Below are 55,125 nucleotides of genomic sequence, written 5' to 3' on the forward strand. Positions count from 1 at the left end.
CTCGCGCCACCTGGAGCCGTCGTCCGACACCGACTGGGTCAAGGTCTACGGCCGCCACCACCACCGCTAGCCGATCACGCGGACGCCCGGCCCCTCACACGCGAGGGACCGGGCGTTCGCCGTCGTCACGGCATTCCCAGAGCGGAACTGTCAGGGGAGCGGCACCCGCAGCGGTCCGAAGCCGGCGATCTCCACGGTGAGCTCCCCGGTCGCCGCCGGCAGCTCGAACAGGCCCCAGAACTCCCGCTCCTGCCCCGGCCCGAACTTCTCGCTGGACAGGCGCACCCCGGACACGTCGGTGCACGCGCAGTAGGCGTCGACGCCGCCGTTCTCGGCCGGCACCTGGAGCCGCCCCGGCAGGTAGCGGCGCTTGCCCCGCTCGTCGGTGAGCGTGACGGCGGTGGCCGCCTGATACTTGAACGACATCCAGTCCTTGGCGCGGTGCAGCTCGTTGTACCAGGCTTCAGCGCCGCCCTCGTTCTTCACCCGGTAGGTGAGCAGGCCGAGCCCGTCCGGCAGCCGCCGCAGGCCGGTCACCTCCAGCTTGAACGGCTGTCCGTCGGCCGTGGTCGAGCCGGTCAGGCCCTCGGCGGGCCGGGCGCTCGGCTGCGCGCTCGGCCGGGTGGCGGCCGGGGCGGGCTCCGGCTTCGCGAACGTCACCGTGACCCGGCGGTTGCGCCGCCTGCCCTCGTCGGTGCCGTTGTCGTAGAGCGGCTGCCGCGACCCGAACCCCCGGGCCTGGTAGGTGACGCCGTCCCGGGTGACCAGCGCCGACAGCGCCTTGCGGACCGCCTGGGCGCGGCGCGCCGACAGCGGGTCGTTGATCGCGTCGGTGCCGGAGGAGTCGGCGTGCCCCTCGACCTTGACGGTGTCGCCGGGGGAGGCGTCGACGAGCTTCGCGGCGCGCGCGAGCACCGCCCTGGCCTTGGGCGTGAGCGTGGCCCGGTTGACCGCGAACAGCACGTCGGAGGAGAGGCTGATGCTCAGGTCCTTGCCGTCGTCGGCGGTCTCCTCCGACTGGTCGGTGGACTCCGACGGCGTCACGATCCGGCGGGCCAGCGTGGTGACCTGCTCGGCGCCCGGGTCGGGGAGGGTGACGCCGGGCGGGGTGACGGGCGGATCGTCGCTGATCGGCACGTCCGGCATCGGCGGGCCCACCGGGGTGACCACGGTGGCGGTGGAGGGGGAGCCCGCGGGCGCGGGCAGCATCGCGTACAGGTCGACCGACTGTCCGGGGTCGAGCGAGTACGGCAGCTTGTCGCGGTCCTGGTCGCTGCACAGGCACGGTGAGCCGGTCGGCTGGTAGGGCAGGATCCACGAGCGCGCGGCCGTGTCGAGCACGCCGATCCCGGAGGCCCAGCGGATCTGGCCCAGCGGTCTCGTCTGGTCGCCGAGCTGGCCGGTCCACGAGATGCTGTCGGACTCGCCGGTGTTGGTCAGCCGGACCTGGACGGCCAGGTGCGCGCCGCCGATCCGGTTCAGGCCGGTGACCTCCACCTTGAGGTCGGGCGTGAGCGTGCTGCGCGACTCCGCGAGCGCGGCCGTCGCGGGCGCGGTGGCGGATGCGGTGGCGGGCGCGGTGGCGGGCGCAGTGGTGGCGGGCGCCGAGGACGCCGGCGGCGGCGCGCTGGACCGGCTGGCAGATTGGGGTGCTTCTGCCCCGTTCGTCAGCCCGCAGGCCGAGGAGGCGAGCAGGAGGACGAGCGTGACAGGCTTTCTAAGCTTCACCGGACGCATGATGTCGTATTCGTCCGTTCCTGTCGTGTTGAAAGTTCAGTAGGCTCGGCTGAAGATTTCAACGCGGGGGAGTCGATGAGCCGGGTCACGCTCAAGGAGGTCGCCGAGCGGGCGGGAGTGGCCATCGGCACGGCCTCGGCGGTGTTCGCCGGCAAGTCCTGGGTGTCCCCGGCCACCGGCGCCGCCGTGCGGCAGGCGGCCGAGGAGCTCGGCTACCGGCCCCGCGCCCGCAAGGCCACCGCGGCGCCGGGCGGGATGATCGGGTTCGTCTCCTGGGTGAACGACCTGTTCGCCCCGGCGAACCCCTACTACGCCCCGGTCCTGTTCGGCGCCCAGCAGGCGTGCGCCGAGCTGGGCCTGTCGATGACGTACGAGGTGGTGCAGCGGCGCGGCGACCTGCTGCCGCTGTGCGTGGCCCGCGAGCAGGTCGGCGGCCTGCTCGTGCTGAGCTCGGCCCCCCGCGACCAGCTGCTCCGCATCCTCGACGCGGGCGTCACCTGCGTGCTGCTGGAGTCCGCCGCCGGCGACCTGCCCGACGGCCTGGCCGTCGACCAGGTCGGCCACGACGACGAGACCGGCGGCTACCTGGCCACCCGCCACCTGCTCGACCTCGGCCACACCGACCCGCCGCCCGCCGTCATCACCGCCGACGAGCGCGTGCTGCCCGCCGCCCGCAGGCTGTCCGGCTACCGGCGGGCCCTGGCCGAGCGCGGGCTGCGCCCGCCGCCCGGCTACGTCCGGCGCGGCGAGTTCACCTCCGAGACCGGCCACGAGCAGATGGCGGCGCTGCTCGCCCTGCCCGTGCCGCCGACCGCCGTCTTCTGCGCCAACGACGAGTCGGCCTTCGGCGCGCTCGCCGCGCTGCGCGAGCGCGGCCTGTGCGTGCCCGGCGACGTCAGCGTGATCGGCTACGACGACATCGCCATGGCCGCGCACGCCTCCCCGCCCCTCACCACGATCGCCAGCGACAAGGAGCTGCTGGGCGCGCAGGCCGTCTGGCACCTCGTGCAGCGCATCCGGCGTCCCGGGCTCACCGGCCGCGACACCCGGATCGCCGTGCGGCTGGTGGCCAGGGAGTCCACCGCCCCGCCCCGCTGAGCCGGCCCCCGCTGTCCGCCTGATAGGCACGCATCCGCCCTGCTCGACCGAGTAGCATGTCGATCAAGCTGCTTGAGGCTTGCTTGAGGTGAAGGAGACCCCTCCGTGACCGAGCTTGAGCGGGTTCCGCCCGGCGTCGACCCCGGCGTCCCGAGTTCCGCCCGGGTCTACGACTACCTGCTCGGCGGCAAGGACCACGTCGCGGTCGACCGCGCCGTCGCCGAACGGCTGCTCGCCGTCGCGCCCGACTCCCGCCTCGTCGCCCGGGCCAACCGGATCTTCCTCGTGCGCGCCGTACGGCATCTGGCCGAGCAGGGCGTGCGGCAGTTCATCGACGTCGGCGCCGGCATCCCCACCTCGCCCAGCGTGCACGAGGTCGCCCGCGAGGTGCACCCCGCCTGCCGGGTGATCTACGTCGACTACGACCCGGTGGTGCGGTTGCACGCCCAGGTGCTGCTGGCCGACTCGCCCGGCGTGGAGAGCATCCAGGCCGACCTGCGCCGGCCCGCCGACATCCTGACCGACCCGCACGTCACCGGCCTCATCGACTTCGACCAGCCCGTCGGGGTGCTGCTCGTCGGCATCTTCCACTTCGTCAAGCACGAGGAGGACCCCGCCGGGATCATCGCCGCCTTCCGCAAGCGGATGGCGCCCGGCAGCCACCTGGTCCTCTCCCACGCGATGCTGGAGAGCGACCCCGAGGCGCGCGGCGAGCTCTACCGGGCCACCGCCAACACCCCGGCCCACCCCACGTTCCGCTCCCGCGACGAGGTGCTGGCGCTGCTCGACGGCTTCGACCTGATCGGGCCCGGGCTCGTGCCCGTCCAGGACTGGCGGCTCGCCGGCGACGACGACATCCCGCTGATGGACGGCATGCCCAAGCTGCGCATCGACGGCGCCGTCGGGCGGGTCCCCGCCTAGGGAGGGCCGTCCCGGGAGCGCCTGCCTAGCCCCCGCGCCACGGCTCTGTTGCCGCCGCCCGATCCGGCCCCGGCGGCAGCGGATTCCGCCCCGTTTCTCGGCATGATGGAGAGAGGCTGAACCCTTCAGAAGGGCCTCCGGCATGCCATTGTTAGGCTTCGCCCTGTCCTGCTGCATCCTCCCCTTCGGCTTGGGGCTCTCCGCCCTGCTGGTGCTGGCGCTCGAATGGCTCGCACCCGACGTCATCCCGTTCGAACTCGACACGTTCTGGGCCCTGGACCGGCCGCTCTGGCCCGCGTTCACCGGCGCGGTCACGCTCGTCTGGCCGGTCCTGGCGGCCGGGCTGCTGATCACCGCCATCGCCGCGCCCCGCCAGCGTCACGCCCAGCGGCAGCTCGCCGCCTACGGCGTCGAGGACGCCCAGGTCATCCGGCTCGGGCCGGCCCGGATGCTGTTCCAGAGCGCGCTGGAGGAGATCGCGTTCCGGTGGGTGCTCTTCTACGCGGCCATCGCCGGCGCCACCTTCGCCGACTTCGTCCTGCTGGGCTTCGCCGACCTGCACCCGGTGCGGTGGCTGTTCACCGAGGTGCTCATCCCGCTCGCCGACCTCGCCACCTTCGGCATGCTGCACGAGCAGCTCACGCTCGGCGCCTGGGCCGTGGCCGCGGCGATCCTCGCCAGCAACGGCCGCTTCCGCAACGGCCACCTCTACCAGGGGCTGATCGGGTGGATCTGGTCCTGGTACATGGGCATGTTCCTGTTCCTGGTGATGTTCGAGTACGGGCTCCCCGCCGCCATCGCCGTGCACGTGGCCTACAACCTGGTCACGCTGGCCCTGCACGTGGCCATCACGGGAGTGGCGCCGCGCGTGGTGGTGCTGAACCTGGAGCCGCAGCCCCTTCAGGAGTGACGTACGGCCCCCGGGGCGCGCCGGGGGCCGTACGGATCAGCGGGCGGCGAAGTTCTGGGTCCAGTAGGTCTGGCCCTTGGCGTTCTTGGCCGCGCCCACGCCGATGAGCGTGTACTTGCAGTTCATGATGTTCGCCCGGTGGCCGGAGCTGTTCATCCAGCCGCTGACCACCGCGGCCGGGGTGCGCTGGCCCATGGCGATGTTCTCGGCCCAGCCGGTGCCGCCGGTGAACCCGGCCGCCCGGATGCGGTCCATGAACGAGCGGCCGTCCTGGGAGGTGTGGCTGAAGTAGCCGCGGGCGGCCATGTCGGAGGAGTGGCCGAAGGCGGCCTTGCGCAGCTGCGGGTCGTGCTTGAGCGGGGCGCAGCCGCCCTTGGCGCGTTCGGCGTTGGTCAGGCGGACGACCTCGTTCTCCTCGGCCGTGCCGACCGTGCCCGCCGGGGGAGCGGGCGAGGAGGTCGGGGCGGGGGCGGGCGTCGCGGTGGCGGACGAGGTCGGGGCCGGGGCGGGGGAGCAGGTGAGCCGGACCGGGCGGGACCTGGCCGTGTGGCCGCGGTAGTCGGTGGCGAGCGCGTAGTAGACGCCGGGGGCGCACGGGAGCGTGAGCGTGAGGCGGGCGCCTGCGGCCCGCCGGGCGCCGCTCTTGACCACCGGGTCCTTGCCGGGCTGGGCGCGCTTGACGCGCACGCGGATCAGCGCCGGGCGCTCGCAGCCGCTCCTGGTGGCGGACGCCCGGATCCTGCCGTCGTCGCCGACCTGCGGTCCCGTCACGGACAGCCGGCAGGCCGCCTGAGCGGTGGAGGCCGTGCTCGCCGCGTGGGCGGCGGGTGTCACGAGCGTGGCGGCGGTGGCGAGGCAGGCGATCATCCCAAGGGATCGGCGCATGCGGTGTTCCCTCCAGTTTCCGGTAGACGCTGGATGGAAATCGCATTCTGTCGGGGCCAGAACCAACTTGTCAGGAAAATTCGGATATCTGGGTAAACCAACGGGGCCCCTGGGACGTCCGCGCAGCGCACGAGGGGCGGCCACCCGGAGGCGGCCGCCCCTCAGGCCTCAGCGGGCGCCCAGCAGGTGCTCCATGGCGAGCTGGTCGAGCCGCTCGAACGCCATCCCGCGCGCCCCCGCCGCGTCCGCGTCGAACTCCTCGAACGCGCCGCGGTCCGCGAGCAGGTCCTGCAGCGTCTCCCCGTCCGCCAGCGTGGGCCTGGCCAGGTCGTCCAGCCGGGACGCGCGCAGCGCCTCCTGCACCTCCGGGTCGGCGCGGAAGGCCGCCGCGCGCTCCTTGAGCATGAGGTAGTTGCGCATGTTGCCGGCCGCCGACGCCCACACGCCGTCGACGTCCTCGGTCCGCGGCGGCTTGAAGTCGAAGTGCCGCGGCCCCTCGTACCCGCCGCTCTCCAGCAGGTCCACCAGCCAGAACGCGTCCCGCAGGTTGCCCGCGCCGAAGCGCAGGTCCTGGTCGTACTTGACGCCCGTCTGCCCGTTCAGGTCGATGTGGAACAGCTTGCCGTGCCACAGCGCCTGGGCGATGCCGTGGGTGAAGTTGAGCCCGGCCATCTGCTCGTGGCCGGTCTCCGGGTTGACCCCGACCAGCTCCGGATGGGCCAGCTCGCCGATGAACGCCAGCGCGTGCCCGACGGTCGGCAGCAGGATGTCGCCGCGCGGCTCGTTCGGCTTGGGCTCGACGGCGAAGCGCAGGTCGTAGCCCTGGCTCAGCACGTACTCGCCGAGCAGGTCGAAGGCCTCCTTCATGCGGTCGAGCGCCACCCGCACGTCCTTGGCGCCGCCCGACTCGGCGCCCTCCCGGCCGCCCCACGCCACGTAGACCTTGGCGCCCAGCTCGACGGCCAGGTCGATGTTGCGGATGGTCTTGCGCAGCGCGTAGCGGCGCACGTCACGGTCGTTGGCCGTGAACCCGCCGTCCTTGAACACCGGGTGCGTGAACAGGTTCGTCGTGGCCATCGGCACCACGAGGCCCGTCTCGTCCAGCGCCTGGCGGAACCGCTTGACGTGGCGGTCGCGCTCGGCGTCGCCGGAGCCGAACGGGATCAGGTCGTCGTCGTGGAACGTCACACCGTACGCGCCGAGCTCGGCGAGCCGGTTGACGGTCTCCACCGGGTCGAGCGCCGGGCGGGTCGCGTCGCCGAACGGGTCGCGGCCCGGCCAGCCGACGGTCCACAGACCGAAGGAGAACTTGTGCTCCGGGCGGGGCGTGAGGCTGTCAGTCACTGGGACTCCTATTCGTAAGGGCAGAAAACAAATTAATATGCCAAGGCGGCGGAGGGAAGACCGCCCCCGGAACGCAGGAGGCAGCATGTCGGCACAGCGCGTCGTCATCGGCATCGACAGCTCTACCCAGTCGGCCAAGGCCGTCGCCGTGGACGTGGACACCGGCGCCGTCGTCGGCGAGGGCCGCGCCCCCCACACCGTCACCTCCGGGGCCGGCCGCGAGAGCGACCCCCGGCAGTGGTGGCAGGCCCTCTGCGCCGCCGTCGAGGCCACCGGCCACGCCGCCCGCGCCGCCGCCGCCTCCGTCGGCGGCCAGCAGCACGGCCTCGTCACCCTGGACGACGCCGGCGAGCCCGTACGCCCCGCCCTGCTCTGGAACGACGTCCGCTCCGCCGGCCAGGCCGCCGCCCTGGTCGCCGAGCACGGCGCCGACCGGCTCGCCGAACGCGTCGGCAGCGTCCCCACCGCAGCCTTCACCCTGACCAAGTGGCTCTGGCTGACCGAGAACGAGCCCGCCCATGCCGCCCGCGCCGCCGCCGTCCGGCTGCCCCACGACTACCTCACCGAACGCCTCACCGGCCAGGCCGTCACCGACCGCGGCGACGCCTCCGGCACCGGCTGGTGGACCCCCACCGGCTACGACACCGGCCTGTTGGACGCCGCCGGCCTCGACCCCGCCAGACTGCCCCGCGTCACCACCGGCCTCGCCGGCACGGCGCTCCCCGGCGGACCGCTCGCCGAAGGCACCCCCGTCGCCGCCGGCACCGGCGACAACATGGCCGCCGCGCTCGGCCTCGGCCTGCTCCCCGGCACCCCCGTGCTCAGCCTCGGCACCTCCGGCACCGTCTACGCCGTCACCCGGCGCCGGCCCGCCGACCCCACCGGCGTCGTCGCCGGGTTCGCCGACGCCCTCGGCAACTGGCTGCCGCTCGCCTGCACGCTCAACTGCACCCAGGCCGTCGACAAGATCGCCTCCCTGCTCGGCCGCGACCGCGACGCCGTCGAGCCCGGCGGCACCGCCGTCGTCCTGCCCTACCTCGACGGCGAACGCACCCCGAACCTGCCGCACGCCGCCGGCCTTCTGTACGGGCTGCGCCACGACACCACCGCCGGCCAGGTGCTCCAGGCCGCCTACGACGGAGCCGCGCACTCGCTCCTGGCCGCCCTCGACGACGTCCTGCGCGCCGGCGGGGAACAGCCCGACCCGGACGTGCCGCTCGTCCTCATCGGCGGCGGCGCGCGCGGCGCCGCCTGGCGCGACACCATCCGCCGCCTCTCGGGCCGGCCCGTCCTCATCCCCGCCGCCGGCGAGCTCGTCGCCCTCGGCGCCGCCGCCCAGGCGGCCGCCCTCCTCACGGGCGAGGCCCCCGACGAGGTCGCCCGCCGCTGGGGGACCGCCCGCGGCACCCTCCTCGACCCGCTCCCCCGGGACGCCGAGGCGATGGACAGGATCGCCGGTACGCTGCCCCGTGCCGACCGTCTCCTGACCACCCCCTGACCCCCGGAAGATCCCCATGCCCCCACCCACCGGAAGCACCGCCCCTCCCCCGGCGACCTCCCTTGCAGCCGAGACCCCCCACCAAGGACCCGGCCCCGACTGCGCGCCCCTTGCGCGCGCCACCACCCCTCCGGAGAGCGGGCCCGCGTGCGTGGGGGGCAAGCCTGCGGACCGGGGGAGCGGGCACCGCGCTGCCACCGCCCCTGCGGAGGGCGGGCCCGCGTGTCTGGGGGGCAAGGCTGCCACCCAGGGGAGCGGGCGCGGCGCTGCCACCGCCGTATGGGCCGCCGCCCCTGCGGGGGGCGGGCCCGTCTGTGGGAGCGGCGGCGGTGCGCGTGCTGGGGCGCGGCCAGCGCAGGGGGCTTCCGGTTCCGAAGGCGTGGCCCCGCGTGCGGCGGAAGGCGGTGCCGGTTCCCGAGTTGATCGAGGGGGCGGCCCTGCGGGGAGCACGGGGGCGCGGGCGGGGGGACGGTTTGCCGCTTCCGGCTGGGAGGCTGCTCGTGGGGGCGTGAGTCGCGTACGGGGAGTCGTCCCTGCGGAGGGTGGGGCTCTTCGGGGTGGAGGCGGGCGGGTTTCTGGTGCGGGGGTGCGGGTGTGAGGCGTTGGGAGCAGGCGCGTCGGCAGGACGGGGGGCGGCCGGCGTCGCAGCAGGGGATGCGGCAGCACAACCTGGCGCTCGTCATGGGGACCGTGGCCGCGCACGGGCCCGTGTCGCGGGCGGCGGTGGCGGGGCGGACCGGGTTGACGAGGACCGCGGTCTCCAGCCTGGTGGACGAGCTGCTCGCCGGTGGGCTGCTGACCGAGCTGGGGCCGGCGGCGAGCGGCCGGGTGGGGCGGCCGGGGACGGCGCTGGCGGTGAGCGAGGACGGCCCGGCGGGGCTGGGGCTGGAGGTGGGCGTCGAGCATCTGGGCGCCTGCGTCACCGACCTGCGCGGTGAGGTGCGGGTGTGGTCCCGGGCCGAGAGCCCCAACGCGGCGCTGGGCCCGGCCGGGGTGATGGCGGCGCTGTCGGAGCTGGCCGACGACGCCACCCGGCGGGCCGCCGAGCTGGGGTTGCGGCCGGTCGCGGCGGTGGTGGCGGTGCCCGGCCTGGTGGGGGACGTGCCCGGCACCGTGGCCCGGGCGCCGAACCTGGGCTGGCACGACGTTCCCGTCGCCGGGCTGTGGCCGGGGGAGCTGCCGCTGCGCGTGGAGAACGAGGCCAACCTGGGCGCGCTGGCCGAGCTGTGGGCGCATCCGGTGGCGGACGACTTCGTGCACGTGTCGGCGGAGAGCGGCATCGGCGCGGCGCTCGTGGTCGGCGGGCGGCTGTTCAGCGGTGCCCGGGGGCTGGCGGGCGAGCTCGGGCACATGCCGGTGCATCCGGACGGGTTCCCGTGCTCGTGCGGCGCCCGGGGCTGCCTGGAGCAGTACGCGGGCAAGGCGGCGGTGCTGCGCGCCGCGGGCCTCCCGCTCCCGGCGGCGATCGGCGCGGCCCCGGTGGGTGCGGCCCCGGTGGGTGCGGCCCCGGTGGGTGCGGCTCCGGCGGGTGCGGCTCCGGCGGGTGCGGCTCCGGCGGGTGCGGCTCCGGTGGGTGCGGCCCCGGCGGGCGCGGACGTGGTGGCGGCGCTGGCGGAGCTGGCGCGGGCGGGGGAGACGCCGGTGGTCCGGGCGCTCGACGGGGCCGGGACGGCGCTGGGGACGGCGCTGGCCGGGGCGGTGAACCTGCTCGACCCGGCGGCGGTGGTCCTCGGCGGCGCTTACGCGGAGCTGGGGGAGTGGCTGCTGCCGGCGATGCGGCGCGAGCTGGCGGCGCGGGTGACCGTGCGGCCGTGGGACCCGGAGGCGCTGACGGTGTCCGAGCTGGGCCGTCGCGGCCCGCTGCTGGGGGCGGCGCTGGCGACGGTCCGGGGCATTCTTGACGATCCCGCCGCACTCTGGTCATGACGCGGCGCCACGACAGATGTCGATCTTTGCGAGATCGTCGTCAGGGAGCGCGGAGCGTGCTAGCGTATTAGGCGTTGCAGTTCTGGTACCCATGGATTTCGTGTGCGCCTGGCGGGATGTGACCCTCGGGCGCATTTGTGTTTTCGGCGGTCATCTTCCTCAGGTGTCACTACGGCGACACGGGATCCGCGAACCGCGCTTCCCCGCACTCTTCGCCAATCGAAGGAGATTGACATGGCGACTGGCACCGTGAAGTGGTTCAACGCTGAAAAGGGCTTCGGCTTCATCGAGCAGGACGGTGGAGGCGCTGACGTCTTCGCCCACTACTCCAACATCGCGGGCAACGGCTACCGCGAGCTGCGCGAAGGCCAGAAGGTCAGCTTCGACATCACCGCGGGCCAGAAGGGCCCCCAGGCCGAGAACATCGTTCCGGCCTGACCCCTTCACACGGCTTCACCGGAAGGCCCGCACCCCCCGAGGGTGCGGGCCTTCCGCCTTCCCGGCCGGCAGCACGATCATCAGGGCCGGTGATCGGATCGCAGGAGGTCGTGCGCCTGCTCCAGCACCGCCTCCACCGGGATGCCGGCCACCCACGACGGGTCGTGCGGGCAGCGCGGCACGGCCGGGTCGAGCCCGTCGGTCCCGCACACCGGGCAGGCCGGGGTCCACGACACCAGCGGCCGGTGCCGGTCCCGGCTGATCGGCCCCGCGTTGATCAGGTTGCCGCACCAGTAGACGCCGACGGTCGCCGTGCCCACGGCCGCCGCCAGGTGCCGCGGCCCGGTGTCGTTGGCCACCACCAGGTCGCACGCCCGGTAGAGGGCGGCCAGCCCGCCCAGGCCGAGCTCGCCCGCGAGCGGCAGGGCGGGCCGCCGCATCGCCGACACCACCCCCGCGACCAGGTCCCGCTCGGCCCGGCTGCCGGTCACCACGACCGGCCGGCCGAGCGCGTCGGCGACGGCCGCGAAGCTCTCGACCGGCCAGCGGCGGCGCGGGTCGTTCGCGCCGGGGTGGATGGCGACCAGGCCGGGCGGCGGCTCCCCGAGCACGGCCGCCACCTCGGCGGCGTCGGCCGCGGTGACCTCCACCCTCGGTTCGAGCCGGTCGGCGGTGGCGCCGACCAGCGCCGCCACCTCCAGGAAGCGCAGCGTCTCGTGCTGGTGGCCGCCGTAGTGCACCCACCGGTCCAGCGGCTCGGCGTCCGGCGCGCGCAGCCCCACCGTCAGGCCCGCGCCCAGCTCCCGCACGAACGGGTTGGAGTGCCGCCCGCCGCCGTGGATCTGCACCGCCAGGTCGAACCGCCGCTCCCGCAGCCGGGCGAACAGCCCGGGCGGCGCCCGGTGCCCGGCCTCCATCGTCGACACGCCGGTCACCGGCGGCAGCGCCACCACCTCGGCCACCGGCCCCGGCCTGCCGCGCAGGAACGCCGCGTGCCAGTCCAGCCCGAGCAGCGTGATCTCCGCTTCCGGGTAGCGGCTGCTGAGCGCCTCCAGCGCGGGCAGCGCCAGCAGGAAGTCCCCGACCGCGTTCGCCCGCAGCACCGCGATCCTCACGGCGGCTCCATGACGTGGTGGCGCGCGAATGGGGTCATGGCTGCTCCGGCAGCGAGCGCACCCGTTCGATGATCGCGGTCGTGGACCGGTCGGAGACGTAGTCCAGCACCATGACCTCGCCGCCCATCGCCCGCACCAGCGGTGCCTCCGGCAGCATGGCGGCCGTGTAGTCGCCGCCCTTGACGTACAGGTCGGGCCGGATCATCCGCAACAGCCGCTCGGGCGTGTCCTCCTCGAAGGAGGTCACGTAGTCGACGTAGCCGAGCGCGGCCAGCACCGACATGCGGTCCTCGCACGAGTTGATCGGCCGGCCCGGCCCCTTCAGCCGCGCGGTGCTGGCGTCGCTGTTGACGGCCACCACGAGCACGTCGCCGAGCTGCGCGGCCCGTTCCAGGTAGGTGACGTGGCCGCGGTGCAGCACGTCGAAGCAGCCGTTGGTGAACACGATCCGATCCCCGCGCCGCCGGTGCTTGTCCAGCCGCTCGGCGAGCCGCTCGGCCTGCCGGTCGGCCGGGCGCAGCAGCTCGTCCTCGCCGCGCAGCGCCTTCAGCAGCTCGTGGCGGGTGCAGGTGGCGGTGCCCGGCCTGCGCACGACCACTCCGGCCGCCGCCTGTGCGGCCCGCGCCGCCTGCTCCGGCTCCGCGCCGCCCGCCAGCCACAGCGCGAACGCCGCGGTGAACGTGTCGCCCGCCCCCGTCGTCATGTGGTCCGGCGCGGGATCGGCGTACGTCCGGTACGGCGGCCGCCCCGGCCGGTGCAGCAGCGTGCCCTCGCCGTCGAGCGTCGTCACCACCATCCGCGCCCCCGACGCCGCCAGCAGCCGCTCGGACCGGTCGGTGAGGAAGCGCACCCGGTCGGCGGTGTCGCCGTCCTCGCCGAGCAGTTGCAGCACCTCGCCGTAGTTCGGCAGCATCGCGGTCGCGCCGCACTCCCGCCACGGCGTGATCACGTGCGCGTCCACGACCAGCACCGGCAGCCCGGTCAGCGCCCGCCGCACCGCCGGCGTGCAGACGCCGCCGCCGTAGTCGCAGGCCACCACCACGTCGGCGCCGCGCAGCGCCCGTTCCAGCTCGGCCAGCACGCGCTCCTCGGCCTCGCCGCCGAGCGGCTCGCGGTCCTCCTCGTCGTAGCGGGCGATGAGCTGCTCGCCGACCATCAGCCGCTGCTTGTGCGGGGTACGGCGGCCCGGCACGGTCACCAGCCGGGCGTCCACGCCCAGCAGTTCGAGCGCCCGGGCGAGCGTGCCCGAGCAGGCGTCGTCCCCGACCGCGCCCACCAGGCGCACCCGGGCCCCGAGCGCCACCAGGTTCGCCGCCGCGTTGCCGGCGCCGCCCGGCGCCTCGTCGGTGGCCTCCACGCTGACCACCGGCACCGGCGCCTCCTGGGCGATCCGCCGCACCGGGCCGCGCAGCCAGGAGTCGAGCATCACGTCGCCGACGACCACGGCCTCGATGTCGCTGTTCATACGCTGCGTCTACCTGGAGAAGCGCTGCCCAAACAGAGACGGTGCCCAACGAAGCTTTGCCGTGACGCTGCCCGTTCCGGCGCACCCTGTTCGCCGTACGGGGGAGAAGACACACCATGACACGGCATTTCGAGATCCGCGGGGAGGTGGGGTGATGGCCCGCTACGCGGTGCTCGTGTACGAGGCCGTCGCCCCCGCCGACCTGCCGCACGACGTCCAGGAGGCGCACCGGGCCCTGCCCGGGCGGGTCACCGGGCTCGGCGGCCGGCTCGTCGCCGGGCTGACCCTGGAGCAGCCCGAGACCGCCACGGCGATGCGCGGCGGCCGGGTGACCGACGGGCCGTTCGCCGAGGCGGAGGAGGCGCTGGCCGGGGTCCTGGTCGTCGAGGCGCGCGACCACGACCACGCGCTGTCGATCGCCGAGCTGGTGCCCGTCGTGCGCGGCGGCGTCGAGGTGCGGCCGCTGCTCGGCGTCACGGTGCCCGACGAGAGCTGACCCGCCCGGACGACGGGACGAGCCGGGCGAAGGGGCAGCCGGGTGAAGGGGCAGCCAGGTGAAGGGCGGGTCAGGTGAAGGGGCGGGCCATCTGCTCCAGCGTCTCGTCGATGACCTCGTGCAGCGGGCGGGCCTGCTCCTCCTCGATCCACGTGTGCGTGGCGAGCCGGAGTGCGGCGAGGAAGGCGGCGGCCATCACCCGGGGGCTCACGCCGCCGCCGCGGCGCAGCGCGAGGGCCTGGGCCAGCTCCCGGTCGAAGGCCGCGTGGTTGGCGAGCTGCCGGGCCAGCAGTGACGGGTGCTTCATGGCCAGCCGGGTGCGCACCGCCTGCTCGCGCTCCGGGACGCCGATCTCCTCGTAGAGCCGCTGGACGGCGCCGCGCAGCGCGAGCCAGGCGGGCCGGTCGGCGGGCTCGGCGCGCACCCGCTCGACCAGTGCCCGGATGCGCCGCTCGTCGCCGTAGAGGATGGCGTCCTCCTTGCCGGCGAAGTAGTTGGAGAACGTGCGGCGGGAGATGTTGGCCGCGTCGGCGATGGCCTCGACGGTGACGGCGTCGAAGCCGTGCTCGATCGTGAGCCGCAGCGCCGCCTCGTGCACGGCCTGCCGCGTCTCCGCCTTCTTGCGCTCCCGCAGGCCCAGCGTGCTGTCCATGATGCGGACATCTTACCGGCTGGGAATAACTGCCCAGTGCGCAAACTTGCCCAGTGCGAATGTAGGGTGTCCTCTGCACGTTTGATGAGGATTTGGGGGAAATCGCGTGAGCGCCACCATGGACGCACCACCCGGGCAGATGACCCACCGGCAGATTCTCGAAGCCCTCAGCGGGCTCCTGCTGGTCCTGTTCGTCGCGATGATCAGCGGCACGATCGTGTCCGTCGCGCTGCCGCAGATCATCGGCGCGCTGAACGGCAGCCAGTCGCAGTACACCTGGGTGGTCACCGCCTCCCTGCTGGCCGCCACGGCGTCCACGCCGATCTGGGGCAAGCTGGCCGACCTGTTCGACAAGAAGCTGCTGATCCAGATCTCCATCGTGATCTTCATGGTGAGCTCGCTGGCCTGCGGGTTCGCCCAGAACACCGGGCAGCTCATCGCCTTCCGCGCGGTGCAGGGCCTCGGCATGGGCGCCCTGCAGGTGCTGGTCCAGGTGGTGATCGGGGCCATGATCAGCCCCAAGGAGCGCGGCCGCTACAACGGCTACCTGGGCGGCGTCATGGCCGTGGCCACCGTCGCCGGCCCGCTGCTCGGCGGCCTCATCGCCGACACCTCGTGGCTCGGCTGGCGCTGGTGCTTCTTCGTCGCGGTGCCGTTCACCATCGCCGCGCTCGCCCTGCTGCACAAGACGCTGCACGTCAGCTCGGTCCGCGCGCGGAACGTCAAGATCGACTACGTGGGCGCGACGCTCATCGCCGCCGGCGTCAGCGTCCTGCTCATCTGGATCACCTTCGTCGGCAACTCCTTCGACTGGCTCTCCTGGCAGACCGCGGTCATGGCCGGCGGCGGCCTCGCCGTCCTGGCCCTCGCCACCTGGGTGGAGTCACGGGTGAGCCAGCCCGTCGTGCCGCTGCACGTGGTGCGCCGCCGCACCCCCGCCCTGGCGATCCTGGCCAGCCTCGCGGTCGGCATGGCGATGTTCGGCGGGGCGGTCTTCCTCGGCCAGTACTTCCAGATCGGCCGCGGCTACACGCCCACCGAGTCGGGGCTGCTCACCATCCCGATGATGCTCGGCGTGCTGGTCTCCTCCGCCGTTAGCGGCAACCTGGTGTCGAAGACCGGGCGCGTCAAGCCGTACATCGTCAGCGGGTCGATCGTGCTGACCGCCGGGTTCCTCGTGCTGTCCACGATGGACCACGACACCTCGCTCTGGCTGATCGGCGGCGCGATGGTGCTGGTCGGCGCGGGCGTCGGCATGTCGATGCAGAACCTCGTCCTGGCCATCCAGAACACCGTCCCGCTGCGCGAGCTGGGCGCGGCAAGCGGCGCCATCACGTTCTTCCGCTCGCTCGGCGGCACCATCGGCGTCTCGGTGCTCGGCGCGGTCCTGGCCCAGCAGGTCGCCACCGACATCACCCGGGGCCTGGCCAGGGCGGGCGTCACCGGCCCGGCCGCCGCCGAGTCGGCCGGCTCGCTCAACCTGGAGGCGCTGCCCGAGCCGTTCGCGACCGTCATCCGCACCGCCTACGGCGACGCGACCGGGCACATCTTCCTCATCTCGGCCGGCATCGCCGCCGTCGGCGTCGTGGCCACGCTGTTCCTGCCGCGGATCACGCTGCGCGACAGCGTCGACCTCCAGCCCGCCGAGGGCGAGAAGGCTCCCGCCTGACCTCCGGGGCGCGCGCCGCCAGCCACGAGGCGGCGCAGGTGATCAGTACGATCATCGCGAACGGGACGTATTTCTTCACTGGGTGTCGTCCTCCTCCTCGGTGAGCCGGGCGCGTTGCGGCTCGACGGTGTAGCGGGGGTCGCGGGCCGAGGCCGTCCCCGCCTCGAACACGCCGAACCGGGTGCACACCGAACCGGCCAGCAGCGCGGCCCCGGCCACGACGGCGGCCCGGCGGCTGCGGCGGCCGGCGGTCAGGCCGACCAGCGCCCCGGTGACCGACAGCGCCTGCCCAAGGCGCAGCAGCCGCCCGGCCCGGCCCCGCCGCAGCGGCTCGGCGACCGTGCCGAGCCGGTGCTTCATCCGCGCGGCGGCGGCCAGCTCGACGGCGACGCCCGCCACGGCCGCCCGCCGCGCCGGGGCCGCCTCGGCGAGCGGCGCGGCCAGCAGGCCGATCCCCGCCGCCGACGCCGCCGCCGACCCGGCGAACAGGAACGGCATCTCCCGGTAGCCGCCGTGCCACGCGGGCACCGCGGTGTCGGAGATCAGGACCGCCGTGTAGGTCGCCAGCGCCGGTCCCAGCAGCCCGGCCCCCACCGTGGCCCATCTCGCGACCCCCGGCCAGGGTCCGGGCACCAGCGCCGTCGCCGCGGCCAGCCCGGCCTGCGGGCCGTAGGCGGTCAGGATCCAGGTGCCGACGCTCATCGGGGAGGTCACCTTGAACACGCGCAGCATGTTGAGGAAGCGCCCCGGCCGCCCCAGGTCGTGGATGAGCGCGTACAGGGAGCCCGTCACCCCGCACAGCGCCGCCGTCTTGCAGGCCCGCGCCAGGCGGGGGCGGCCGGTCAGGTGGGCGGCGGCGGCCAGCGTGGACGAGGCCCCCGCCAGCCCGCCGAGGAACAGGTAACCGCCGATGTCGTGCGCCTGCCAGGTGGGCTCGTTGAGCACCGGCAGCCCGTAGTAGGAGCCGAAGTCCGCCCGGGGCACCATGCGCCGCTCCCGGGGCCGGCCCAGCGACTCCGGCACGGCGTCGCGGCCCGGCGGCAGCGCCGGGTCCCCGTCCAGCCGCACGTCCGTCAGCCCGGTCATGACCGCCCCCTCCACGACAGCGCCACCAGCCCCGCCAGCAGCCCGGCCGCGGCCACGGCCGCGTGCCGCCACATCGACGGCAGGTCCCGCGTGGTCACCACCGGGTCCGGCGGCAGCCCGTACACCTCCGGCTCGTCCAGCAGCAGGAAGAACGCCGCGGTGCCGCCCACCCCGTCGGCGGGGGAGTGGCCGTACAGCCGGGCCGAGCCCACCCCGGCCTCGTGCAGCCGCTCCAGCCGCCGCGACGCCCGCTCGCGCAGCTCGTCGAGGTCGCCGAACTGGATCGAGTCCGTCGGGCACGTCTTCGCGCACGCCGGCTCCATCCCGGCCCCCAGCCGGTCGTAGCACATCGTGCACTTGTGAGCCAGCCCGTCGTCCTCCCGCTTGCCGATCACCCCGTACGGGCACGCCGGGACGCAGTAGCCGCACCCGTTGCACACGTCCTCCTGCACCACGACGGTGCCGAACTCGGTGCGGAACAGCGACCCGGTCGGGCACACGTCCAGGCAGGCCGCCTCGGTGCAGTGCTTGCACACGTCGGAGGCCATCAGCCAGCGGAAGTCGGGTTGCGGCTGCTCGACGAACGCCACGTGCCGCCACGTGCTCGCGCCCAGCCCCTTGGTGTTGTCGTACGACATGCCGGTGAAGCCGAGGACGTCGTCCGGGACGGCGTTCCACTCCTTGCACGCCACTTCGCACGCCTTGCAGCCGATGCACACGCTGGTGTCGGTGAAGAAGCCGACGCGGCCCATGTCACGCCTCCGTTCCGGTGCGCTCGGTGATGCCGGCGCGCAGCCGGTAGTGCTGGACGAGCTCGGGCAGCGCCGGGCCGCGCGGGCGCCGGCCGGGCCGGATGTCCGCCGACAGCGCCTTGACCTCCTGGATGTGCGAGCTCGGGTCGAGCGAGATGGCCGACAGCTCGTTGGCGGCGTCGCCGCGCGCCCGCCCGTTGGGCCCGAAGTGGAACGGCAGCCCGATCTGGTGGATCACCTGCCCGTCGGCGTGCAGCGGCGTCATCCGCTGGGTGACCAGCACCCGGGCCTCGATGGCGTTGCGCGCGGTGACGATCGTCGCCCAGCCGCCGTGCGTGAGTCCGCGCTCGGCGGCCAGCTCGGGCGACACCTCGCAGAACATCTCCGGCTGCAGCTCGGCCAGGTAGGGCGTGCTGCGGCTCATCCCGCCCGCGGTGAAGTGCTCGGTGAGCCGGTAGGTGGTGACGACGTACGGGTAGACGGACGCGCCCGCCTCGCCGCCGCTGGGGTGGTAGCGGTTGTGCACGTGCGGGTAGACCTTGCGCGCCGGGCTGCGCTGCCGCCCGTACAGGGCGTTGGCTACCGGCGAGTCCTGCGGCTCGTAGTGCGTGGGCAGCGGCCCGTCGAGCACCCCGGCGGGCGCGAACAGCCAGCCCTTGCCGTCGCCCTGCATGATGAACGGGTCGGCGCCCGACAGCGCCTCGACCCCGGCCGCGCCCTCGGGCGGCCGGTAGTCCGGTGCCTTGCCCCGCTCGAAGTCGGGCACGTCGTAGCCCGACCAGGCCGACCCGTCCCACCACACGAGCTTCTTGCGCTCGCTCCACGGGCTGCCGTCGGGCCGCGCCGAGGCCCGGTTGTACAGCAGCCGCCGGTTGGCGGGCCACGCCCACGCCCACTCGGCGGCGATCCAGTCCTGCTCGGCGCCGGGCTTGCGGCGGGCCGCCTGGTTGACGCCGCCGGCGTGGACGCCGCAGTAGATCCAGCACCCGCACGCCGTCGAGCCGTCGCTCCTGAGCTGGTCGTAGCCGGACAGCGGCCGGCCCTCGGCGTCGGTGCCGTTGATCTCCGCCAGCACCGCCTCCGCGTCCGGCTCGGCCGTCGGCCCGCTGACCGGGTAGTCCCAGGTCAGGTCGAGCACGGGCGCGTCCATCGGGTCGGCGGACCCGGCCAGCTTCTCCCGGATGATCCGCCCCAGGTGGTACATGAACCACAGGTCGCTGCGCCGGTCGCCGGCCGGTTCGACGGCCTTGTGGTGCCACTGCAGCAGCCGGTTGGTGTTGGTGAAGCTGCCGTCCTTCTCGGTGTGCGCGGCGGCCGGGAAGAAGAACACCTCGGTGCCGATCTCGGCGGTGGACAGCTCGCCGGTCTCGATCTCCGGCCCGTCCTTCCACCAGGTGGCGCTCTCGATCAGGTTGAAGTCGCGCACCACCAGCCAGTCGAGCTCGGCCATGCCCAGGCGCTGCATGCGGGCGTTGGCCGAGCCGACCGCCGGGTTCTCGCCCAGCAGCAGGTAGCCCTTGCAGGTGCCGTCGAGCTGCGCCATCACCGTGTCGTAGTGGCTGTGGCTGCCGGTCAGCCGGGGCAGGTAGCCGAAGCGGAAGTCGTTGTCGGGCCGCGCCGACGGCCCCCACCACGCCTTGAGCAGGCTCACCAGGTAGGCGGGCATGTGCGCCCAGTAGCCCTTGACCGGCGCGTCGGCGCGCAGGAAGTCCTCCAGCCGCTGGTGGCGGTGCGCGTGCGGCATCGGGATGTAGCCGGGCAGCAGGTTGAACAGCGTCGGGATGTCGCTGGAGCCCTGGATGCTGGCGTGCCCGCGCAGCGCCTGGATGCCGCCGCCCGGCCGGCCGATGTTGCCCAGCAGCAGTTGCAGGATGCTCGCCGCCCGGATGAACTGCGAGCCGTCGCTGTGCTGCGTCCACCCGACCGCGTACACGAACGCCGACGTCCGGTCCGGCCCGGAGTTCTCCGTCAGGTGGCGGCAGACCCGCGCGAACAGCTCGGGCGGCACCCCGCACACCCGTTCCACCATCTCCGGCGTGTAGCGGGCGAAGTGGCGGCGCAGGATCTGCATCACGCAGCGCGGGTGCCGCAGCGTCTCGTCCCGGGTCGGCGTGCCGCGCATGCTGGAGCCGCCCGCCCCGTGCATCTCGCTCTGCCCCGCCTGCGGCTGCTCGCGCTCGCCCGCCGCCGAGATCACCGGCATCCCCTCGTACTGCCAGCTCCGGTGGTCGTAGCGGCGCTCCTGCGGGTCGAAGCCGGAGAACAGCCCGTCGAGGTCCTCGGTGTCGCGGTAGTCCTCGCCGACGAGGGTGGCGGCGTTGGTGTACGCGACCACGTACTCGCGGAAGTAACGCTCCTCGGTCAGCACGTGGTTGATCAGCCCGCCCAGGAACGCCACGTCGCTGCCCGCCCGCAGCGGCACGTGCAGGTCGGCCAGCGCGCTCGTGCGGGTGAACCGCGGATCGACGTGGATCACCGTCGCGCCGCGCGCCTTGGCCTCCATCACCCACTGGAAGCCCACCGGGTGCGCCTCGGCGAAGTTCGAGCCCTCGATGACGATGCAGTCGGCGTGCTGCAGGTCCTGCATGAACGTGGTCGCCCCGCCGCGCCCGAACGAGGTGCCGAGGCCGACGACGGTCGAGCTGTGGCACACCCGCGCCTGGTTCTCGATCTGCACCACGCCCAGCGCCGTGAGCAGCTTCTTGATGAGGTAGTTCTCCTCGTTGTCCAGCGTGGCGCCGCCGAGCGAGGCGATGCCCATCGTGCGCGCGGTGCGCGCGCCGTCGCGCTCCCACTCCCACGTCGCGCGGCGGGTGGCGATGATCCGGTCGGCGACCATGTCCATCGCCGTGTCCAGGTCGAGCTCCTGCCAGCCGGCGGCGTGTGGAGGCCGGTAAAGGACCTTGTCCAGGCGGCCGGAGCCGGTGGTGAGCTGCAGGCTGGCCGCGCCTTTCGGGCACAGGCGGCCCCGGCTGACCGGCGAGTCCGGGTCGCCCTCGATCTGCACGACCTTCCCGTCGCGGACGTAGACGTTCTGCGCGCACCCGACGGCGCAGTAGGGGCAGACGGACTTGACCACCCGGTCCGCCGTCGCCGTCCGCGCCTCCAGCCGGTCGGTGCGCGCGGACCTGACCGCCCGCCCCCGCCCGGTGGGGTCCCCGCCCATGAGTTGCCGCAGCAGCGGCCAGCCGTTCATCCGTGTTTCCCCCGAAATCCCCTGGCCGGAGTCCTGCCCTGAGGTCTCCGGCCGGAAACCGGGGCCGCCGTCAGTCGATCTTCTTCCACTGGGCGACGAGCTGGTCGTAGTCGAGCGTCTCGGGCTTGCCGCGCTCGTCGGCGAGCTTCGGCGCGGGCGCGCCCGGCTGGTCCAGCCAGTGCTGCGCGTCACGCTCGGGGTTCAGCTTGGGCGCGCACGCGCCGCCGTAGCCGCGCCGCTCCAGCCGCGACAGGATGTCGTCCTGCTGCCTGGCCAGGTTGTCCATCGACTGCTGCGGCGTCGTCTCCCCGGTGACGGCGGTGGCCACGTTCTGCCACCACAGCTGCGCCAGCCTCGGGTAGTCCGGCACGTTCGTCCCGGTCGGCGTCCACTGCTCACGCGCCGGGCCCCGGTAGAACTCGATCAGGCCGCCGTACTTGTCCGCGTTGCGCTCGAAGTGGTCGCTGCGCAGGTCGGAGTCGCGGATGAAGGTCAGCCCGACGATGGACTTCTTCAGCGACACCGTCTTGGACGTGACGAACTGCGCGTACAGCCAGGCCGCCGCGCGGCGCTCCGCCGGGGTGTTGCGCAGCAGCGTCCACGAGCCCGCGTCCTGGTAGCCGAGCTTGTTGCCCTCCTTCCAGTACGCGCCGTGCGGGCTCGGCGCGATGCGCCACTTCGGCGTGCCGTCGGCGTTGACGACCGGCAGCCCCTGCTTGGTCATGTCGGCGGTGAACGAGGTGTACCAGAAGATCTGCTGGGCGATGTTGCCCTGCGCGGGCACCGGGCCGGCCTCGCTGAAGTTCATCCCGGCCGCCGACCTCGGCGCGAACCGCTTCAGCCAGTCGACGTACTTGGTCAGCGCGTAGACGGCCGCCGGGCCGTTGGTGTCGCCGCCCCGGGTGACCGACGAGCCCACCGGGCGGCAGTTCTCCACCCGGATGCCCCAGTCGTCGACCGGCAGCCCGTTCGGCAGGCCGGGGTCGCCGTTGCCCGCCATCGACAGCCACGAGTCGGTGAACCGCCAGCCGAGCGACGGGTCCTTGCGCCCGTAGTCCATGTGGCCGTACACCTTGACGCCGTCGATCGTGCCGTCGCCGTTGACCTTCGAGGTGAAGAACTCCGCGATGTCCTCGTAGGCCGCCCAGTTGACCGGGACGCCCAGCTCGTAGCCGTAGGCGTCGCGGAACTGCTTCTTGATCGCCGGGTCGGTGAACCAGTCGTAGCGGAACCAGTAGAGGTTGGCGAACTGCTGGTCGGGAAGCTGGTAGAGCTTCTTGTCCGGCCCGGTCGTGAAGCTGATGCCGATGAAGTCGCCGAGGTCGAGCGTCGGCGAGGTGACGGCCTTGCCCTCGCCGGCCATGTAGTCCGACAGCGGGAAGACGTAGTCGCCGCGCGCGTGCGTGCCGATCAGGTCGGAGTCGTTGACGTAGGCGTCGTAGATGTTCTGGTCGCCCTGGATCTGCGTCTGCAGCTTCTCGATCACGTCACCCTCCTGGATCAGGTCGTGCTTGACCCGGATGCCGGTGATCTCGCCGAACGCCTTGGCCAGGCGCTGCGACTCGTACTGGTGCGTGGTGATCGTCTCGGACACGACGTTGATCTCCATGCCCCGGTACGGCTGGGCCGCCTTCATGAACCAGTCCATCTCGGCCAGCTGCTGGTCGCGCGTCAGCGTGCTCGGCGTGAACTCGGTGGACACCCACCGCTGCGCCGCCGCCTTCGCGTCCGCCTCCCGGAACTCGCCGCCACCGCCTCCCTGCCCCTGCGAGCATCCCGCCGCCACCAGGGCGAGCAGCAGGACGGGTACGGCCGGACCTCGTGCCATGAACGCCATTGCGCCTCCTCGGGTCAGCCCCATCTGCCGATGACCAGCACCACCACGACCGCGAGCGCCAGCGCGAGCCACATGGACAGGTCGCTGACCGCGATCCATCCGGCGAGCACCACGGCGGCGCTGACGAGGCCGATGTACAGCCGGTCACCCCGATCGGTCTCGATGCGCAGGAAGCCGCGCCGCGCCACCGGCGGCGAGATCCGCGCCCAGACGGCCATCCCGGCCAGCAGCAGCGCCAGCCCGGCGAACACCAGCGCCGTGGGCGCCGTCCACACCATCCACTCCAGCACCGCTCACACCCTCCCCAGGCTGAACCCGCGGGCGATGTAGTTGCGCACGAACCAGATGACGATCGCGCCCGGCACGATCGTCAGCACCCCGGCCGCCGCCAGCAGCCCCCAGTCGACGCCCGCCGCGCTCACCGTGCGCGTCATCGTGGCGGCGATCGGCTTGGCGTTCACCGAGGTGATCGTCCTGGCGATGAGCAGCTCCACCCAGCTGAACATGAAGCAGAAGAACAGCGTCACGCCGATCGCCGACCGGATCATCGGCAGGAAGATCCGCACGAAGAACCGGGGGAGCGAGTAGCCGTCGATGGCCGCCGTCTCGTCGATCTCGCGGGGGATGCCCGACATGAACCCCTCCAGGATCCACACCGCCAGCGGCACGTTGAACAGCATGTGCGCGATCGCCACGCCCAGATGCGTGTCGAACAGGCCGACCGACTGGTAGATCTGGAAGAACGGCAGCAGGAACACCGCCGGGGGCGCCATCCGGTTCGTCAGCAGCCAGAAGAACAGGTGCCGGTCCCCGGCGAAGCGGAACCGGGAGAACGCGTAGGCCGCCGGCAACGCCACGACCAGCGACATCACCGCGTTCATCGACGTGTAGACGATCGAGTTCAGGTAGCTCGAATACCACACCGGGTTCGTGAAGAACGTGACGTAGTTGTCGAACGTCACCCGCTGCGGAATCAGCGAGAAGCTTCCGAGGATGTCCTGGTTCGGGCGGATCGACATGCCGAACATCCACAGCACCGGCAGCAGCAGCGTCGCCCCGTACAGCCAGAACACCGTCCGCGCCCACGGCAGCCGCCGCCCGTCCCGCCCGCTCATCGGCCGCTCCTCGTCAGCACGGTGAAGAACACGTAGCAGGCGATCTGCACCACCAGGAAGTACAGCAGCGAGAACGCGCCCGCCGGCCCCAGGTCGAACTGCCCGACGGCGATCTTCGACAGCAGGATGCTGAGGAACGACGTGGCGTTGCCCGGCCCGCCGCCCGTCACCACGAACGGCTCGGTGTAGATCATGAAGCTGTCCATGAACCGCAGCAGGATCGCGATCGTCAGCACCCCGCGCAGCCTCGGGAGCTGGACGTGCCGGAACGTCGCCCACGCCGACGCCCCGTCGATCTGCGCCGCCTGGAAATACGGGTCCGGGATCGACCGCAGCCCCGCGTACGCCAGCAGCGCCACCAGCGGCGTCCAGTGCCACACGTCCATGACGAGCACCGTGATCCACGCGTCGGTGGCGTCGAGCGTGTAGTTGAAGTTCACGCCCGGCACCCGGTTGACCGCCCAGCCGCCCAGGCCGATGTCGGGACGGGCGAAGATCTGCCAGATGGTGCCGACCACGTTCCACGGGATGAGCAGCGGCAGCGCCACCACGACCAGCGCCGCCGGCACCGCGACCCGCCCGTGGCGCGGCATCGTCGCCGCGATCGCCACGCCCAGCGGGATCTCGACGAGCAGCACCTGCGCCGAGAACAGCAGCGTGCGGCCGAACGCCGCGCGCACCTCCGGGTCGCGGGTCACGTCGCGGAACCACTCCAGCCCGACGAAGATCCGGTCGTTCGGGCTGAACACGTCCTGCACCGAGTAGTTCACGACCGTCATCAGCGGGATCACCGCGGTGAACGCCACCGACAGCACGACCGGCAGCACCAGCCACCAGGCCCGGTTGTCGCGCCGCTTGACCTCCGGCGGACGCTTCTCGCTCACGCTCCGGGCCTCCCGTCCAGCGGCTCGACCACCCCGCACCTGACCGCGTCCCTGAACAGGAACGCGCGCCCCTCGGTGAAGCTCAGCGGCTCCGCCTCGCCCACCGTGACCGCCGTCCCGGCCTCCGCGCGGACGACGAGCGGGTGCCCGTCCACCGCCGCGTGCACCAGGTCGTAGGCGCCCATCCGGTCCACGCCCGTCACCCGGCCCGTCAGCCCGTTCAGCCCGCCGTGCCCGGCGCCCAGGCGGACGAACTCCGGCCGCACCCCGACCCGCACCGGCCCCGGCGGCAGGTCGCCGGAGGCCCGCCCCAGCGCCGTGCCGCCGACCCGCACCACGCCGCCGGACAGCTCGCCCGGCAGCACGTTCATGCCGGGCGAGCCGATGAAGTGGCCGACGAACTCGTGCGCCGGCGACAGGAACAGCTCGCCCGGCTCGCCCGCCTGCACGATGCGCCCCTCGTTGAGCACGACCACCTCGTCGGCGAACGTCAGCGCCTCCGTCTGGTCGTGCGTGACGTAGATCAGCGTGTGCCCGGTGTCGCGGTGGATCTCCTTCAGCTTGCTGCGCAGCGCCCACTTCACCGCCGGGTCGACCACGGTCAGCGGCTCGTCCAGCAGCACCGCCGCCACGTCCGGCCGCACCAGCCCGCGGCCCAGCGCGACGATCTGCTGCCGGCCGGGGTCCAGCCGCCGCGATCGGCGCCGCAGATGCTCGTCCAGGCCCAGCAGCCGCGACACCTCCCGCACCCGCCGGTCCGTCTCCGCCCGGCCCAGGCCCCGGTTGCGCAGCGGGAAGGCCAGGTTGTCGTAGACCGACATCTCCTCGTACAGCACCGGGAACTGGAAGACCTGCGCGATGTTGCGCCCCGCCGTCGGCACCCCGGTCACGTCCCGGTCGCCGAACCAGATCCGGCCGGTGGTGGGGGAGAGCAGCCCCGAGACGATGTTCAGCAGCGTCGTCTTGCCGCACCCGCTCGGCCCGAGCAGCGCGTACGCCCGCGACCCGCGCCACGTCCACGTCGTCGGCCGCAGCGCCCACGTCCGGCCGCCGTCGTAGCTGTGTCCCACGCCCTCCAGCCGGATGTCAGTCATGCAGATTGTCCTCCGCCATGCCGCGACTCGAACACGAACACGTCCTCCGGGTCCACGTACGCGGTAGCCCGGCCGCCCGGCTCGTAGGCCCGCGTGCCCGGCAGGTGGGCCACCACGTGCGGGCCGCCGTCCAGCAGCAGGTGCAGGAACGTCGACCCGCCCGTCACCTCCGCCAGCCGGACCTCCGCGGGGAAGCCCACCGCGCCGCCGCCGGGTCGCTCGACGGCCACCTGGTGCGGGCGCACGGCCAGCGCCACCTCACGACCCGGCGGCAGCCCGGCGGGGGCGGGGAAGGTCGCGCCGAGGCAGTCGATCCCGCCCTCACGCGCCACGCCCGGCAGCACGTTGAGCGGCGGGTCGCTGAGCGCCGCGGCGACCGCCAGCGACGGCGGCCCGGCGTACAGGGCGGCCACGTCGCCGGTGTGCAGCACCCGGCCCTCGCCCAGCACCACCGCCGGGGCGCCGAACGACAGCGCCTCGTTCGGGTCGGCCGTCGCGTACAGCACCACGCCGGGGGAGTCCGCGAACATGCCCTTGAGGTCGGCGCGCAACTGCTCGCGCAGCTTGAAGTCCAGGTTGGCCAGCGGCTCGTCGAGCAGCAGCACGTCCACCGGCCGCGCCAGCGCCCTGGCGATCGCGGTGCGCTGCTGCTGGCCGCCGGACAGCTCGCCGGGCCGCCGGTCCAGCAGCTCGCCGATGCCCATCAGCTCGGCCACCTCGCGCACCCGCCGGTCCACCGACTCGCGGGGGAAGGCCCGGTCCAGGCGCAGCGGGGAGGCGATGTTCTCGTACACCGTCAGCGTCGGGTAGTTGATGAAACGCTGGTAGACGAAGGCGACCGACCTGCGGCGCACCGAGACCGAGGTGACGTCACGCCCGCCGACGAGCACCCGCCCCGCGTCCGGTGGGAGCAGCCCGGCGACGACCCGCATGAGCGTCGTCTTGCCTGCCGTCATCGGCCCCAGGAGGGTAGTCATCCCTCTCGGTAACTCCAGGTTGATGTCGTCGAGCCAGACCTCGCCGCGCTGCCGTACGCGGACGCCGTCGATGAGCAGCATGATAGATCGCCACCTTTTCTCCTCCAGTTAACATGATCCACAAAGGCGTGCAAAGGGTCTTTTTCGCGGCGGCGCGCATGAGAATCGCGGTCAATTCCTGTACTGAGAGTTACTGAAAAACTACTGTGGGTAGCAGTTCAGGGGTGTTCCCCTACCGGACCCAGGAGGTCTCATGCACCGCACGTTTCGCCTGACCGGCGTCGCCGCCCTCGTGGCCGGCGGCCTGCTCGCCGCCACCGCGCCCGCCCACGCCATCGTCGACCCGGTCGGGGCCCTCGAGTGCCTCACGGCCAGCGCCGGCGAGGTCACCACCCTCGTCGACCCCGCGGCCCCGGGCATTCCGGCCGAGATCCCCGCCGTCAACTGCCTGACCGCGCCCTGACCCTCGGCAGGCCGGGGCGGCTCCCGTCCCGGCCGCAGGTTTCCGTTCCGCCCAGCAACCCCAAGGAGCAGCGTTGTACCTGCGGACCCTGTACGTCGCCGTCCTCACGGCGGCCGCGATCGTCCTGCCGCCCCTGGCGGCGGACGCCGGCGGCGAGCCGCTGATCGGCCTGGAGACCGTCATCCAGCACGTCAACCTCCTCACGTCCTAGATGCACCCGCCCCTGCCTCTGCACGTGGCCGGCGCCCCCCGCGAGCGGCGCAGCCCGCTCAAGCGCCTCGGCTACGTCATGTTCCTCAGCCGCTGGATCCAGGCGCCCCTCTACCTGGGCCTCATCGCCGCACAGGTCGTCTACGTGTGGCGGTTCATGGCCGAGCTGATCCACCTCGTGGAGCTCGGGTTCGGCGGCCACCCTCCGGAGACCACCGTCATGCTCATCGTCCTCGGACTGGTGGACGTGGTGATGATCTCCAACCTGCTGATCATGGTGATAGTGGGCGGCTACGAGACGTTCGTGTCGCGCCTGCGCATCGAGGGGCATCCCGACCAGCCCCAATGGCTCTCCCACGTGAACGCCAACGTGCTCAAGGTCAAGCTCGCCATGGCCATCATCGGCATCTCCTCCATCCACCTGCTGCAGATATTCATCAACGCGGCCCGCCCGGCCGTCACCGACAGGGAACTGCTATGGAAAACCTTGATTCATCTGACCTTCATCGTCTCGGCTGTCGCGCTGGCCCTCATCGACCGCATCATGCTGAACAGCCGGCCGAGCCGGCACCGGCCGGGCGACCCGGCTTCCGCCTCGCCGCAGCAACGGGTATCGGCGGCGTGATCGTCGGCTTGCTCGCGCAGGTGTCCCCGGCGGCGGCGAAGCCGGCTCCACCGCTCCTCGGCGACATCATCATCTTCAACGACGAGATCGTCGAGCCGGTGTCGGCGCCGGTCAGCACCTGCGGCGCGCTGTTCCCCGTGCTCAGCTCCGGATCCAGTAAATGCACGGACGCCTCGCGCGTCTCCGACGACGACGCATGACCGGCACGAGGCGCAGGACCGGCGCCTGACCGCCATGCTCCCGGCAGGCCACCCACCTCCCGGGACCCCGTGCCCGCCCCCAGCTCCCCCTGCGGGGCGGGCACGCGGCGCCTCCGCTCGTGAAAGTTTCATATAGCGTCCGATAATTTCTGCTCACCACCTGCGCCGATGACGGGACGCCGTTCCCGGCATTGACCACGCTCCCGCATGTCAATACCTTCCCCGCAAGGGTCCCGGGCTGATGAAACTTTCGGGATCGGAACTTCGCGGAGGTAGGTGCTCGTGCTCTCGACAACGCTCAACAGATCCGGAGCCCGGATCAGAACCCTCACGGCGGCGGCGGCCCTCGCCCTGCTCACCGTGTTCCTGGCGCCGGCCGCCCCAGCCGACGCCTCGGCGCCGCTGCGCCAGCACGCCGCCGCACGCGGCAAGTTCATCGGCGCCGCCCTCGCCACCGGGCCGCTGTCGAACGAGACCCAGTACCGCACGCTCGCGGCCGGCGAGTTCAACCAGATCACCGCCGAGAACGCGATGAAGTGGGACGCCACCGAGCCCAGCCAGGGCCAGTTCAACTTCTCCGGCGCCGACGCCATCATGAACTTCGCCCAGCAGAACGACCAGCAGGTCCACGGCCACACGCTCGTCTGGCACAGCCAGACCCCCACCTGGGTGCAGAACCTGTCCGCCACCGCCATGCGCGAGGCCATGCGCAACCACATCGACACGGTCGCCGGCCGCTACGCCGACAATCCCGCCCTGGTCTCCTGGGACGTGGTCAACGAGGTCTTCGAGGAGAACGGCAGCCTGCGCACCTCGTTCTGGTACAACACGCTCGGCCAGAGCTACATCGCCGACGCCTTCCGCTACGCCCGCGCCGCCGACCCCGACGCCCGGCTGTGCATCAACGACTACAACGTCGAGGGCATCAACGCCAAGAGCACCGCCATGTACAACCTGGTCCGGTCGCTGCGCCAGCAGAACGTGCCCGTCGACTGCGTCGGCTTCCAGAGCCACCTGGCCATCCAGTACGGCTTCCCCAGCGACCTGCAGCAGAACCTGCAGCGCTTCGCCGACCTCGGCGTCCAGGTGCGCATCACCGAGCTCGACGTGCGCATGCAGATGCCGCGCGACGCCTCCAAGGACGCCACCCAGGCCACCTACTACCGCAACGTCGTCAACGCCTGCCTCGCCGTGACCGCCTGCGCCGGCGTCACCATCTGGGGCATCACGGACAGGCACTCCTGGGTGCCCGACACGTTCCCCGGCGAGGGCGCCGCGCTCATCTACAACGAGAACTACCAGACCAAGCCGGCCTACACCGCCGTGCACGACGCGCTCGCCGGCGGCACCGGCAACGACACCACCCCGCCGACCACCCCGGGCACCCCGGCGGCCTCCGGCGTCACGAGCAGCTCGGCGAGCCTGTCCTGGGCGGCCTCCACCGACTCCGGCGGCAGCGGCCTGGCCGGCTACAACGTCTACCGCGAGCAGGGCGCCACCGACACGCTGCTCGGCCAGTCGGCCACCAACTCCACCACCCTCACCGGCCTGACGGCCGACACCGAGTACCAGGTGTACGTGCGCGCCCGCGACGGCGCCGGCAACCTGTCCACCCCCTCGGCGACGGTGACCTTCGAGACCAGCGCGGGCGGCGGCCCCGGCGGCCCCTGCACCGCGACGGGCACCGTCCAGACCCAGTGGAACAACGGCTACGTCGTGCAGCCCGTCACCGTCACCAACACCGGCTCGGCCACGCTCAACGGGTGGACCGTCACCTTCACCCTGCCCGCCGGCCACACCCTCGCGGGCTCCTGGAACGCCACCCTGACCACCAGCGGGCAGACGGTGACGGCCAAGAGCGTCTCCTACAACGGCACCCTGGCCGCCAACGCCGCCACCAGCTTCGGCTTCCAGGTCAACCGCCCCAGCGGCAACACGCAGACGCCCTCGGGCTACACCTGCGCCTCGCCGTGACCGCGTACCCCTGATCTCCGCGCGGGCCGAGGGAGGAGCGGCACCGGGAGCCGTACGGCCCGCGCGGCTTCCCACGGGCGCGCCCCCACGCGGGGGCGCGCCCGCCCCGTACGGTCCGCACGGGGGGCGTCAGGGGTTCAGGAGGGGGAGGGTCAGGCGGAAGCGGGCGCCTTCGCCGAGGGCGGTCCGCAGCTCGACGTCGCCACCGTGCGCGCGGGCGAGGGAGCGGGCGATGGCCAGCCCTAGCCCCGCGCCGGCGCCGACCGAGCGGTCGCGGGAGCGGTCGGTCCGGTAGAAGCGGTCGAAGACGCGGCCCGCCTGCTCGGCCGTCATCCCCGGCCCCTCGTCCGCCACGTCGAGCACCGCCCGGCCGCCCGCCGTGCCGACGCCGATCCGCACGGGGGTGCCCGGCGGGGTGTGGGCGGCGGCGTTGCCCACCAGGTTGGCGACCACCTGACGCAGCCGCGCCTCGTCGGCGTGGACCGGCGCCGGGCCGGGCGGCCCACCGTCGGGCCCGGTGACCTCGACGGGACGCGCCGGGTCGAGGGCGCGCAGGTCGTGCCGGGCGTCGTTGGCGAGCGTGCGCAGGTCCATCGGGGCCAGGTCGAGCTGCTCGTCGGCGCCCTCGTCGAGCTGGGCGAGCAGCAGCAGGTCCTCGGTGAGCGCGGTGAGCCGGGTGGCCTCGCGGTCGATGCGCCGCATCGCCTCGTCGACGTCGGCGGGGGAGGCCAGCGCGCCCATCCGGTGCAGCTCGGCCGAGCCCTTGATGACGAACAGCGGCGTGCGCAGCTCGTGGCTGACGTCCGAGACGAACGCGCGCATCCGCGCCTCGGACGCGGCCCGGTCGGCGAAGGCGCGTTCGAGCTGGCCGAGCATGGTGTTGAGCGACGCCGCCAGGTGCCCGATCTCGGTGCCGGGCGGCGCCAGCACGGGCACCCGCCGGCTGAGGTCGCCGCCGGCGATCGCGGCCGCGGTGTGCTCGATCCGGCGCAGCGGCCGCAGCCCCCGGCCGAGGGCGAACCAGCCGGCCCCCGTCAGCAGGACGAGCAGCACCGCGCCGCTGATCACGCTGCTGGCCCGGACCCGGGCGATGGTCGCGTCGGCCTCGGCCAGCGGCGCCGCCGCGATCACCGTCCCGCCCCGCCCGGCGGCCGGCCGGGCGACGGCCCGCCACCGGCCCGAGCCGTCGGCGGCGGGCAGGTCGGCGGCCGACGCGTCTGCGGGCACCGCGCGCAGGTCCTCCAGGCGCGGCAGCGTCGCGGCGGCCACCCTGGGCGAGTGCACGCTCGCCGCCACCGCGCCGCCCGCGTCCAGATGGACCAGGTACGGGCTGCCGAACACGTCGAGTCCCTGCGCGAGGAGGCCGGGGCGGGCGGCGGCGTCCGCGAGGTCGGGCGGCCCGGGGGCCGGCACGCTGGAGACGAGCGCGGTGAGCGAGCGCAGCTGGCCGTCGAGCCGGCCGAGCTGGTAGCGCTCCAGCTGGTCGGCGACGACCGCGCCGGCCAGGCTCAGCCCGGCCAGCAGCAGTCCCGCGGTGAGCAGCAGCAGCCTGGCCCGCAGCGACAGCCGCCTCACCGCCGGGGCTCGCGCATCACGTAGCCCACGCCGTGCACGGTGTGGATGAGCTTGGGCTCCCCGGCGTCGACCTTGCGCCGCAGGTAGGAGATGTAGGTGTCGACGATGCTGGCGTCGCCGCCGAAGTCGTAGCGCCACACCCGGTCGAGGATCTGCGCCTTGGACACCACGCGCCCGGCGTTCTCCATCAGATAGCGCAGCAGCCGGAACTCGGTGGGGGAGACCCGGACCGGCCGCCCCTCCCGCGTCACCTGGTGCCCGTCGGCGTCGAGCGTGAGCGCCCCCACCTTCAGCACCCCGGCGTGGTGGCCGGAGGTGCGGCGGAGGATCGCGCGGATCCTGGCGATCAGCTCCTCCAGGTCGAACGGCTTGGTCACGTAGTCGTCGGCGCCGAGGGAGAGCCCGGTGACCTTGTCCGCCTGGCGGTCGCGGGCGGTGAGGAACAGGACGGGCACCGGCCGCCGCTCGCGCAGCCGCCGGACCACCTCGAAGCCGTCCATGTCCGGCAGCATCACGTCGAGCAGCACCAGGTCGGGCGGTTCGGCGTCGGCCGCGGCGACCGCCTCGGTCCCTGTCGCCACCGAGGTCACCCGGAACCCCGCGAAGCGCAGCGTCGCCGCGAGCAGCTCGCGGACGGTGGCCTCGTCGTCCACCACCAGCAGCCGCTCGGCGTCCTCGGGCGTCATCGCCCGGCCTGATCCGTCCACGCCGGCCAGGATACGGAAGCCCGGTGCCCGCCCATCACACGTCGCGGCGCCGGAAGAGCACGAACGCGGCGGCCAGCACGGCGGCCACCCCGAGGCACATCCCGCCCAGGTTCAGCCACGGGTACGGGTGGGCCGGGTCGGGGACCGTCGTGAGCACCGAGGCGGCGCCCCTGGTCGGCCAGACGGCGACGAGGCCCTGCAGCCACGACGGGAACAGGCCCGCGAGGGCGGGCACCAGGAAGACGATCCCCACCAGCGTGGCGAGCGCCCCCGCCGTGGCCCGCATGATCGTGCCGAGCCCGGCCGACAGCAGCGCGATCGCCGCCAGGTAGACCCCGCCGCCCGCCACCGCGGAGAACACCCCCGGGTCGCCGAGCCGCGCGTACGGCACGCCCTGACCGGCGAGGAGGGCCTGGCCGAGGAGGAAGGAGGCGAGCATCAGCGCCTGCCCCGCCACCACGGAGATCGCGGTCGCCACCACCACCTTGGCCGCCAGCAGCCGGTGCCTGCGGGGCGCGGCGGTCAGCGTCGTCGCCATCAGCCCGGTCGCGTACTCGGAGGTGACGACCAGGATGCCCACCACGCCGATGATCAGCTGGGCGACGATGTACGACGTCAGGCTGAGGTTCGTCGGGTCCCACGCCTGCCGTTCCGCCTCGGTCAGGGCCGCGTGGTCGGCACCGGCCGTGCTCATCGACAGGCCCGTGATGCCGAGCCCGACCACGAACAGGCACGCCAGCGTGTACCAGGTGGAACGCAGCCCGCGCAGCTTGATCCATTCGGCGTGCAGGAGGTGGGTGAAGCGCACCGAGCTCATGCCTGGGCCCCCTGGTACTCGACGCTGTCCCTGGTCAGCTCCATGAAGGCGTCCTCCAGCGAGGGCCGCTGCGGGGTGAGCTCGCTCAGCTCGACGCCGTGGTAGGCGGCGAGCTTGCCGATCTCCGCGCTCGTCATGCCGGAGACGACGAGGGACGACTCCGGCCCGCCGCGCACGGCGGCCCCGGCGGCGGTCAGCCGGCGCGCGAAGGAGTCCGCCCCGGACGCGCGGACGAGCACGGCGCCCTCGCCGGCGCCGCGCACGAACTCGCCCATCCCGGTGTCGGCGATGAGCTGGCCCCGGCCGATGACCACCAGGTGGTCGGCGGTCAGCGCCATCTCGCTCATGAGATGGCTGGAGACCAGCACGGCCCGGCCCTCCCGGGCGAGGGAGCGCATGAAGCCGCGGATCCAGCGGATGCCCTCGGGGTCGAGCCCGTTCACCGGCTCGTCGAAGATCAGCACGGCCGGGTCGCCGAGCAGCGCCGCCGCGATGCCGAGCCGCTGCCGCATCCCGAGCGAGAACCCGCCTGCCCGCCTGCCGGCCACGGACTCCAGCCCGGTCCTGGCGAGCACCTCGTCCGCGCGGCGCCGGGGCAGGCCGTTGCTCACCGCGAGCGCCAGCAGGTGGTCGTACGCCGTCCGGCCGCCGTGCACCGCCCCGGCGTCGAGCAGCGCGCCCACCTCGGTCAGGGGCACGGGCAGGTCCCGGTAGCGGCGTCCGCCGACGGTGGCGGACCCGCTCGTGGGAGCCGCCAACCCCATGATCATCTTCATCGTGGTGGACTTGCCCGCGCCGTTCGGGCCGAGGAAGCCGGTCACCTGCCCGGGGGAGACGGTGAACGACAAATCGTCCACCACCGTGTCCGGCCCGTACCGCTTGGTCAGCCCTTTTACGTCGATCGTCGTCATGGCCGAGATCCTGGCGGGTCCGGCCGACCGCCTTCTGTGAGCTTCTGGGAGAACTCTGGGAACCCGCCCGGCCGGCCCGCCGCCGTGCCGTTCACTCTCAGGAAACCCGAAGGACCCGCCCATGCGGAACAATGAGCCGATGAGGAGACGCGAACGGGGCGACGGCCCGTGAGGCAGCGGGTGCGCGCCGCGGCGCTGCGGCTGGCGGGCGCCGGCGGCCTGCCCGCCTACGTGTACGACCTGCCCGGCCTGGCCGCGCACGCCGCGGACGTGCGCGCCGCGATGGGCGGCACGGCCGAGGTCTTCTACGCCGTCAAGGCCAACCCGGCCGCCGAGATCCTGCGGACGCTGCGCCCGTACGTGGACGGCTTCGAGGTCGCCTCCGGCGGCGAGCTGGCGCACGTGCGGGAGGTCGCGCCGGACGCCCGGATCGCCTTCAGCGGCCCCGGCAAGACCCCGGCCGAGCTGGCCCTCGCCCTGGAGGCGGGCGTAGAGCGGCTGCACGTCGAGAGCCCCCGCGAGCTGGCCCGCCTGATCGAGCTGGCCGGCCCGCGCGGAGCCGACGTGCTGCTGCGCGCCAACCCCGGCCTGTCCGGCGAGGGCGCCGCCACCCCGTTCGGCATGGACCCCGCCGGGCTGGCCGCCTGCCTGCCGCTGCTCGCGGATGCCCCGCGGATCCGCGTGCACGGCCTGCACACCCACCTCACCTGGGCCAGGGAGGACGCGGCCGGCCTGGCCCGGCTCGCCGCCGAGGTCGCCCGCTGGTCGCTCGGCTGGATCGGCGCGCACCTGCCGCACCTCACCGCCCCCGAGCTCGACCTGGGCGGCGGCATGGGCGTCGACTACGCCGCCCCGGACGAGCGGTTCGGCTGGGAAGCCTACGCGGAAGCGCTGTCCCGCCTCGGCGGGGCGCGGCTGCGGATCGAGCCCGGCCGCGCGCTGACCGCCTACGACGGCTGGTACGTCACCGACGTCCTCGACGTCAAGCGCAACCACGGCCGCGACTACGCGGTCCTGCGCGGCGGCACCCACCACCTGCGCACCCCCGTCGCCCGCGGCCACGACCAGCCCTTCACCGTGATCCACCGCGAGAGCGCGGGCCCCGCCCTGACCGGCCGCGCCACCCTCGTCGGCCAGCTGTGCACCCCCAAGGACGTGCTGCACCGCGACGCCCCCGTCACCGGCCTGCGCCCCGGCGACCTGATCGCCTTCGGCCTGGCCGGCGCCTACGCGTGGAACCTGTCCCACCACGACTTCCTCATGCACCCCCACCCCGGCCTGCACTACCTGGACGGACGCGATGATCCTCGATGACGCGGCAGACCCCCTCCACACCTGGCAGCACGCCGAGCGCTACCTGGGCGGGGGCACCCGCGCCTACAGCAGCTTCTCCGCCGACCTGGAGATCTCCGAGCCCTACCATCCGCAGCTCGGCCGCCCCCGCTTCCCCGTGCCGACCTTCCGCGTCACCGGGACGTTCCTGACGAACGCCGTCGAGTCCACGCTCACCAAGCTCTACCGGCGCGGCGACGGCTTCCTGCTGCCCGTCCACCCCGAGACGCTCGCCCACCCCGCCCTGCCCGGCCGCGAGGCGCTGGTCGAACGCGGCCCCGACCTGACCGTGGTGCCCTCGGCCAACGCCCGCACCGTGTTCGTCGAGCGGATCGGCGCCGAGCCCGTCGAGCCGCACTTCGTCAAGCTGCACTACCCGCGCAGGCTGTCGCGGTTCACCCGGCGGCTGCGCCGCCCGATCATCACCGTGCAGCTCTGGGCCGCCGAGGAGCTGCTGGCCGCCGGGCTGCCCGTGCTGCCCGAGGTGGCGGGCGGCGTGCTCGGCGACGACCCGCGCGAGGCGTGGGGCTTCCTGCTGCGCGAGACCCGTCCCCGCTCCGGCGGCCTGCCGTTCACCGTGCCGCTGTTCGCGCTGTACGGCCACGACGTGCGGCGGCCCGGCGACCCGACGCTGATGGAGCAGCTCGTGGCCCGCAGCGGCGAGGACCCCGGCGACTGGCTGGCCCGCCGCGTCGTCACCCCGATGGTCGAGCTGTGGTGCCGGGCGCTGACCCGTACGGGATGCGTCCTGGAGCCGCACGGCCAGAACACGCTGTTCGCCTTCGACGGCGGCGGGCGCACGGCCGTCCTCTACCGCGACTGCGGCGTCTACGTCGACCCCCGCACCCGCCACGACCTCGGCCTCACCCGCGAGCTGCCGCCCGTCAACGTGATCTCCCGCGACGTCCGGCAGCCGCGCGGGAGCGTCTTCAGCCTCGCCTACGACAGCTTCCTCGGCCACCACGCGCTCGAACGCCTCGCCGCCGTCGCCGAGTCCGCGCTCGGCGTGCCGCCGGAACGGCTCAGGCGGGCCGCCCGCGACGCCTTCGCCGCCGGCGTGCCCATGCCCGCCACCGTCCACTACTACGAGGACCGCCTGCGCGCGAACGGCGCCTGGGACCTGACCGACACCGGCGAGCCGCCCGCCTGGCGGCCGGTGTCGTGACGGGCGCTCTCCCGTTCGTCTTACAGGTGAGACCCACGGGAAGGGGAATGTTGTGAAATACGTGCTGATGTTCATGGACACCGAGCAGTTCACCAAGGACCTGGCAGCCATGACCGACGACGAGCGCGCCGAGGCCGTACGGAAGGTCGAGCAGTGGTTCGCCGACCACGCCGGCCGGATCACCGGCGGCAGCAAGCTCGCGCCGCCGCACACCGCCACCACCGTCCGCCTGGAGGGCGGCGGCGAGCCCGTCATCACCGACGGGCCGTTCATGGAGGGCAAGGAGGTCGTCAGCGGCTTCGCCGAGATCGACGTGGCCGACCTCGACGAGGCCCTGGCCATGGTCCGCACCTGGCCCGCCTGCCCGACGGTCGAGATCAGGCCCGTCGAACGGTGACGGGCGCGCCCGCCGACGAGCTGGCCCGCGTGGTGCGCGAGCACGCGGGCCGGCTCGCCGCCTCGCTGGTGTCGCTCCTCGGCGACTTCTCCGCCGCCGAGGACCTGGTCCAGGACGCGGTCGAGACCGCGCTGCGACGCTGGCCGGACGAGGGCATCCCGGACCGTCCCGATGCCTGGCTCCACACGGTGGCCCGCCGCCGCGGCCTGGACGTGCTGCGCCGCGAGTCCGTCTACCGGGCCAAGCTGGAGCTGCTGCGCGACCCCGCCCCGGCCGAGCCCGACGGGCGGCTGCGGCTCATGTTCACCTGCTGCCACCCGGCGCTGCCCAGGGCCGCGCAGATCGCGCTCACCCTGCGCGTGGTGTGCGGGCTCACCACCGGCCAGATCGCCGCCGCCTTCCTCGCCCCCGAGACGACCGTCGCCCAGCGCATCACCCGCGCCAAGAAGAAGATCGCCGACGCCGGGATCCCGTACCGGGTGCCCGCCGCCGGCGAGCTGCCCGCCCGCGTGCGCGAGGTGCTGGCCGTCATCTACCTGCTGTTCAACGAGGGCTACCTGTCCAGCACCGCCGAGCGCGCCCACTCGCGCGACCTGGTCGACGACGCCGAATGGCTCGCCTCCCTGCTGACCGGGCTGATGCCCGCCGAACCCGAGGCCGCCGGGCTGCTCGCGCTCATCCGGCTGCACCGGGCCCGCGACGCCGCCCGCTTCGACGACTCCGGCGGCCTCGTGCTGCTGCGCGACCAGGACCGGTCCCGCTGGGACCACGACGCCATCGCCGCGGCCACCGCCCTGCTGACCCGCACCGCCCGCCGCCACCGCGCGCCCGGCCCGTACCAGCTCCAGGCCGCCATCGCGGCCTGCCACGCGGAGGCCGCCCGCTGGGACGACACCGACTGGCGGCAGATCGTCGTCCTCTACGACATGCTGCTGCGGCTCGCGCCCTCACCCGTCACCCGGCTGCACCGCGCCGTCGCCGTGCGTCACGCCGACGGCCCCGAGGCCGCGCTCGGCGAGCTGAAGGACCTGCGGGCCGCGCTCGACCGCTATCCGCTCTATCACGCCACCCACGCCGAGCTGCTGCGCGACCTCGGCCGGCCAGGCGAGGCCCGCGAGGCCGACGAGCGCGCCCTGCGTCTGACCGCCAACCCCGCCCAGCAGGCCCTGCTGGAGGAGCGCATCAGCTGGGCGGGCACAGCCCCCTGATCGCCAGCGCGTAGCCGCGCACCCCGAACCCCACCACGATCCCCGCCGCCACCGGCGACAGGTACGAGCGGTGCCGGAACGGCTCACGCCGGTGCACGTTGGAGATGTGCACCTCCACCACCGGCAGCTCCGCCCCCTCGATCGCGTCGTGCAGCGCCACCGACGTGTGCGTGTAGGCGCCCGCGTTGACCACCGCGCCCACCGCCCGGCCCGCCTTCACCGCCGCGCCCGCCTCCTGGATCCAGTCGACGAGGTCGCCCTCGTGGTTGGACTGCCGGAAGTCGAGCTCCACGCCGGCCGCCGCGCACTCCTCGCGGCACAGCGCCTCCACGTCGGCCAGCGTGGCCGTCCCGTAGACCTCCGGCCTGCGGGTGCCGAGCAGGTTGAGATTGGGGCCGTTGAACACGTACACGGTCGTCACGCCCGCCATTGTGTCAGCCCTTGTAGTTGAACACCTGCCGCAGCGTGTGCCGCACCGTCACCAGGTCCTTCTGGTCCTCCATCACCTGGTCGATCGGCTTGTACGCCTCCGGGTGCTCGTCCACCAGCGCCGCCGCGCGGTCCTCGTTCCAGGTGCGGCCCCGCATCGCCGCCTTCAGCGACGAGGCCGACAGCTCCCGCTTGGCCCTGGTGCGCGACATCCGCCGCCCCGCCCCGTGCGCGCACGAGTGGTACGACTCCGGGTTGCCGCGCCCGCTCACGATGTACGAGCGCGTCCCCATCGAGCCCGGGATGACGCCCTCGTCGCCGGTGTCGGCCTTGATCGCGCCCTTCCTGGTGATCCACAGCCTCTTGCCGTGGTGCTCCTCCAGCTGGGTGAAGTTGTGGTGGCAGTTGATGGTCCGCACCCTCCGCCCCGTGCCCACGACACGGAACAGGGCGTCGACCAGGACCCGGTCCATCCGGGCCCGCGAGGCCATCGCGTAGCGCTGCGCCCACAGCATGTCCTCGATGTAGGCGTCGAACTCCGGCGTGCCCTGCACCAGGTACGCCAGGTCCGGGTCCTCCAGCCCGATCGCCTGGCGGCGCATCAGGTTCTTGGCCCCGGCGATGTGCCTGGTCGCGAGCTGGTTGCCGATGCCGCGCGAACCCGAGTGCAGCACCGTCCACACCCGGTCGCGCTCGTCCAGGCACACCTCGACGAAGTGGTTGCCCGAGCCGAGCGTGCCGAACTGGCGCGACACCGTCGCCTCCTGCTTGCCCGTCAGCTCCGTGCGCGGACGGCCGAGCTCGCTCAGCGCCCGGTCGACCGACGGGTCCTCGTGGCCCTTGCCGACGCCCGCCGGGATGCGGCGCTCCACCAGCGGCATCAGCGCGTCGAGCGTGGCCGGCAGGTCGGCGGCCGTGAGCGTGGTCTCGGTCGCGACCATGCCGCAGCCGATGTCGACGCCGACGGCGGCCGGGATGATCGCGCCCTCGGTGGGGATGACCGAGCCGACCGTCGCGCCGATGCCGACGTGCGCGTCGGGCATGAGAGCGACGTGCCCGGAGACGAACGGCAGGCGGGCGGCGCGGGCGGCCTGCGTGATCGTTCCCTCGTCGATCTCGCTGGCCCAGGACAGCAGGTTCGGTGCGGGCTGGTGCGGCATGAGTGGATCTCCTCGGTTCGTTCTTGATCCAGTCTGCCGGGGGCGCAGGTGAAAACCCACTCATTTTACCCCGCCGGCTTGTTACGATCGCCGCCGTGATCGCCGAAGAACCGCTGGCCGGAGGCGGGGTCAACGAGGTCGTCCGGGTCGGCGACACCGTCCGCCGCCCCGCCGCGCCGTGGACTCCCGCCGTGCACGGCCTGCTCACCCACCTGGCCGTCCGCGGCTTCACCGGCGCGCCCCGCGCCCACGGCCTCGACGAGCGCGGGCGCGAGATCCTCGACTACGTGCCCGGCGTCGTCGCCCACTACCCGGCGCCCGCCGCCACCTGGAGCGACGCCACGCTGACCGCCGTGGCCGCGCTGCTGCGCGACTACCACGACGCCACCGCCGGCTACACTCCGCCCGCCGGCGCCCGCTGGCAGTTCGCGCCCAAGGAGCCCGCCGAGGTCGTCTGCCACGGCGACGTCGCCCCCTATAACTGCGTCTTCCGCGACGGCGTGCCCGTCGCGTTCCTCGACTTCGACACCGCGCACCCCGCGCCCCGCCTGTGGGACGTCGCCCACGCCGCCTACCGGTTCGTCCCCATCACCCTCGGCGGCCACGGCGAGGAGCCGCTGCCCGTCGCCGAGCAGATCCGGCGGCTGCGGCTGTTCTGCGACGCCTACGGCCTGCCCGAGGCCGACCGGCGGGCGCTGCCCGGCACCCTCGTCCGGGTCCTGCACGGGCTCGCCCGCCACATCCGCGAACGGGCCGCCGCCGGCGACGCCGCCTTCGCCGCCCACCTCGCCGACGGCCACCCCGAGCTGTACCTCGCCGACGCCCGGCACGTACAGCGGTATGCGTTTTGAGACAGCACCTAAGGCCGACGTAGGCTGGGCCTCTGGCGAACGACAGGAGGTGACGCCCCATGTTGCGAGACTCGTTCGGACGGGTGGCGACGGATCTGCGGGTGTCGCTCACGGACAAGTGCAATCTGCGCTGCTCCTACTGCATGCCGCCCGAGGGTCTCGACTGGCTGCCCAACTCCCAGCTCCTCACGGCCGACGAGATCGTCCGGCTCGTCACCGTCGGCGTCGAACGCCTCGGCATCCGCGAGGTCCGCTACACCGGCGGCGAGCCGCTGCTGCGCCGCGAACTGCCCGACATCGTCGCCCGCACCACCGCGCTCACCCCGCGCCCCCAGGTGTCGCTCACCACCAACGGCATCGGCCTGGCCCGCCTGGCCGCCCCCCTCGCCGCCGCCGGGCTTGGCCGCGTCAACGTCTCGCTCGACACCCTCGACCGCGACACGTTCAAGAAACTCGCCCACCGCGACCGGTTCACCGACGTGATCGCCGGCATGGCCGCCGCCCACGACGCCGGCCTGCGCCCCGTCAAGGTCAACGCCGTGCTCATGCGCGACGTCAACCAGCACGAAGCCGTCCCGCTGCTGCGCTACTGCCTCGAACAGGGCTACGAGCTGCGCTTCATCGAGCAGATGCCGCTCGACGCCCAGCACGGCTGGAGCCGCGACACCATGGTCACCGCCGACGAGATCCTCGACCTGCTGTCGGCCGCGTTCACCCTCACCCCCGACGAGAGCGAGGACCGCGGCAGCGCCCCCGCCGAACGCTTCCTCGTCGACGGCGGCCCCGGCCGCGTCGGCGTCATCGGCTCCGTCACCCGGCCGTTCTGCGGCGCCTGCGACCGCGTCCGGCTCACCGCCGACGGGCAGATCCGCAACTGCCTGTTCGCCACCGAGGAGTCCGACCTCAAGTCCGCCATGCGCGCCGGAGCCACCGACGACGACCTCGCCCAGCGCTGGCTCGCCGCCGTCGCCCGCAAGCGCCCCGGCCACGGCATCGACGACCCGTCCTTCCTCCAGCCCGCCCGGCCCATGTCGGCGATCGGCGGCTAGGTGCCCAGAGCGCGCGACCTCGGCCTCCCGCTCGCCGGCCGGCCCGGCGCGCACAACGCCATCACCGACGTGCCCGGCGTCCGCGTCGGCCACCGCACCGTCGTCCGCGACCCCGGCATCCGCACCGGCGTCACCGCCGTCGTCCCCGGCGCCACCCCCGTCAGCCCGCTGCCCGCCGGCGTGTTCACCGGCAACGGCCACGGCAAGCTCATCGGCGCCACCCAGCTCGCCGAGCTCGGCCTGCTGGAATCACCCGTCGTCCTGACCGCCACGCTGTCCGCCTTCCGCGCCGCCGACGCGCTCGTCACCTGGATGCTCGCCCGGCCCGACTGCGCCGGCGTGCGCACCTTCAACCCGGTCGTGGGGGAGTGCAACGACGGCCACCTGTCGGACATCCGCGCCCGGCCCGTCACCGAGGCGCACGTGCTGGCGGCCATCGACACGGCGACCGGCGGGGCCGTCCCTGAAGGCTGCGTCGGCGCGGGCACCGGCACCGTGGCGCTCGGCCACAAGGCCGGGATCGGCACCTCCTCCCGCCTCGTCGGCCCGTACACGGTGGGCGCCCTCGTCCAGGCCAACTTCGCCGGCACCCTCCGGCTCCCCCCGGCCGGCCCCTCCCATCCGGACCGATCCCACGCGAACACACCGTCACCGGGCCGCCTGCAGCCCGCTGGGTCACCGTCAGACCCGCTGGAGGCGGGCCGCTCATCGACCGGCGCTCCGGCGCCTTTCCCCGGCCTACCCGCTCCCGTGGCGGCCGGTGACGACGGGGAGGCCGGGTCGTGCATGGTGGTGGTCGCCACCGACGCGCCGCTGGACGCGCGGCAGCTCACCCGGGTGGCACGGCGCGCCGTCTTCGCCCTGGCCCGGGTCGGCGCGGCCTACACCCACGGCAGCGGCGACTACGGCATCGCCTTCAGCGTCCGCCCCGGCGCCGCCCTCGTGCCGGACGCCTCGCTGAGCCCGCTGTTCGAGGCGACGCTCGACGCCGTCGAGGAGGCCGTGCTCAACTCCCTGTTCACCGCCACGACGACCACCGGCGTGCACGGCCACACCGCCCACGCCGTCCCCCTCCCGGGCGCGGCGCCATGAGGCCCGGACACGACGCGGTGATCCTCGCCGGCGGCCAGGCCCGCCGCCTCGGCGGCCTCGACAAACCCGGCCTCGACGTCGGCCACCGCTCGCTGGTCGAGAACGTCGTCGCGGCCGTCCCCACCGCCGAGCGCGTCATCGTCGTCGGCCCGCCCCGTGACCTGCCCGGCGTCCTGTTCACCCGCGAGGACCCGCCGGGCGCGGGCCCGATCCCCGCCCTGCGCGCCGGCCTCGCCCACGTCACGGCCCCCTGGGTCGTCCTCCTCGCCGCCGACCTCCCCTTCCTGAACGCCCACCACGTCACCACCCTCCTCACCACAGCCCACTCCCTGCCGCCCACCCCTGAACTCCACCTTGCGACCGCGCCAGACCGGCCCGCACACCCACCGGCGACGGACGCGCCCACCGGCCAGGCCGCCTCGTCCGGGCCTCCCCGGAGGGTGGAGGCTCCCTCCGAGGGGCCGGAGCCTCACACGGCGCCAGGCGCTTCCGGCCGGCCCAGGGCGGGGTCAGGCCCGCCTGGGGCGGCCTCTGGCCCGCCTGGGGTGGCGTCCGAGCCGTTCGGGCCTTCCCGGGTGGGGGGCGGTTCCTTGGTACGGGCGGAGTCAGGCAACGCTGGTCCGCCCGTACCGGCTGGGGGCGGTTCCGGGGTTGGGCCGGGCGGTGGGGTGGTGGCCGTGGATGGGGAGGGGCGGGAGCAGTGGCTGCTGGGCGTGTGGGACGTGGCCGGGCTGCGGGAGGCGCTGGGCCGCTATGAGGGGCGGTCGCTGCGCGGGCTGCTGGCGCCGCTGGCACGGGCCCGGGTGGCGTTGCCGCGCCGGGCATGGTTCGACTGCGACACTGTGGACGACCTCGAGGAGGCACGGATGAACGTACTGGCCGAATGGACCGCGCTGGCCTGCAAGGAGCTGGGCGTCGACCCGGCGCGGGTGGACCGGGACCAGATCCTGGAGCTGACCAAGGAGGTGGCGCACGGGGTCGCGAGGCCGGCGGCGCCGCTGACGGCGTACCTGCTGGGGCTGGCCGAGGGGGCCGGCACGGCGCCGGAGGAGGCCGTGGCGCGGCTGACGACGCTGGCCCGCAATTGGGGCGAGGCGACGGCCGAGACGCTGACGGACAGCTGACACTGGAACGAACTACCGCTGTCAAGCGCCCCGCCCGAACCTGAAGATTTCCTGTGAAATACGGCCAGGGCGGGGTGTAAACGATTTCGGGAAAGCAGCCCTATCCAATACGGGGGGCGCGCGTCGAACAGATCATCTAATGCGACGCTTTACCTGGAGAAAGGGCGACGCCGGGTGGTTACGGGGGCAAACCACCCGGCGTCGCTTCATCGGCGTTCCGACGGGGGCCCGGAACGCCGGCACCAGCACTCCGACGGGGGACCGGAGCGCTTGCCTAAAGCGTACACCTACAACCCATGGGATGCGTCAAGACTTAGTCACGACCCGATCTCGCGTCGGTGCAGCGGTATCTCGCTTTGGTTAGCTTCGGGTGTGTGAAAGGTGGGAGGTGGGGCGTCCCTCCCCCTCTCATTGGCCCCGATTACCGCTATGTATGGCAAAAAGACGGCCCCGGCGATGAACAGCAGCCGGTAGGGCCACGGCACCGGCACCACGACCGCCAGGATCAGGCAGATCGTCCGGATGCCCATCTTGACCAGGTAGCTGATCTCGCGCCGATGGACGTCGGCGGTGAGCGACGGACGGGCGTCCGTCACCTGGTGAACCGCCTCTTTCCTGCGCCAACCCCTCATGTTTCCCACCGTAGACCTCGGACGGGGCGCTCGCGAAGGCGCACCCCCCTGGGAGCACAGGTCATGCGATCATGGCCTTCTAGTAAGGAGGATGTGGACATGACGGACCGAACGTACCGGGTGACCGAGATCGTCGGCACTTCGGGGGAGAGCGTCGACGAGGCCATCCGCAACGGCATCCGGCGCGCCTCGCAGACCCTGCGCCACCTCGACTGGTTCGAAGTGACGGAGGTGCGCGGCCACATCGAGGGGGGAGAGGTGGCGCACTTCCAGGTCGGGATGAAGGTCGGCTTCAGGCTGGAAGACGCCTGAGCACGCCCTGACAGCCCGGGAACACCTGGACACGCCGGTGAACACCCGGACACGCCCGGGAACCCCGGGGACACACGGGAAACGCCGTCTCTGTCACGGTTCCGTGCGGGACGTGACAGGGGCGGCGCGGGCCGTTCACACTGCGGTCATGCGCCGCCGCCCCGCGCTCCCGCCCGCCCCGCCTGCCCTGGCCGCTGTGCCCGGCGCTGTGCTCGCCGTCGTGCTCGCCTGCGCCCTCGCCGCCTGTGGGACGACCGCCACGCCGCGGGAGGCCGCCGGGCAGCCGCCGCCTCGGTCACAGGAGCCCGCCCCGGCCCCCGTCCTGCGCCAGAGCGCCGCCGAGGCGGCCCGTACGGCGGCGAGCCTGCGCCGGCTGGACGACCTGCCGCTGTACGAGATGACCTTCCACGGCGGCTACGACGCCGAGGCGCCCCTCACCGAGCAGGAACTCGCCCGCCGCGACGACGCGTGGGCCTGCTCGCTGTTCCTGCAGCCCGGCGAGGCCGGCCCGGTGTTCGGCCGCAACTTCGACTGGGACCCGCACCCGGCGATGGTGGTGCACGCCCGCCCGCCTGGCGGCTACGCCTCACTGTCGATCTCGGACGTCTCGTACGTGCTCGGCCACGGCGGCCCCCCGGACCTCGGCGACCCGGCCGACCGGCGGCGGCTGGCGCACGCGGTGCTGGCGCCGTTCGACGGCATGAACGAGAAGGGCCTGGCCGTCGGCCTCGCTCAGGTGCCCGACGCGCTGCTGCCCGCCCGCGCGCCGGGACGCACGACGGTCGGCAGCGCCCGCGTCATGCGGCTGCTCCTGGACCGGGCCGCCACCGTGGACGAGGCGGTCGCCCTCATGCGCCGCTACGACGTCGACTTCTCCGGCGGCCCGCAGGTCCACTACCTGATCGGCGACCGCTCGGGCCGCTCGGCGGTCGTCGAGTACGGCGACGGCAGGCTCAACGTCATCGAGGACCGCGTGCTGACCAACATCACCATGACCGGCGCGAGCCGCGCCACCCGCCTGGCCGATCCCCGCTATCGCGCGCTCAGCCAGGGGGCCGGCGCCGACCCCCTGGCCCTGCTGCGCCGGGTGGCGCAGCCGCACACGCGCTGGTCGGTCGTGTACGACCTGACGGCCGGCACCGCCCGGCTGGTCACCGGGCAGCGCTGGGGCCGCGTGCACGAGCTGGCGATCAGCTCGCCTGGCTGACCGTCGACATGTTGAAGTCGGGCACCCGCACCGGCGGCATGACCGCCCGCGTGAAGTAGTCGCCCCACTCGCGCGGCAGCGTCTGCTCCGGCGCGCCCACCTCCGTGAGGCGGCCCAGCAGGTCGACCGGGCTCTCGTTGAACCGGAAGTTGTTCACCTCGCCCACGACCTCGCCGTGCTCGACCAGGTAGACGCCGTCGCGGGTGAGCCCGGTCAGCAGCAGCGTCTGCGGGTCGACCTGGCGGATGTACCACAGGCAGGTCAGCAGCAGGCCGCGCTCGGTGGAGGCGATCATCTCCTCCAGGGAGCGGCCGCCCTCCGGCCCCTTCATGATCAGGTTGTCGACGGACGGCGTCACCGGCAGGCCGCTCAGCCCGGCCGAGTAGCGCGTCTGCAGCAGCGCCTCCAGCCGGCCGTCGGCGATCCAGTCGGTGGCCGACAGCGGCAGCCCGTTGTCGAACACCGAGCTCTCCCTGCTGGACGAGCGCGCCGTCACGAACGGCGCGCAGCCGATCCCGGGCGCCGCCGGGTCGCTCGACAGCGTCACGGGCAGCGTGGCGAGCCGCTCGCCGACCCGGGTGCCGCCGCCCGGCTTGGAGAACACCGAGCGGCCGTCCAGCGCGTCCCTGGCGCCGGCGGACCAGAACAGGTAGACCATCAGGTCGGCGACCGCCGTCGGGGGCAGCAGCGTCTCGTAGCGGCCCGCCGGGAGGTCGACGCGCGTCTTGGCCCAGTCGAGCCGCTGCGCCAGCCCCGCGTCGAGGGCGGCCACGTCCACGTCGGTGAAGTCGCGCGTGGCCACCCCGGCCCACGCCGAGCGCTTGAGGTCGGCGGACTTGGCGTTGAGCTCCAGCCGCCCCGACGGCTGGTCGTGGCGCAGCCGCAGCCCGGTCGAGCTGCCGAGGAACGTCGTGGTCAGCGTGTGCTCGGCGAACCCGTACAGCCTCCTGCCGCCCGCCTCGGCGGAGGCGAACGCCTCGCCGAGCGCCGGCGCGAACCCGCGGAACACCTCGATGTCGGTCGGCGTCACCGGGCCGTCCCACGACGCGCTCGCCGGGCCGCCCGCGACGAGCTCGCCCGCGTCCTCGGCCGGCTGCGCGTCGCGCGCGGTCGCGTCGGCGGCGGCCACCACGGCGGCGAGCTGCTCGGGCCGCACCGCGGCGCGCGACACGACGCCCACGCCCCGCCCGGCGATCGAGATCACGGTCAGCCGGCTGGAGCGCGCCACGCCGTTGGTCGTCAGCGTGTTGCCGGCGAAGCGCAGGTTGGCGGTGGACTCCTCGTCCACCAGCACCACGCAGCCGTCGGCCGTGGAGAGCTCCAGGGCCCGCTCCACCATCTCCTGGGGAGTCACTTTCCGCCCTCCTGAACGGTGTTGAGTATCCGTACGTTCCTGAACAGGGCCGACGGGCAGCCGTGGCTGACCGGCGCCACCTGCCCCGGCTGGCCCTTGCCGCAGTTGAAGGCCCCGCCGAGCACGTACGTCTGCGGGCCGCCGACGCGTTCCATCGACTGCCAGAAGTCGGTGGTGGTGGCCTGGTAGGCGAAGTCGCGGACCTGCCCGGCGAGCTCGCCGTGGGAGATCCGGTACGCGCGCTGACCGGTGAACTGGAAATTGTAGCGCTGCATGTCGATCGACCAGCTCTTGTCGCCGACGATGTAGATGCCGCGCTCCACGCCGGAGATGAGCTCCTCCGTCGACGGGCCGCCGGGCGCGGCGGCCAGCGACACGTTGGCCATGCGCTGGATCGGCATGTGGCCGGGCGAGTCGGCGAAGGCGCAGCCGTTGGAGCGGCCCAGGCCCTTCATCAGCGCCATCCGCCGGTCGAGCTGGTAGCCGACCAGGACGCCGTCCTTGACGATGTCGAAGCTCTGCCCCTGCACGCCCTCGTCGTCGTAGCCGATCGTGGCCAGGCCGTGCTCGACGGTGCGGTCGCCGGTCACGTTCATCAGCGGCGAGCCGTAGACCAGCTCGCCGAGCTGGTCGAAGGTGGCGAAGCTGGTGCCGGCGTAGGCGGCCTCGTAGCCGAGCGCCCGGTCGAGCTCGGTGGCGTGGCCGATCGACTCGTGGATGGTCAGCCACAGGTTGGACGGGTGGATCACCAGGTCGTAGTCGCCCGCCTCGACCGACGGCGCGGCCAGCTTCTCGGCCAGCAGCTCCGGCAGCGCGGCCAGCTCGGCCGCCCAGTCCCAGCCCGTGCCGGTCAGGTACTCGTAGCCCCGGCCGACCGGCGGCGCGATCGTGGACATGTCGTCGAAGCCGGTCTCCGACGCCTTCATGGCGTTGAGCACGGGATGCACCCGCACCCGCTGCTGCGTCGTCACGGTGCCGGCCGTGTCGGCGTAGAACTTCTGCTCCTTGACCTGCAGCAGCCGCGCCGACACGTGGTCGGCGCCCTTGAGCAGGCCCGCCGACCAGTCGGCCAGCAGCGCCACCTTGTCGGCCGACGGCACGTCGAACGGGTCGACGTCGTAGGACGACACCCAGGTGACCTCGCCGTGCACCGGCTCGGGCGCGAGCTCGATCGGCTCACGGTTGATCGGGGCGCTCACCTCCGCGACCCGCACCGCCTGCTCGGCCACCCGCGCGGCGGCCTCGGGGGTCAGGTCGATCCCGGCGGCGAACCCCCAGGTGCCGCCCTTGACCACGCGCACGGCGTAGCCGAGGTCGTCGGCGTCGGCGGCGCCCTCCAGGCGCGCGTCGTAGAGGCTCAGGGTCTCGGCTCTGATGCGTTCGAGCCGGAAGTCGGCATGCTCCGCGCCCAGCTCGCGTGCGCGTTGCAGGGCGGCGTCCGCGAGCCGTCTGAGCGGCAGCGCGAGGAAATCGTCATCGATCTGGCGCATGTCCACGATCCTAACGCTGTGATCTTGTATCCCCCGGACAAGCCGGTACCGGCCGGTAGGAGATAGCGTCAGTTCTCATGGCACGCTCTGTACTCGTCACAGGAGGCAATCGCGGCATCGGCCTCGCGATCGCCCGCGAACTGGCCGCGGCCGGCGACGCCGTCGCCGTCACCTACCGATCGGGGGAGCCGCCTGAAGGGCTGTTCGGCGTCCGCTGCGACGTCACCAGCATGGCCGACGTCGAGGCCGCCTTCGACAAGGTCGAGGCCGAGCACGGCCCCGTCGAGGTGCTCGTCTCCAACGCCGGCATCACCAAGGACACGCTGCTGGCGATGATGAAGGAGGAGACCTTCACCGACGTCGTCGACGCCAACCTGACCGGCGCCTTCCGCGTCGCCAAGCGGGCCATCCGCCCGATGATGAAGCTCAAGCGCGGCCGCGTCATCCTCGTCTCCTCCGTCATCGCCATGCTCGGCCAGGCGGGCCAGACCAACTACGCCGCCTCCAAGGCCGGGCTGATCGGCTTCGCCCGCTCCATGGCCCGCGAGTACGGCTCGCGCGGCATCACCGTCAACGTCGTCTCGCCCGGCTTCGTGGCCACCGACATGACGGCCGAGCTCGACACCGACGCGATCGTCAAGAACATCCCGCTCGGCAGGCAGGCGACCCCCTCCGAGGTCGCCCGCGTCGTGCGCTTCCTGGCGAGCGACGACGCCTCCTACATCACCGGGGCCGTGATCCCCGTCGACGGCGGACTCGGAATGGGGCACTGACATGGGACTTCTCGAAGGCAAGCGCATCCTGGTGACCGGCGTGCTCACCGACGCCTCGATCGCCTTCTCGGTCGCCAAGCTGGCGCAGCAGGAGGGCGCCACCGTGGTGCTCACCGGGTTCGGCCGGCTCAGCCTGGTCGAGCGGATCGCCAAGCGGCTGCCCGCCCCGGCGCCGGTGCTGGAGCTCGACGTGCAGAACACCGAGCACCTCGAGTCGCTGGCGGCCCGGGTGGGTGAGCACGTCGACGGTCTCGACGGCGTCGTCCACTCCATCGGCTTCGCCCCGCAGACGGCGCTCGGCGGCAACTTCCTCAACACCACCTGGGAGGACGTCGCCACCGCCGTGCACGTGTCGACCTACTCCTACAAGGCGCTGGCCGTGGCCTGCCTGCCGCTGATGAAGGAGGGCGGCGCGGTCGTCGGCCTCGACTTCGACGCGACCAAGGCGTGGCCGGTCTACGACTGGATGGGCGTGGCCAAGGCCGGCCTGGAGTCGTGCAACCGCTACCTGGCCCGCGACCTGGGCAAGCAGGGCATCCGGGCCAACCTGGTGGCCGCCGGGCCGCTGCGCACGATGGCCGCCAAGTCGATCCCGGGCTTCAAGGAGTTCGAGGACAGCTGGCCGGAGAAGGCCCCGCTCGGCTGGGACCTGGCCGACACGATGCCGGCGGCCCGTGCGTGCGTGGCGCTGATGTCCGACTGGTTCCCGGCCACGACGGGCGAGATCGTGCACGTCGACGGCGGCGTCCACGCGATCGGCGCCTGACCGCCGGAGAGCCGGCCCGCAGTGCCGGCCTGACGCGGGCCTGACGCGGGCCTGACGCCGGCCTGACGCCGGGCGGGCGCGCCCGGCGGGCGGGTCAGGCGAGCCGGTGGAGGCCGTTGCCGCGCGCCGGCTCGAAGGGGATGGTCTCGCTCTGCTCGCGGCGGTGACGGCGCTGCTGCACGATGCGGGTGGCGGCCACGGCCGTGGCGAGCAGGATGATCGTCAGCGCCGTGCCGACCACGTCGGAGGCGCGGGTGGAGGGCCGTACGACGGGCCGCTCGTCGGCGGGCAGGCCTAACTCCTCGGCGAACGGGTTGGGCCACAGCAGGTCGATCCGGAAGTCCTCCGGGTCGGCCGACGGCTTGTCGCCCACCGGCTCCTGCCGGGAGTCGATCAGGTGCGGCTGGTTGTCCGGCGGCACGACCGTGTCGCCCGGCGGCGTGGTGACGACCTCGGCGGGCACGGCCGTGGTGTCCTCGCGCCGCCCGCGCTCGTCGGCGGGCCGGTCGTCCTCGCCGTCGTCGGGGCCGGTCGTCGTCGGCGTCGGCGTGGTGAGGCCGCCGAGCACGCCGTCCTCGTCGCAGCCCACCACCGGCAGGCACACCTCGTCGAGCGGCTCCGGCAGCAGCTCGGTGACCTTCGGGTCGGGCGGCTCGGGCGGCTCGACGGGGCCCGGGGGGTCGGGCGTGGCGGCGGGCTTGCCGGACGGCTTGCCGGAGGCGCGCGGCCGGCCGGTGGGGACCGCCTCGCCGACCGTGCCGAGCACCGTGTCGGTGGTCTTGTCGAGCCCGTCGGTCACCGGATTGGTGAGCCCGCCGGTGAGCTGGTCGACGGTGCCGGTGACCGCCTCGACGACGCCGCACAGGCTGTCGGTCACCCCGGAGAGCAGTCCGCCGCCGCGCTCGCAGTCGGCGGCCTGGGCGGGTGGCGCCGCGACCGGCACGGCCGCCAGCGCCATCGCCAGCACCCCGGCCGAGATGGCGCTCCTGCTCCCCATTCGTCCCCTCCCGAATCGCTCCCGGAGGAAATCTTTATGGACATCGGCCATCAGACGCAGGTGTTTTCCCGTTAATGTTGCGATTCGGTATCGACTAGTGATACGCGAGTTGAGCTCTCGTTCGCCGTCAATCGGGTGACGACACGTCATCCAGGGCCTCTCGGATCTCGATCGGCAGCACCACGTCCTCGGCCGGGAGGGTGCTCCTGAGCTGCGCCAGCGTGCGGGCGCCGACGATCGCCGAGGCCACCCCGGGCTGGTCGCGCACCCAGGACAGCGCGACGGCCAAGGGCGAGACCCCCAGCCCGTCGGCCGCGGTCATGACCGATTCCACCACCCGGCGGCTGCGTTCGTCGAGATACGGGCGGACGAAATCCGCGAAATGCGGCGTGGCGGCCCGTGAATCGGCCGGGATGCCCGTCCGGTACTTGCCCGTCAGCACGCCCCGGCCGAGCGGCGACCAGGCCAGCACGCCCACCCCGCAGTGCTGGGCGGCGGGCAGCAGCTCGCGCTCGGGGTCGCGGGCCAGCAGCGAGTATTCGGCCTGCACGGCGGTGATCGGCACCCGCCCCGGGGTCGCGCGCTGCGTCACGGCCGCCGCGGCGAGCTGCCAGCCGGTGTAGTCGCACACGCCCGCGTAGACGGCCCGCCCCGAGGAGACGATCGCGTCGACCGCGGCCAGCGTCTCCTCCAGCGGCACCTCGGCGTCGTAGGTGTGCAGCTGCCACAGGTCCACGTAGTCGAGCCCGAGCCGGCCGAGCGAGTCGTCGACGGCGGCGATCAGGTGACGCCGGGAGGCGTCGCGCGGCCGGCGGCCCAGCGGGGTCACCACGGCCTTGGTCGAGATCACCAGCTCGGCCCGCGGCACCGAGTCGCGCAGCATCCGGCCCAGCAGCCGCTCGGCGTCGCCGCCGGTGTAGACGTCGGCGGTGTCGACCAGCGTGCCGCCCGCGTCCATGAACGTGCGCAGCTGGGCCACGGCGTCGTCCGCGTCGGTGTCACGCCCCCACGTCATCGTGCCGAGGCCCATCCGGGACACCGACAGGCCGCTGTGGCCGACATAGCGCTGCTCCATGATCCCGCCAGGTTACCGCTCGGGTGGGTGAAACGCCGTGATAGACGCCTGCGACACTTGGGTCGTGACGACGCTGCTTCTGGCCCGCCACGGGCTCACCGACCTGACGGGGCCGATCCTGGCGGGCCGCACCCCGGGGGTGCACCTCAGCGACGCGGGCCGGGCGCAGGCCGCCGCGCTGGCCGGGCGCGTCGCCTCCGTGCGGCTCGACGCGATCGTCTCCAGCCCGCTGGAGCGGTGCGTGGAGACGGCCGAGGCGGTGGCCGGGGGTCGCGACATGAAGGTGCTGACGGACGAGCGGCTGATCGAGTGCGACTACGGCGCCTGGACCGGGCGCGCGCTCAAGGAGCTGGCGAAGGAGCCGCTCTGGCCGGTCGTCCAGGCCCACCCGAGCGCGGCCGAGTTCCCCGGCGGCGAGTCGCTCGCGGCGATGCAGGCGCGGGCCGTGGCGGCGGTCCGGGAGTGGAATAGACGCCTGGGGGAGAAGGCTGTCTACCTGGCGTGCAGCCACGGAGACGTGATCAAGGCGATCGTGGCCGACGCTCTGGGGCTCCACCTCGATCACTTTCAGCGGATAACTGCTGATCCGGCGGCTCTCACCGTGATTCGCTATGCCCCCTTGCGTCCCTTTGTTCTCAGAGTTAACGATATGGGGGAATTGCGGTTGCCCGAGGATTCGGAGGAGAAAGACGGGGGAGAAAACTCCACCGGGAGCGATGCCGCCGTCGGCGGCGGGCCCGGGACCACGTAAGGTCAGGCTATGCCGGTCTTCGACTACGACCCACCGGAGAGGTTCGTGGCTGGCGCCCTCGGGCGGCCGGGCGCACGAGCCTTCTTTCTGCAGGCCAGGGCCGAGGGTAGACTGACCACCGTGGCGCTGGAGAAGCTGCAGGTCGCCGCGCTCGCCGACAGGCTCGACGAGATGCTCGACGAGGTCCTGCGGCTCAGCGGCGGCACCGCCCGGGTGCCGGCCATCGCCCCCGCCGACCTGGCCGACGACGGCCCCCTCGACGTCCCGGTGTCGGAGGAGTTCCGGGTCGGCACGATGGCGCTGTCCTGGGACGAGGAGAGCTCCCAGGTCGTCATCGAGGCCCAGGAGGTCGTCGACGAGGACGACCTCGACGCGCCCGAGCCCGCGGTGCTGCGGGTGCGCATCAGCGCCGGGGCCGCCCGCGCCTTCACCCAGCGGGCGCTCAAGATCGTGTCGGCGGGACGCCCGCCGTGCCCGCTCTGCGGGCAGCCGCTCGACGCCACGGGTCACGTGTGCGTACGTCTCAACGGCTACCGCGGAGGTGAGGCGGCTTCATGACCGCTCCGGAGAGCGAGCCGGCCGTCAGGCCCACCCCTCCCACGGCCATGAACGAGGAGGAGACGCTCAAGCTGCTCCGCGACGGCCGCCTGGAGGTGGCCGGCCGCCTCGTCGAAGCCACCAACATGACCCTCTACTGCTCGGTCACGCTCGGCTCGCGCAGCGTCGCCTGCGTCTACAAGCCGGTGCGCGGCGAGCGGCCGCTGTGGGACTTCCCCGACGGCACCCTGGCCGCCCGCGAGGTCGCGGCCTTCGAGGTCTCCCAGGCGACCGGCTGGCACGTCGTGCCGCCCACGGTCTACCGCGACGGGCCGTTCGGTCCCGGCATGTGCCAGCTCTGGATCGACACCGAGCGCGAGGTCGACCTGATGCGGCTGGTGCGCAGCCGCAACCCGGTGGTGCGGCGGATGGCGGTGTTCGACGCGATCGTCAACAACGCCGACCGCAAGGGCGGCCACCTGCTGCCGATGCCCACCGGCCACGTCTACGGCGTCGACCACGGCGTCTGCTTCGCCGTGGAGGACAAACTGCGCACCGTGCTGTGGCAGTGGCGCGGCAAGCCGCTGGCCCGCGAGGCGGTGGCGGTGCTCGCCAAGCTGGAGCGCGACCTGGAGTCCGGCTCGCTCGGCCGCCGGCTGCGCGAGCTGCTGACGCTCGCGGAGGTGGAGGCGACGTGGAAGCGGGTGCGCAAGCTCCTCGACACCGGCGTGCACCCCTCGCCCTCCGAGGGCTGGCCTGCCATCCCCTGGCCGCCCATCTAATCCCGTTTACTACGCTTTGCCGCATGTGCACGGTGATCGTGAGAACGGGCCTGCCCCTCACCCTC

56 protein-coding genes and 1 pseudogene (2 of these 57 cut by a window edge) are annotated in these 55,125 nt (G+C 73.3%); 31 read left to right on the plus strand and 26 right to left on the minus strand.

All coding sequences use genetic code 11. The features are described from left to right. A protein-coding gene (locus AB0J53_RS08585; protein WP_219505654.1) for a hypothetical protein crosses the window boundary here: on the plus strand, positions 1-70 show its final stretch. Its footprint begins 413 nt before the window's first position; the window shows 70 of its 483 coding nt (coding positions 414-483); the start codon falls outside the window, past its left edge; its stop codon occupies positions 68-70. An 80-nt stretch (positions 71-150) separates the two neighbouring features. Here the strand turns inward: AB0J53_RS08585 and AB0J53_RS08590 are convergent, their stop codons facing one another. Then, positions 151-1,728, minus strand: a complete 1,578-nt coding sequence (locus AB0J53_RS08590; protein ID WP_364170077.1) for an OmpA family protein — start codon at positions 1,726-1,728, stop codon at positions 151-153. An 84-nt stretch (positions 1,729-1,812) separates the two neighbouring features. Here AB0J53_RS08590 and AB0J53_RS08595 point away from each other — a divergent pair, with 84 nt between their 5' ends. The 3 genes from AB0J53_RS08595 (at position 1,813) to AB0J53_RS08605 (ending at position 4,666) form a co-directional block, all read left to right on the plus strand. Continuing rightward, positions 1,813-2,835, plus strand: coding sequence for a LacI family DNA-binding transcriptional regulator (locus tag AB0J53_RS08595; RefSeq protein ID WP_219505650.1), 1,023 nt, complete (start codon positions 1,813-1,815; stop codon positions 2,833-2,835). Between the two features lie 105 nt (positions 2,836-2,940). Next, positions 2,941-3,756 carry an SAM-dependent methyltransferase gene (locus AB0J53_RS08600; protein WP_219505649.1) on the plus strand — a complete coding sequence of 272 codons (816 nt, stop codon included), beginning with the start codon at positions 2,941-2,943 and terminating at the stop codon, positions 3,754-3,756. A gap of 142 nt (positions 3,757-3,898) precedes the next feature. Further along, entirely contained in the window at positions 3,899-4,666 is a 768-nt protein-coding gene (locus AB0J53_RS08605; RefSeq protein WP_364170082.1) for a hypothetical protein, read from the plus strand. 36 nt (positions 4,667-4,702) lie between these two features. On the opposite strand, the gene AB0J53_RS08610 is transcribed toward AB0J53_RS08605, so the two are convergent. Both AB0J53_RS08610 and xylA read right to left on the minus strand, forming a co-directional pair. Next, positions 4,703-5,551, minus strand: coding sequence for a CAP domain-containing protein (locus AB0J53_RS08610; protein WP_364170085.1), 849 nt, complete (start codon positions 5,549-5,551; stop codon positions 4,703-4,705). 168 nt (positions 5,552-5,719) lie between these two features. After that, the gene (xylA, locus tag AB0J53_RS08615) at positions 5,720-6,895 is read right to left on the minus strand and encodes a xylose isomerase (RefSeq protein WP_364170088.1); all 1,176 of its coding nucleotides are present in this window, start codon (positions 6,893-6,895) and stop codon (positions 5,720-5,722) included. An 85-nt stretch (positions 6,896-6,980) separates the two neighbouring features. Between xylA and xylB the strand changes: the two genes are divergently transcribed. The 3 genes from xylB (at position 6,981) to AB0J53_RS08630 (ending at position 10,757) form a co-directional block, all read left to right on the plus strand. Then, positions 6,981-8,393, plus strand: coding sequence for a xylulokinase (gene xylB / locus AB0J53_RS08620; RefSeq protein WP_364170091.1), 1,413 nt, complete (start codon positions 6,981-6,983; stop codon positions 8,391-8,393). Between the two features lie 594 nt (positions 8,394-8,987). After that, complete coding sequence (locus AB0J53_RS08625; protein ID WP_364170094.1) at positions 8,988-10,319, plus strand: ROK family transcriptional regulator; 1,332 nt, start codon at positions 8,988-8,990, stop codon at positions 10,317-10,319. Between the two features lie 234 nt (positions 10,320-10,553). After that, a complete protein-coding gene (locus AB0J53_RS08630) occupies positions 10,554-10,757 on the plus strand; it encodes a cold-shock protein (RefSeq protein ID WP_049575752.1) in 204 nt (67 codons plus the stop codon). Positions 10,758-10,837: 80 nt separating this feature from the next. On the opposite strand, the gene AB0J53_RS08635 is transcribed toward AB0J53_RS08630, so the two are convergent. Together AB0J53_RS08635 and rfaE2 are read right to left on the minus strand one after the other, a co-directional pair. Then, on the minus strand, positions 10,838-11,872 hold the full coding sequence (locus AB0J53_RS08635) for a glycosyltransferase family 9 protein (RefSeq protein WP_364170097.1): 1,035 nt from the start codon (positions 11,870-11,872) through the stop codon (positions 10,838-10,840). A 34-nt stretch (positions 11,873-11,906) separates the two neighbouring features. Then, positions 11,907-13,337: a D-glycero-beta-D-manno-heptose 1-phosphate adenylyltransferase gene (rfaE2, locus tag AB0J53_RS08640; RefSeq protein ID WP_364170100.1), complete on the minus strand. Its 1,431-nt coding sequence runs from the start codon at positions 13,335-13,337 to the stop codon at positions 11,907-11,909. A 154-nt stretch (positions 13,338-13,491) separates the two neighbouring features. Here rfaE2 and AB0J53_RS08645 point away from each other — a divergent pair, with 154 nt between their 5' ends. Then, positions 13,492-13,833 carry a YciI family protein gene (locus AB0J53_RS08645; protein ID WP_364170103.1) on the plus strand — a complete coding sequence of 114 codons (342 nt, stop codon included), beginning with the start codon at positions 13,492-13,494 and terminating at the stop codon, positions 13,831-13,833. A 70-nt stretch (positions 13,834-13,903) separates the two neighbouring features. Here AB0J53_RS08645 and AB0J53_RS08650 read toward each other — a convergent pair whose 3' ends face one another. After that, positions 13,904-14,485: a TetR family transcriptional regulator gene (locus AB0J53_RS08650; protein WP_219505642.1), complete on the minus strand. Its 582-nt coding sequence runs from the start codon at positions 14,483-14,485 to the stop codon at positions 13,904-13,906. A gap of 139 nt (positions 14,486-14,624) precedes the next feature. Between AB0J53_RS08650 and AB0J53_RS08655 the strand changes: the two genes are divergently transcribed. Beyond that, positions 14,625-16,154: an MDR family MFS transporter gene (locus tag AB0J53_RS08655; RefSeq protein ID WP_364171033.1), complete on the plus strand. Its 1,530-nt coding sequence runs from the start codon at positions 14,625-14,627 to the stop codon at positions 16,152-16,154. A 75-nt stretch (positions 16,155-16,229) separates the two neighbouring features. Here the strand turns inward: AB0J53_RS08655 and nrfD are convergent, their stop codons facing one another. From nrfD to AB0J53_RS08700, 9 genes are all read right to left on the minus strand, one after another. After that, positions 16,230-17,240 carry an NrfD/PsrC family molybdoenzyme membrane anchor subunit gene (gene nrfD / locus AB0J53_RS08660; RefSeq protein WP_364170107.1) on the minus strand — a complete coding sequence of 337 codons (1,011 nt, stop codon included), beginning with the start codon at positions 17,238-17,240 and terminating at the stop codon, positions 16,230-16,232. After that, positions 17,237-17,992, minus strand: a complete 756-nt coding sequence (locus AB0J53_RS08665; protein ID WP_364170110.1) for a 4Fe-4S dicluster domain-containing protein — start codon at positions 17,990-17,992, stop codon at positions 17,237-17,239. Before AB0J53_RS08665 ends, nrfD begins: the two co-directional genes overlap by 4 nt. 1 nt (position 17,993) lies before the next feature. Beyond that, positions 17,994-21,188 carry a formate dehydrogenase gene (fdh, locus tag AB0J53_RS08670; RefSeq protein WP_364170112.1) on the minus strand — a complete coding sequence of 1,065 codons (3,195 nt, stop codon included), beginning with the start codon at positions 21,186-21,188 and terminating at the stop codon, positions 17,994-17,996. 70 nt (positions 21,189-21,258) lie between these two features. Next, entirely contained in the window at positions 21,259-23,016 is a 1,758-nt protein-coding gene (locus AB0J53_RS08675; protein WP_364170115.1) for an ABC transporter substrate-binding protein, read from the minus strand. 23 nt (positions 23,017-23,039) lie between these two features. After that, positions 23,040-23,315: a DUF2160 family membrane protein gene (locus AB0J53_RS08680; RefSeq protein WP_219505636.1), complete on the minus strand. Its 276-nt coding sequence runs from the start codon at positions 23,313-23,315 to the stop codon at positions 23,040-23,042. A 3-nt stretch (positions 23,316-23,318) separates the two neighbouring features. Next, on the minus strand, positions 23,319-24,140 hold the full coding sequence (locus AB0J53_RS08685) for a carbohydrate ABC transporter permease (protein ID WP_219505634.1): 822 nt from the start codon (positions 24,138-24,140) through the stop codon (positions 23,319-23,321). After that, the gene (locus AB0J53_RS08690; protein WP_219505631.1) at positions 24,137-25,024 is read right to left on the minus strand and encodes a sugar ABC transporter permease; all 888 of its coding nucleotides are present in this window, start codon (positions 25,022-25,024) and stop codon (positions 24,137-24,139) included. The genes AB0J53_RS08685 and AB0J53_RS08690 overlap by 4 nt, the downstream gene beginning before the upstream one ends. Then, complete coding sequence (locus tag AB0J53_RS08695; RefSeq protein WP_364170119.1) at positions 25,021-26,118, minus strand: ABC transporter ATP-binding protein; 1,098 nt, start codon at positions 26,116-26,118, stop codon at positions 25,021-25,023. Before AB0J53_RS08695 ends, AB0J53_RS08690 begins: the two co-directional genes overlap by 4 nt. Continuing rightward, positions 26,115-27,176, minus strand: a complete 1,062-nt coding sequence (locus AB0J53_RS08700; protein WP_364170122.1) for an ABC transporter ATP-binding protein — start codon at positions 27,174-27,176, stop codon at positions 26,115-26,117. The genes AB0J53_RS08695 and AB0J53_RS08700 overlap by 4 nt, the downstream gene beginning before the upstream one ends. Positions 27,177-27,348: 172 nt before the next feature. Here AB0J53_RS08700 and AB0J53_RS08705 point away from each other — a divergent pair, with 172 nt between their 5' ends. The 5 genes from AB0J53_RS08705 to AB0J53_RS08725 all read left to right on the plus strand — a co-directional run bounded on the left by AB0J53_RS08705 (position 27,349) and on the right by AB0J53_RS08725 (position 30,567). Beyond that, positions 27,349-27,558, plus strand: a complete 210-nt coding sequence (locus tag AB0J53_RS08705; protein ID WP_364170125.1) for a hypothetical protein — start codon at positions 27,349-27,351, stop codon at positions 27,556-27,558. Between the two features lie 73 nt (positions 27,559-27,631). Next, the gene (locus AB0J53_RS08710; RefSeq protein ID WP_219505623.1) at positions 27,632-27,769 is read left to right on the plus strand and encodes a hypothetical protein; all 138 of its coding nucleotides are present in this window, start codon (positions 27,632-27,634) and stop codon (positions 27,767-27,769) included. Between the two features lie 24 nt (positions 27,770-27,793). Continuing rightward, positions 27,794-28,393, plus strand: coding sequence for a TIGR00645 family protein (locus AB0J53_RS08715; protein ID WP_308125777.1), 600 nt, complete (start codon positions 27,794-27,796; stop codon positions 28,391-28,393). Continuing rightward, entirely contained in the window at positions 28,390-28,593 is a 204-nt protein-coding gene (locus AB0J53_RS08720) for a hypothetical protein (RefSeq protein WP_364170128.1), read from the plus strand. Before AB0J53_RS08715 ends, AB0J53_RS08720 begins: the two co-directional genes overlap by 4 nt. 282 nt (positions 28,594-28,875) lie before the next feature. Next, positions 28,876-30,567, plus strand: coding sequence for an endo-1,4-beta-xylanase (locus tag AB0J53_RS08725; RefSeq protein WP_364170131.1), 1,692 nt, complete (start codon positions 28,876-28,878; stop codon positions 30,565-30,567). A gap of 129 nt (positions 30,568-30,696) precedes the next feature. Here the strand turns inward: AB0J53_RS08725 and AB0J53_RS08730 are convergent, their stop codons facing one another. Genes AB0J53_RS08730 through AB0J53_RS08745 form a run of 4 tightly spaced genes read right to left on the minus strand, consistent with a single transcriptional unit; the run spans position 30,697 to position 34,577 of the window. Next, entirely contained in the window at positions 30,697-32,142 is a 1,446-nt protein-coding gene (locus AB0J53_RS08730; RefSeq protein ID WP_364170134.1) for a HAMP domain-containing sensor histidine kinase, read from the minus strand. Beyond that, positions 32,139-32,828, minus strand: coding sequence for a response regulator transcription factor (locus tag AB0J53_RS08735; protein ID WP_364171035.1), 690 nt, complete (start codon positions 32,826-32,828; stop codon positions 32,139-32,141). The genes AB0J53_RS08730 and AB0J53_RS08735 overlap by 4 nt, the downstream gene beginning before the upstream one ends. 55 nt (positions 32,829-32,883) lie before the next feature. Continuing rightward, a complete protein-coding gene (locus AB0J53_RS08740) occupies positions 32,884-33,666 on the minus strand; it encodes an ABC transporter permease (RefSeq protein ID WP_364170137.1) in 783 nt (260 codons plus the stop codon). After that, entirely contained in the window at positions 33,663-34,577 is a 915-nt protein-coding gene (locus AB0J53_RS08745; RefSeq protein WP_364170140.1) for an ATP-binding cassette domain-containing protein, read from the minus strand. The genes AB0J53_RS08740 and AB0J53_RS08745 overlap by 4 nt, the downstream gene beginning before the upstream one ends. Before the next feature lie 168 nt (positions 34,578-34,745). Between AB0J53_RS08745 and AB0J53_RS08750 the strand changes: the two genes are divergently transcribed. From AB0J53_RS08750 to AB0J53_RS08765, 4 genes are read left to right on the plus strand one after another with little or no spacing between them, the layout of a single operon-like run. Next, complete coding sequence (locus AB0J53_RS08750) at positions 34,746-35,891, plus strand: alanine racemase (RefSeq protein WP_364170143.1); 1,146 nt, start codon at positions 34,746-34,748, stop codon at positions 35,889-35,891. Next, positions 35,878-37,074: an IucA/IucC family C-terminal-domain containing protein gene (locus AB0J53_RS08755; RefSeq protein WP_364170146.1), complete on the plus strand. Its 1,197-nt coding sequence runs from the start codon at positions 35,878-35,880 to the stop codon at positions 37,072-37,074. The genes AB0J53_RS08750 and AB0J53_RS08755 overlap by 14 nt, the downstream gene beginning before the upstream one ends. Positions 37,075-37,126: 52 nt before the next feature. Continuing rightward, complete coding sequence (locus tag AB0J53_RS08760; RefSeq protein ID WP_364170149.1) at positions 37,127-37,471, plus strand: YciI family protein; 345 nt, start codon at positions 37,127-37,129, stop codon at positions 37,469-37,471. Next, positions 37,468-38,679 (plus strand): DUF6596 domain-containing protein, encoded by a 1,212-nt coding sequence (locus AB0J53_RS08765; protein WP_364170151.1) that lies wholly within the window; start codon positions 37,468-37,470, stop codon positions 38,677-38,679. The genes AB0J53_RS08760 and AB0J53_RS08765 overlap by 4 nt, the downstream gene beginning before the upstream one ends. Here the strand turns inward: AB0J53_RS08765 and aroQ are convergent. Together aroQ and AB0J53_RS08775 are read right to left on the minus strand one after the other, a co-directional pair. Then, complete coding sequence (gene aroQ, locus AB0J53_RS08770; RefSeq protein ID WP_364170154.1) at positions 38,654-39,109, minus strand: type II 3-dehydroquinate dehydratase; 456 nt, start codon at positions 39,107-39,109, stop codon at positions 38,654-38,656. The two genes, AB0J53_RS08765 and aroQ, sit on opposite strands and share 26 nt — an antisense overlap. Before the next feature lie 4 nt (positions 39,110-39,113). Next, a complete protein-coding gene (locus AB0J53_RS08775) occupies positions 39,114-40,268 on the minus strand; it encodes an RtcB family protein (protein ID WP_364170157.1) in 1,155 nt (384 codons plus the stop codon). A 95-nt stretch (positions 40,269-40,363) separates the two neighbouring features. Between AB0J53_RS08775 and AB0J53_RS08780 the strand changes: the two genes are divergently transcribed. The 5 genes and pseudogenes from AB0J53_RS08780 (at position 40,364) to AB0J53_RS08800 (ending at position 44,384) form a co-directional block, all read left to right on the plus strand. Then, positions 40,364-41,119: an aminoglycoside phosphotransferase family protein gene (locus AB0J53_RS08780; RefSeq protein ID WP_364170159.1), complete on the plus strand. Its 756-nt coding sequence runs from the start codon at positions 40,364-40,366 to the stop codon at positions 41,117-41,119. A gap of 59 nt (positions 41,120-41,178) precedes the next feature. Beyond that, positions 41,179-42,168 (plus strand): GTP 3',8-cyclase MoaA, encoded by a 990-nt coding sequence (gene moaA, locus AB0J53_RS08785; protein WP_364170161.1) that lies wholly within the window; start codon positions 41,179-41,181, stop codon positions 42,166-42,168. After that, a complete protein-coding gene (locus AB0J53_RS08790) occupies positions 42,169-43,260 on the plus strand; it encodes a P1 family peptidase (protein WP_364170164.1) in 1,092 nt (363 codons plus the stop codon). Continuing rightward, positions 43,257-43,634, plus strand: a pseudogene (locus AB0J53_RS08795) (NTP transferase domain-containing protein); the annotation flags it as partial. The gene AB0J53_RS08790 and the pseudogene AB0J53_RS08795, both read left to right, overlap by 4 nt. 492 nt (positions 43,635-44,126) lie before the next feature. Next, positions 44,127-44,384 carry a DUF6457 domain-containing protein gene (locus AB0J53_RS08800; protein WP_364171037.1) on the plus strand — a complete coding sequence of 86 codons (258 nt, stop codon included), beginning with the start codon at positions 44,127-44,129 and terminating at the stop codon, positions 44,382-44,384. Between the two features lie 317 nt (positions 44,385-44,701). Here the strand turns inward: AB0J53_RS08800 and AB0J53_RS08805 are convergent, their stop codons facing one another. Next, the gene (locus AB0J53_RS08805) at positions 44,702-45,016 is read right to left on the minus strand and encodes a DUF3099 domain-containing protein (RefSeq protein ID WP_219505599.1); all 315 of its coding nucleotides are present in this window, start codon (positions 45,014-45,016) and stop codon (positions 44,702-44,704) included. A 99-nt stretch (positions 45,017-45,115) separates the two neighbouring features. Between AB0J53_RS08805 and AB0J53_RS08810 the strand changes: the two genes are divergently transcribed. Next, positions 45,116-45,328 (plus strand): dodecin, encoded by a 213-nt coding sequence (locus AB0J53_RS08810; RefSeq protein ID WP_049573305.1) that lies wholly within the window; start codon positions 45,116-45,118, stop codon positions 45,326-45,328. A 148-nt stretch (positions 45,329-45,476) separates the two neighbouring features. Next, positions 45,477-46,535: a carcinine hydrolase/isopenicillin-N N-acyltransferase family protein gene (locus tag AB0J53_RS08815; protein ID WP_364170168.1), complete on the plus strand. Its 1,059-nt coding sequence runs from the start codon at positions 45,477-45,479 to the stop codon at positions 46,533-46,535. On the opposite strand, the gene AB0J53_RS08820 is transcribed toward AB0J53_RS08815, so the two are convergent. Further along, positions 46,519-47,889, minus strand: coding sequence for a metallopeptidase TldD-related protein (locus tag AB0J53_RS08820; protein WP_364170171.1), 1,371 nt, complete (start codon positions 47,887-47,889; stop codon positions 46,519-46,521). The two genes, AB0J53_RS08815 and AB0J53_RS08820, sit on opposite strands and share 17 nt — an antisense overlap. Next, complete coding sequence (locus tag AB0J53_RS08825; protein WP_219505594.1) at positions 47,886-49,379, minus strand: TldD/PmbA family protein; 1,494 nt, start codon at positions 49,377-49,379, stop codon at positions 47,886-47,888. The genes AB0J53_RS08820 and AB0J53_RS08825 overlap by 4 nt, the downstream gene beginning before the upstream one ends. Before the next feature lie 77 nt (positions 49,380-49,456). On the opposite strand from AB0J53_RS08825, the gene fabG reads away from it, so the two are divergent. After that, positions 49,457-50,152: a 3-oxoacyl-ACP reductase FabG gene (gene fabG / locus AB0J53_RS08830; RefSeq protein ID WP_219505592.1), complete on the plus strand. Its 696-nt coding sequence runs from the start codon at positions 49,457-49,459 to the stop codon at positions 50,150-50,152. A 1-nt stretch (position 50,153) separates the two neighbouring features. Beyond that, positions 50,154-50,918 (plus strand): enoyl-ACP reductase FabI, encoded by a 765-nt coding sequence (fabI, locus tag AB0J53_RS08835; protein ID WP_219505590.1) that lies wholly within the window; start codon positions 50,154-50,156, stop codon positions 50,916-50,918. 94 nt (positions 50,919-51,012) lie between these two features. Here fabI and AB0J53_RS08840 read toward each other — a convergent pair whose 3' ends face one another. Next, a complete protein-coding gene (locus tag AB0J53_RS08840) occupies positions 51,013-51,915 on the minus strand; it encodes a hypothetical protein (protein ID WP_364170176.1) in 903 nt (300 codons plus the stop codon). Between the two features lie 127 nt (positions 51,916-52,042). Next, the gene (locus AB0J53_RS08845) at positions 52,043-52,990 is read right to left on the minus strand and encodes an aldo/keto reductase (protein ID WP_364170179.1); all 948 of its coding nucleotides are present in this window, start codon (positions 52,988-52,990) and stop codon (positions 52,043-52,045) included. Positions 52,991-53,054: 64 nt separating this feature from the next. Between AB0J53_RS08845 and AB0J53_RS08850 the strand changes: the two genes are divergently transcribed. The 4 genes in view from AB0J53_RS08850 to AB0J53_RS08865 are tightly spaced (at most 23 nt apart) and all read left to right on the plus strand, a layout consistent with a single transcriptional unit that may run on beyond the window. Continuing rightward, positions 53,055-53,741, plus strand: coding sequence for an MSMEG_4193 family putative phosphomutase (locus tag AB0J53_RS08850; protein WP_364170180.1), 687 nt, complete (start codon positions 53,055-53,057; stop codon positions 53,739-53,741). A 9-nt stretch (positions 53,742-53,750) separates the two neighbouring features. Beyond that, positions 53,751-54,299, plus strand: a complete 549-nt coding sequence (locus tag AB0J53_RS08855) for a DUF3090 domain-containing protein (RefSeq protein WP_219505583.1) — start codon at positions 53,751-53,753, stop codon at positions 54,297-54,299. After that, a complete protein-coding gene (locus tag AB0J53_RS08860) occupies positions 54,296-55,060 on the plus strand; it encodes an SCO1664 family protein (RefSeq protein ID WP_219505580.1) in 765 nt (254 codons plus the stop codon). Before AB0J53_RS08855 ends, AB0J53_RS08860 begins: the two co-directional genes overlap by 4 nt. A 23-nt stretch (positions 55,061-55,083) precedes the next feature. Beyond that, a protein-coding gene (locus AB0J53_RS08865) for an NRDE family protein (RefSeq protein ID WP_364170184.1) crosses the window boundary here: on the plus strand, positions 55,084-55,125 show its 5' portion. The gene runs 609 nt beyond the window's last position; the window shows 42 of its 651 coding nt (coding positions 1-42); it begins with the start codon at positions 55,084-55,086; its stop codon lies off the right edge, out of view.

Origin of the sequence: Nonomuraea sp. NPDC049725 (assembly GCF_040674795.1) — a bacterium.
Lineage (GTDB): Bacteria > Actinomycetota > Actinomycetes > Streptosporangiales > Streptosporangiaceae > Nonomuraea > Nonomuraea ceibae.

Coding starts and splice junctions, on each gene's coding strand:
- AB0J53_RS08655 (WP_364171033.1), top strand. CDS start 14,625: ATGACCCACCGGCAGATTCTCGAAGCCCTCAGCGGGCTCCTGCTGGTC.
- AB0J53_RS08650 (WP_219505642.1), bottom strand. CDS start 14,485: ATGGACAGCACGCTGGGCCTGCGGGAGCGCAAGAAGGCGGAGACGCGG.
- AB0J53_RS08685 (WP_219505634.1), bottom strand. CDS start 24,140: ATGAGCGGGCGGGACGGGCGGCGGCTGCCGTGGGCGCGGACGGTGTTC.
- AB0J53_RS08755 (WP_364170146.1), top strand. CDS start 35,878: ATGATCCTCGATGACGCGGCAGACCCCCTCCACACCTGGCAGCACGCC.
- moaA (WP_364170161.1), top strand. CDS start 41,179: ATGTTGCGAGACTCGTTCGGACGGGTGGCGACGGATCTGCGGGTGTCG.
- AB0J53_RS08735 (WP_364171035.1), bottom strand. CDS start 32,828: ATGACGCCCGAGGACGCCGAGCGGCTGCTGGTGGTGGACGACGAGGCC.
- AB0J53_RS08800 (WP_364171037.1), top strand. CDS start 44,127: ATGAACGTACTGGCCGAATGGACCGCGCTGGCCTGCAAGGAGCTGGGC.
- AB0J53_RS08645 (WP_364170103.1), top strand. CDS start 13,492: ATGGCCCGCTACGCGGTGCTCGTGTACGAGGCCGTCGCCCCCGCCGAC.
- AB0J53_RS08815 (WP_364170168.1), top strand. CDS start 45,477: ATGCGCCGCCGCCCCGCGCTCCCGCCCGCCCCGCCTGCCCTGGCCGCT.
- AB0J53_RS08805 (WP_219505599.1), bottom strand. CDS start 45,016: ATGAGGGGTTGGCGCAGGAAAGAGGCGGTTCACCAGGTGACGGACGCC.
- AB0J53_RS08665 (WP_364170110.1), bottom strand. CDS start 17,992: ATGGGCCGCGTCGGCTTCTTCACCGACACCAGCGTGTGCATCGGCTGC.
- xylB (WP_364170091.1), top strand. CDS start 6,981: ATGTCGGCACAGCGCGTCGTCATCGGCATCGACAGCTCTACCCAGTCG.
- AB0J53_RS08840 (WP_364170176.1), bottom strand. CDS start 51,915: ATGGGGAGCAGGAGCGCCATCTCGGCCGGGGTGCTGGCGATGGCGCTG.
- AB0J53_RS08610 (WP_364170085.1), bottom strand. CDS start 5,551: ATGCGCCGATCCCTTGGGATGATCGCCTGCCTCGCCACCGCCGCCACG.
- AB0J53_RS08825 (WP_219505594.1), bottom strand. CDS start 49,379: ATGCGCCAGATCGATGACGATTTCCTCGCGCTGCCGCTCAGACGGCTC.
- nrfD (WP_364170107.1), bottom strand. CDS start 17,240: ATGACCGGGCTGACGGACGTGCGGCTGGACGGGGACCCGGCGCTGCCG.
- AB0J53_RS08595 (WP_219505650.1), top strand. CDS start 1,813: ATGAGCCGGGTCACGCTCAAGGAGGTCGCCGAGCGGGCGGGAGTGGCC.
- AB0J53_RS08845 (WP_364170179.1), bottom strand. CDS start 52,990: ATGGAGCAGCGCTATGTCGGCCACAGCGGCCTGTCGGTGTCCCGGATG.
- AB0J53_RS08745 (WP_364170140.1), bottom strand. CDS start 34,577: ATGACGACGATCGACGTAAAAGGGCTGACCAAGCGGTACGGGCCGGAC.
- fdh (WP_364170112.1), bottom strand. CDS start 21,188: ATGAACGGCTGGCCGCTGCTGCGGCAACTCATGGGCGGGGACCCCACC.
- fabI (WP_219505590.1), top strand. CDS start 50,154: ATGGGACTTCTCGAAGGCAAGCGCATCCTGGTGACCGGCGTGCTCACC.
- AB0J53_RS08695 (WP_364170119.1), bottom strand. CDS start 26,118: ATGACTGACATCCGGCTGGAGGGCGTGGGACACAGCTACGACGGCGGC.
- aroQ (WP_364170154.1), bottom strand. CDS start 39,109: ATGGCGGGCGTGACGACCGTGTACGTGTTCAACGGCCCCAATCTCAAC.
- AB0J53_RS08810 (WP_049573305.1), top strand. CDS start 45,116: ATGACGGACCGAACGTACCGGGTGACCGAGATCGTCGGCACTTCGGGG.
- AB0J53_RS08675 (WP_364170115.1), bottom strand. CDS start 23,016: ATGGCACGAGGTCCGGCCGTACCCGTCCTGCTGCTCGCCCTGGTGGCG.
- AB0J53_RS08630 (WP_049575752.1), top strand. CDS start 10,554: ATGGCGACTGGCACCGTGAAGTGGTTCAACGCTGAAAAGGGCTTCGGC.
- rfaE2 (WP_364170100.1), bottom strand. CDS start 13,337: ATGAACAGCGACATCGAGGCCGTGGTCGTCGGCGACGTGATGCTCGAC.
- AB0J53_RS08855 (WP_219505583.1), top strand. CDS start 53,751: ATGCCGGTCTTCGACTACGACCCACCGGAGAGGTTCGTGGCTGGCGCC.
- AB0J53_RS08700 (WP_364170122.1), bottom strand. CDS start 27,176: ATGCTGCTCATCGACGGCGTCCGCGTACGGCAGCGCGGCGAGGTCTGG.
- AB0J53_RS08605 (WP_364170082.1), top strand. CDS start 3,899: ATGCCATTGTTAGGCTTCGCCCTGTCCTGCTGCATCCTCCCCTTCGGC.
- AB0J53_RS08775 (WP_364170157.1), bottom strand. CDS start 40,268: ATGCCGCACCAGCCCGCACCGAACCTGCTGTCCTGGGCCAGCGAGATC.
- AB0J53_RS08705 (WP_364170125.1), top strand. CDS start 27,349: ATGCACCGCACGTTTCGCCTGACCGGCGTCGCCGCCCTCGTGGCCGGC.
- AB0J53_RS08860 (WP_219505580.1), top strand. CDS start 54,296: ATGACCGCTCCGGAGAGCGAGCCGGCCGTCAGGCCCACCCCTCCCACG.
- AB0J53_RS08740 (WP_364170137.1), bottom strand. CDS start 33,666: ATGAGCTCGGTGCGCTTCACCCACCTCCTGCACGCCGAATGGATCAAG.
- fabG (WP_219505592.1), top strand. CDS start 49,457: ATGGCACGCTCTGTACTCGTCACAGGAGGCAATCGCGGCATCGGCCTC.